This window comes from Blautia sp. DFI.3.45 (genome assembly GCF_020593505.1).
Lineage (GTDB): Bacteria > Bacillota > Clostridia > Lachnospirales > Lachnospiraceae > Blautia_A > Blautia_A wexlerae.
In genome coordinates, this window is sequence record NZ_JAJDMI010000005.1 from 1 (window position 1) to 57,671 (window position 57,671).

Below are 57,671 nucleotides of genomic sequence, written 5' to 3' on the forward strand. Positions count from 1 at the left end.
ATAAATTTTTCAATATTCTTTCAATTTAGCCTTGACTTTTTATTTGCAGGCTGTTCTTTCAATTTTGGGAAACTCTGATCGCTAATTACGTGTTCCATTTTACAGGCATCTGTTTCTGCCTGTCGTGGATCCACGCCAGCTTCTATTAGTTCTTCCGTAAAAAAGCGGTGTCGCTCATAAATTTTTTCAGCTACCACTTTCCCTTGACTCGTCAAGTACAAAAAGTGATTCTCATCTATAGTTAAAAACCCTTCTTTTAAAATATTAACCGCATGACATACGCTGGGCTTTGATACTTCCATATGTCGAGCGATGTCTACCGAGCGGACGCTTCCAAATTTTTTATAGAGAACCAAAATTGCTTCTAAATAATCTTCTCCAGATGCATAAAGGTTCATAAGTCCTCTTTTACTGAGCCAGCTTCCAGCCGATGGCCTCCTGTCTGGCCGATACAAAATCGGCATACAGGCCCTTCTGCCGGATCAGCTCTGCATGAGTGCCGCGCTGGACGATATGAGCGTTGTCCAGTACAAGGATCTGATCGGCGTTGCGGACGGTTTTCAGACGGTGGGCAATCATGATGATGGTCTTGTCATGGGTCAATGCCTCGATAGCCCGCTGCAATTCATCCTCATTCTCCGGGTCAACGCTGCTTGTTGCCTCGTCCAAAATGATGATAGGTGCGTCCTTCAGCATGGCGCGGGCGATGGCAATCCGCTGTTTCTCGCCGCCGGACAAAGTACCGCCTCCCTCGCCAATCACGGTGTCATAGCCATCCGGCAGGGCAGAAATAAAGTTATGGCAGCAAGCCTTTTTCGCCGCTTCAACCACTTGTTCATGGGTAGCATCCGGGCAGCCAAACTTGATATTGTTCTCAATCGTATCTGCAAATAGGTACACGCTCTGGAACACCATCGAGATATTCTTCATCAGGCTGTCCAGCTTGAAATCTCGTACATCCGTACCGCCTATGGTAATCTTCCCGGCATTCACATCCCAAAAACGGGCAATCAGGTTGCACATCGTTGTCTTTCCTGCCCCGGAAGGGCCGACAATGGCCGTAGTCGTTTTTTCGGGAATGGTAAAGCTGACCTGATCTAATATCTTACGGTCTGCGTAGGAAAAATCCACCTTGTTAAACACGATCTCGCTGGACTTCGGCGTAATATCAGCGCCTTTCTCGTCCATTACCGGCGTGTCATCAATGGAGTTTGCCGTATCCATCGAGGCCGCCAGCATTTGCAGCAAAGAGGCCATATTCCCGGCGTTCTCCAAATCGTTGAACACCATGAAAGAAGCAATCACCAAAATCAGACCGTAGGCCAGCGGCAGGGAGCCGTCCAGCCAGAACCAGACCGAGGCCAAAAGCAACAGGACGCTGAACACTCGGACAACAGCCTGTTTGATAGCGTCATAGGGAACGCTGGCCTTTGTCAATTTCAGGTTATCCCGGCAGCTCGCCTTAATTGCACTGCCGATAGACTGCGTGCTGTCCCGTTCCAGTCCAAATGCTTTGACAATCCCCATCCCCTGAATGTACTCCAACACAGACTCCACAAGGGACTCCTGTGTGTGCTGGCGTACCCCGCTGAGCGCGGCAGATTTGCGAAGCGCCAGTTCCGCCGCCGCAAGGTAAATCAGGACACCGGCAGCGGCCACAAGACCGATCCGCCAGTCAAATGCCAACAGGACGATGACGAGGGCAACCGAGTTGAAAAAACCGCCCAGCACTGACACCAGGACACGGGCTGCTGAGTTCTCTACATCACCCAAAGTTGTTGTGACAATGGCGGTAATATTCCCGATACTATTCTTGTTGAAGTAGCCCATCGGGATGTAGCGCAGCCGATCTCCGATGTGGATACGCTTTTCCGCCACCATGCAATAGCCGGTTTCCGTCTGCTCCATCGTGGAAAAATAGGTCGTGATGATACGCCCAATGAGGGAAACGGCCATAATTCCCAGCGAAATGCAGATAAACTTTCCGTCCCGGTTGTCAGATACCAGCGCGCCGATCACTACAAAGAGGGCGGCAAACTGCATGGCTGAAAACAGCCCGGACAGGAATGAGAATAACAGGGATTTTTTTAGAAGCCCCTTTTTGCTGCCTGCAAAAGCAAAGATTTTTTTCAATGTTCCATACATCTGACAACACCCCCTTACATCTGGTCTTTCGCGCCGATGTGCGCCTGCCACATATCCCGGTAGAGGGGGCAGGTTTCCAGCAGCTTCTCATGCGTACCCTGTGCGTGGATGGTTCCATCCTTCACCACAACGATGTTATCTGCGCCAACAATGGTAGACAGCCGGTGTGCGATCACAATCAGGGTCTTGCCGACAGTTAAAGTGGAAATGGCTTTCTGCACCAGCGCCTCATTCTCTGGGTCGATATAGGCAGTTGCCTCGTCCAAAATGACAACCGGCGCATTTTTCAGCATGGCGCGGGCGATGGCAATCCGCTGGCGTTCACCGCCGGAAAGATGGGAACCGGCGCTGCCGACAACCGTATCATAGCCATTATCCAGCTTGCGGATAATGGCGTCGCAGCCGCTTTGTTTGGCTGCCTGCTCCACCTCTGCGTCCGTGGCACTGGGTCTTCCCATGCGGATATTCTCCCGGATACTGCGGTTAAACAGGTAGTTGTCCTGAGATACATAGGAAATCTGGTCTGCAATTTCAGACAGCGGCATATCCTTCAGCTCATGGCCGCCGAGGGTAATGCTGCCGGATGTAACATCCCAATACCCGGCAATCAGCTTCGCCACCGTAGACTTGCCGGAGCCGGACGGCCCTACAAGGGCGGTCATGGTTCCGGGGTGGATGGCGAGATTCACATCATGCAAAACCTCTGTTGTCCCGTCATAGGAAAACGACACAGACCTAAGAGAAATGCCGGTATCTTCCAGCTTGACCGGCGTGTCCTTATGGTTCAGTTCTTCGGCGTTCAGAAGCTGGCTGATTTCTTCCACATTTGTCCCCAGTACGGCCAAATCGTCCGTAAAGGTAAAGGCCGCAATAATCGGCCCGATCAGCCCCAGCGAGAAAATCACAATGGACAGGAAGGTGGAAAGCTCCAGACTGCCGGAGAGCCAGAATGCAAAACCGCAGGGCAGCACGCAGATCAGCACTGAGGGCAGGATGGCGTTGTAGGCGCTCATGGTTTTCTGGTTTTCATGCATCCAGTCCACATAATAGTTGGCGTTATAATTCACCGCGTCAGAATATTTTTTGTAGGAACCGGCGGACTGGCTGAACGCCTTTACCACCTCAATCCCGCCGATGTACTCTACAATGGCATTTGCCATCTGCTTGCCTGCCTTGACAGCACCCTCCCATTTGACGGGATAATTCTTCATACCGGCAGACATGACAGCAAGGCCCACCACCAGCGTAACAAGGGACAGGAGCGCCATGCGCCAGTCCAAAAGGAACAGGTACACGGCGATTACAAGCGGCACCAGCACATTTGCGGTCATTTCCGGGATCAGGTGTGCGAAGGTCGATTCCATGCCTTCAACCCGGTCAACAATCGTCGTTTTATACTGGCCGGACGGAGTATCTAAAATCGTCCCCATCGGGACGCGAGCCAGCTTTGCGGTGATATTCTCCCGCAGATCACGCAGCGTGTAATAGGTCGCTGTGTGGGAAATCGTTGTAGAAAGACAGGAAAACAGCACCTTCCCAAAGTAGCCGCACAATGCAATAATACCAGCGGTCACATAGCGGGAAAAATTCTGTTCCCCAGACAACATCATTGTGACAATATGCGCCACGCAGAAATAGGGCACCATCTGGCAGGCCACGCCTAATACCGCAAGGATAACACTGCCGATGAATTTTCCATGATAAGGTTTGCCCCATCCCCATAAGACACCTATGGGTGCCTCCTTCTTTTCCTCCTTCATTCTGTGGACACCTCCTTCTTCATATCACTCAGGAAAAACTTTAGCAGGCGTTTTTGGCCATTGCTGTCCTCTATGGAATAACTTTCCTGAATTTGCCCATTTTCTAAGTGAAGGACATAATTGCAGCAGCGTAGAATAAATTCCGGGTCATGTGTTACCACAAGTGCGGTTCTTCCGGCATTTGCCACTTGATTAACAACATTGGCAACCTGCCTCATGTGAAACAGGTCAAGACCGCTGGTCGGTTCATCGAATAAAATCAAAGGGCGCTCCGAAGCAATCGCAGAGGCAACCGCCACGCGCTGCTTTTGGCCGCCGGACAGTCCCATCGGGTGGCAGTCCTCATAAGGCAGCAGGTCCATCTCCTGCAAGATTTTTCTTGCCCTCTGCTTGTTCTCAGTTCTCATACTGAGCAGAATTTCATCCAGAACACTTTCAGTAAAGAGCTGGTGGTTTACATCCTGCATGACCATATAGCAGAGTTTCAATCGTTCTTTTCTGGAATAGTTCTTGCTCTGATCCTGCACCGTTCCTTTGAAGTGCTTTTCCAACCCGCAGAGGCACCGGGCAAAGGTGGATTTTCCCGCACCATTATGTCCGATGATGGCCGTGGCGCTGCCGGATGGGAAAGAGGTTTCCGTTATATGCAAGGTTTCCGGCTCATGCTTATAGGCGAAGGACACATTCTTTATCGTCCAAACCGCCCCGTTCATTCTCTGCGGCGAGCCTTCAACTTCTGAAAGCCCCGCAAGGTCAAGGGGCCGCAATCCCATATCATCGCGCTGTTTTGCCGACAGGCCACAAAATTCCTCTGCTGTATAATCACCTTCGATTTCTCCATCTTTCAGGTACAGGACACGGTCAAAGAGGTCGGACAGATAATACAGCCGATGTTCAGAGATGATGATGGTCTTTCCCTGCGATTTCAAAGTAAAGAGTAGCTGTCGGAAATCAGCGATAGCGTATGCGTCAAGGTTGGATGATGGCTCATCAAGCACATAAATATCCGGGTCAATCGCCGCTGCCGATCCGCAGGCGATTTTTTGCTTTTCACCGCCGGACAAAGAAAAAATACTTCTATCAAGCAGCGGCTCCAACTTTAGCTGTGCAGCTACACGCTTTACACGGTCACGCACAAGATCTTCCGCTATGCCGTGATTCTCTGGGCCGAAAGCCAGTTCGCTGGTCGTGTCCACATTGAAAAACTGAGAACGCGGATTTTGAAATACAGAACCGACTTTCAGAGAAATATCAAACAGTGACAGGTCACGGGTATCCTTTCCATCCAGATAGACGGAGCCGGTATAAGTCCCCTCATGATAATGGGGGATCAAGCCGTTAAACAACCGGGTCATGGTTGTTTTCCCACAGCCGGAAGTCCCGCAGAGCAGGACAAAAGAACCGTCCTCAATAGTGCAGGAAATATGTTTCAAAGCGCCACCGGCCTGCCTCTCACTGTCGGGAAGGGTACTGGCAGGATAAGAAAAGGACACATCTTGACATTCAATCATTTCCTTCACCCCCTTGCGGCAAGCACATAGATTTGCGCTGCAAATGCTCCCAGACAGATCAGCAGGAAAATAACATCCTGCACATGAAAACCCAGCTTACAGATATTCGTCCGTTTTACCGGGCCTCCCAATCCCCGCGTAAGGGCTGCCTGGGACAGTTCCTCTCCGATTTTGACGGAGCAGATCATCATGGGGACAATCCGATACTCTAAAATCGCACCGACTTTTCCACCACCAAAGCGGACGCCACGCATCCGCATGGCGTCCCCAATAGCGCTCCATTCTTCCGCAACCGTGGGAAAGAAGCGAAACATCACAGACATAGGAATGGTGATCTGCTGCGGCAGGTGGAGCCGTTCCATCGCCGCAACAAATTCGCTGACCGTGGTTGTCGTTACCACGAAATATCCCATGACCACGCTGGGGGTGAACCTCAGCAGAATGCCAACAATGGCTACTGCAATGTAGTTTGCTACGCCAGACAGTCGTGACAGACCGAACATTTCCAGGCACAGACTGCCTCCAAAAATCAGGATATAGAGAACAGCGCCTTTCCATTTTCTGACCGCTGACAAAAGTAACAGCGGGATTGCCGCCAACACGATGATGTAATACTGCATGATACCTTCATACGAACCGCCTAAAATAAAGACAGCTATGGTAATCAGTACCGCCAGTTTTGTCCGGGGGTCTAATAAAATTCCACTATTGTTTTTTTGACTTGAAAGAAGTTCGCGGCTCATTACACAATTCCCGCCCGCTCAAAGTGCTTTTTGAAAATCTTCCGTCCGATCAGGCCGCCGACAAGACCACTGACAAAAGCAGCAATAAGCAGTACCGGCAAAATCCAGTCGGGCATATAAGCCATGAGCGTGTCGGCATATTCCTGACCGTAGCCGGGGAGCAGGTTCTGGTAGTAAGCGTCACGCGTCACAACGATGGGAATAAAGGCGCCGATTACCCACATGGAAAAAACGCCGTGAATCAACACTTCGCGCTTGGCATTTTTGTAGTCACAGGCTTTCATCATAAAATCGGAAATCAGCCCGAAGATCAGCCCGGTAGGGATGCACCACCAGCCCATGCCGGTCAGCAGCATAATGATACCCAGCAGCACTCCGCAGATGGTAAGCATACCGAATTTCTTAATTTTGGAGAAGAACAACATCATCGGAATACCGCCGACAAGCGGCACGATCACGCTGATAAGCGGAATAAAGATCGGGATAAAACCGATAGACGCCGCTGCGAAAATGACGATAAAGTAAATCGCCGTAAAAATACCGATGTTGATTAAGTCCTTTCCTTGCAATTTGTTGTTCATTGCGAAACCTCCTAACATGATTACTTTCATCTTTGTTAGTTCTTGCTAACTAACCCTAATGATAGCATAAATTCAGCTGTGCTTCTATGCACATATCGGTATTTTAAGCCCGTATAGCAAGGAGTTTTTTCGCTCTGCCAGAATATCTATTGACCGGGAGTTTTCTCGCAGGTATAATAATATCAGCGATTTTGCGTGATGAAAGGGGCGAAGCAGTTGCGTAACATGATATACAACATTTTAGAAAACAGCGATACTGTTTCTGGTGTGACCTTGAAAAACAGTCCAAATAGCAGCACATTGCTTTTGGATCGGACAGATGGCAAGGGACGCATGACATTCCATACGCTCTTTCCGGGGCTGACTTTGGCTTTTATTTTTGTAAACGCTCCCGTATGGCCGGAGTCGGATGAAAATTCAAATCTAAAGCCTTTGCTGATTAACTATTGCGTTTCGGGCAGAAGTGAATTGCTTCTGGATGACGGCTCCTACATTTACCTGAAGGAAAATGATTTTTGTGTCAGTGAACAGACCGCACAGAAAGAATATATCTTTCCCACACGGCAATATCAGGGCATAAAAATATACTTTGACCTGCCACTTCTTTTACAGTCCTGCGGTGAACTTTTGAAATCTTTTTCACTTGACCTCCCTACGCTGGAAAAAAGTTATTGTGGCAACCATAAGACATATATCAACGGAGCGGACAGTGAGCTGGAAAATATATTTCAAAAACTCTGGCGGCTATCTGAAAAGCCCTCTGCCTTCCATTTGCAAATCTATATGCTTGAACTTCTCCACCGGCTTTTTAACATGGAAATCCGGCCTCCGAAAACCTGCGGCTTCTACACGGAAACGCAGGTTGAAATTGCAAAAAGGGCAGCGCAAATTCTCTCTGATGATCTTCGCCAGCACATTCCTGTACGGCAGATTGCAGAACGCTTTTCGGTCAGTGAAACCAGTCTGAAAAACTATTTTAGAGGCGTATATGGACAAAATATATCCACCTGGCTACGGGAAATCCGTATGAACGAAGCCGCAAGACTTCTTTCGGACACAAAGCGTCCGATTGCCGAAATATCCGAACAGGTCGGCTATTCTAATCAAGGGAAATTTGCAGCTGTGTTCAAAAAGCAGTTTGGACTATCGCCGCTGGAATACCGGCGGTCAAAGAATTTGGAAAACCGATAAGAGCAAAGCCGGGATTTGCCGCTTGATAGCAAAATCCCGGCCTTTCTTGTGCCTAAAAACTATTTGTAAATCAGTTCATCTTGAATAATTTCCTCTGCCTGCGCTTTCAGCGTGTTCATCAGCCCCACCCAGCGCATAGAGTCACAGGCTTTCAGTTCCTCCGTGACACCCGCAACTTCCATCATGTGAGGCAACATGGTTTTCACACGCCCCTGTGCTGTCCGCTCAATCTCTAACAGGTGTGGATACAGCTTCTCGCTCATCAGCAGATGGTTGTAGAGAATGGGGCGATGTTCCTTTAGGTAGGATTTTCGCATTCTTCCGTACTTGCCGATAGAAGTTTCCGGCTGTTCAGAAAGTTTTAGGTTGGGTATATCATAATCTCCACAACGAATGTAAGTCAACTTACTCATTTTCATATCCTCAGCCCGGATCAGGGCTTTCTTAGCGTCCATTTCCGCTTTTTTCTTCGCCTTGATTTTGTCCTCATACTGTTTCTGTGCGCCGCTGGCTTTCCGCTTCAAATAATTCTGATGAAGCCTGTCCTTGCGTTCTTCTTTTTTCTGCAGTTCTTCCTGTTCCTCCGGGGTTAAAGGAACCGGCTGTAAGGATGGTGGGATATAGCGCCCTAAAAAATTGAAGTAGATTTCAATTTCCTGCGTGGTGTTCTGGCTGCCTTTTCGGGCGCGTTCGTGGACAAGGATTTTCTCTACAAACTCGTTGAGCATGGTGTTTGTCAGAGTGTCAAAATTCTCATACTTATCAATTAGGGCTATAAATTTCTCTGCGGATTTCTGGCTCTGCTCATAGCCGGTAACAGCCTTTTCCAGCTCTGCAATTTCAATCTCAAGTGCATCCTGCTCTTTGGCATACTGTGCATCAAGCGCCTTATATCGTGCATCCGGCAGCTTGCCGAGGGCGTTGTCCTCATAGATTTTGCAAATCAGTTTTTCCAGTTCTCCGGCTCTCTTTTGGGCAGCAGCCAGACGCCTGCGCTTTTTCGATATATCGGCACTCTGTTGAGCAACCTGCGTCTCCTGAACAGTGTGAATAAATTCCGTCCGGTCATTTCTCGAATATTCAGCGATAGCCCGGAGCGTGTCGGAAACCAATGTCAGGACAGCACTCTCATTGATACGGTGTTGTGTAGAGCATAGTGTCCCACACGGAACTTTGGTATAATTGGAACAGGTATATTGAGAAACCCGCTTTCCATTGTTGGTGCGGTGGACATACATCTTGCCGCCGCAATCGGCACAATAGAGCAAGCCTGTGAGGGGAGCCGCTTCGCCCCAGCCGTTTGGATAACGCCGTACATTGCTGCGGATTTTCTGCGCCAAATCAAAGGTCTGCTGGTCGATAATGGCTTCATGGGTATTCTCAAAGATCGTCCATTCGTCCTCAGAAACATAGTGCTTTTCTTGTCCTTAAAGTGCTTGCGGGTCTTGAAATTGATGGTATGCCCTAAATACTCTCGTTTTTTCAAAATGTTCACGATGGTAGATGATCCCCATCCATATGGGTCTTTGACCGGCTTTGAACGGTTCACACCCTCGTTGAAGCGGGCAAGGTGTACGACAGGAATTTCAATCCGGTCTGTGGATAATTTGCAGGCGATCTGGTAAGGCCCATATCTCTCCAGCGTGAGGGAGAATATACGGCGTACCACTTCGGCAGCTTCCTCATCTACCAGCCAATGCTCCCGTTTTTCGTCTCATAAGTAGCCGTAAATCACAGTGCCGGTCAGGTGCTTGCAACTCATGCCTTTTGACTTAAACTCAGATCGGATTTTCCGGCTGGTATCACGGGCGTAAAATTCATTCATAATGTTGCGGAACGGGGTAAACTCGTCATCGCCTTTCAGACTGTCCACACCGTCGTTGATGGCAATCAGACGAACGCCTCGCTGCCGCAAAACCTCCATAACTTGACCGACCTTCAGATAGTCGCGTCCTAACCGGTTCATGTCCTTGATGACGATTGCCTCTACACGCCCTGCCTCCACTTCCTCCATCATCGCCAAAAATCCGGGGCGGTCAAAACGGGTGCCTGAGATACCATCATCGGTAAAGTGCGTAGGGTTGGGCAACCCATTCCGGCGGGCAAAATCCTCTAACATCTGCTTTTGAGACGAGATTTGTCAAGGTATGTTTTTGTAAAGGAGTGTGCAATTCGCATTGACAAGCAGCCTTCATTGACTGGATGCGGGGTAGCCTCTTCGGGCAGGTAGCCGGAATGGTGATATTCCCCTCAACACTTCTCGGCATTTTGCCGGTGGGCTGCCTTCTTTATTGATCCTTGATCCGCAGTCCGTTCTTCCTGATTTCCTCTGCCCAATTTCCCCGGGCAAGCAGGGTCACATCCTTTCCGGCGTGAAACAGATTCCTTTCCAGATTACACCCTAAAACACCTGCACCATATACCAGAATTTTCATTGCTTGCCACCAAATCTGATCTTTACAATCTGCATCTTCATCATTCTGTCACCGACTTTGGCAAGAAAACGGAAAAATCTGCTGACGGAGGGGTCTTTCAAATCATTGTAGCCCAACATATAGCCCCGGCTGGAGACCTGCAAACGGCTGTCCCACGCGCCGATCTCTTTGGGAGCGTCGGAAACCGCGAAATAAGCGCCCACATCCTTGATTTTCGCACTCTTGAGCCATGTCTTGGCGATCATCTTTACCGCCGTCCGATTTGCAGCGTCAAACACCAGCACACCGCCGGGGAAGGCGTCTGCCATACCCTGCACAAGAGCTTTGACCTGCTCGGTCAGAAAATAATAGAACACGCCGGAGGCAAAGAAAACCGAGCCGCCCGATGCATCGATTTTTGCAAACCACTCAGTATTATTCAAATCGCAGGGGATATTTTTCTCACGCTCCCCGGCGGGCAAAAGCTCGTTGCGCACGGCTATGACATCGGGAAAGTCCAGATTGTAGATTTTGCAGCTGCCGTTATCACAGCTTTTTCCGGTACTGTCCAGCCCGCAGCCCAGATTGACCACCGCCGCATTGGGGTGAGATTTCAGATAATCCCGCACCTCAAAAGCAAGGTCATTCTGCCGCATGGCCACCTCCAGTGAACCGAAACGCTGCATCAGGCTGCGGGATTTTTTCTCCGACTCAGAAAAATCGTAGTCAATCTCGTCAATCAGGCGAACCGCTGTTTCATCCCGGTAAAGATTCGGGTATAGTCCTGAGCAGACCTTCCGCGCAAACAGCGGGATGATCAGCGTTTCCTGTACCGTGTTTTTCTCGATTTTGTATTTCATGGGTATCTCCTTTCAGCGAACAAATATCATCATAATTGTGCCAGCACTGCCGAAATGACCGCCATGCCCACCGCGCCCTTGCGGGTACCGATGGCGCAAACCAAAATGAGCAGAACGCCAAGTCCTATGCCTTCCAAAATCACCTGTAAAATCATCATTTACTTCCTTATCCCAGCGCCACATCCAGCACCATCATCACGCTGAAGCCTACCGCAAAGAACACCGTTCCAAGATTCGAGTGCCGCCCCTGCGACATTTCCGGAATACCGGACATTGCCTCTTCCAGATAGGCGTCGTTTTCCGCCTTGTTCATTGCCCACACCAAGCGGCACACCGCTTTCCCGCTCAGAGTAGAGCAGGTGATCATGCCGTCATAAAGGCTGTTTCCACCTGTCATTCGGTACGCACCGCGAATGGCTTCTTTTCGTTCCATGGTTCTTCCTCCGTGTTTCAATCATCACACGACCGTTTCCAATCCCATTTTTTCAAAATGTCCACGATTTTCGCAAAGTCCTCCTTTGCCTCCTTGAAGATCGGCAGCATACAGTAGCAATGCACCATCTTCGGGCGGGCGGACACCGTATAGGGGACATTTGCCCGTTTGCAAGCTTCCTCAAAGTCCGGCAAAGCACCGTAGAGCACCTCGTCGGCAGAATAGAAGAAGTGAATATCGCCTACGCCGGTAAAATCTCCCCGGGAGCCGGAGAGCATATAGGCCGGCACATTCTCACAGCCATGCCGCATGAACTTCTCCACCGTCACCATAAAGGCATAGTCGATGGAAACGTCCCTTTCATCGAGTGCCTGCATCCGCGCTCTTTCCGCATCGTTCCACGGTACTTCACCGGGGGATACAACGACGATGTGTCTCGGCTGCGGCAGCGGCTCGGGCTGCGCGTTGTTGTGCGCCGCGATCCCCAAAGCCAGCGCACCGCCGGAGGAAAAGCCGCAGGTACTGACATTTCCGCCGCCATACAGCCCAATCATTTTCCGGTAACATTCGTAAACCATCGCATAGGTTTCGGTGATACAATACTCCATGCAGAGGGGATAAAACGGGAACCACACATCACAGCCGGGGATAAGTGTTATTTTCTTTTTATGTATAACGATGAGGGGATAAAACGGGAACCACACATCACAGCCGGTCTCGCGGCAGAGCTTGCGCATCACAGGCAGGTCGCCCTTATCGGGGCCGATCACCATGCCGCCGCCAAAGAAATAGAGAATCGCGCGCTCGGACGGCTTCGGATGTTCTCGCACAATCAGGCAGAGAAAGCCGTTTACCGCGATCGTTTCATAATATGCCTTGCGGTCGGTGGGCGTAAAAACGCCACGATGCCGGTTCTGCTTTTCAATTTCCTTTCTCAGTGCATCCTCCGGCAAGGCGAACGCCTTTTTCGCGCCGGAGAGCTTGTATACGCTGCGTAAGATAGATGCAAAGATACTCATGATTTAGCCCCCTCATTTCCACGCCGTAATGCAGAGCCAGCTTTTCTTTTTGTGTATCTGCACATCGTGAAAGCCCGCCTGCTCCAGATACATCTTCAGCTCGGCGTCCTTGTAGATGGTCATGCCGCCGATGATCTCCGTCCACTTCTTGTCCTTGTCCGTATCGCCGTTGCTTTCGTTGCAGATGAGTAATGTCCCGCCGGGCTTCAGCACCCGGTAAACCTCCCGGAAGCACTGCGGCAGATCGGGCCAGAAATAGACGGTTTCAAAGGCCGTTACCGCATCGAACCAGTCGCCTGCAAAAATCATATCCGCCACGCTGCCTTGCAGAACGGTGCAGCGGCCCTCCGCTATGGCGGCCTCGTTGACCTTTTTGGATTTTTCCACACTGACGGGGGAATAGTCAATACCCTTCACAATACCCTCCGGGCATTTTTTCAGAAGTCTCTTGATGTTCGCCCCTCCGCCGCAGCCGCAGTCCAACACCTTGGCGTCCGGCGCAGCATTCAGAAATTGAAGCCCCCACCGGGCCACGGCGCTGTGCCCGACATTCATCATGGCGACCATAATTTTCCCGCCAAAGCCCACGGGCTTGCGGGTGTTTTCAAAGAATGACATATCACACCTCCATTTTTACACACTCGGCATAGGTCAGCGGGAACGAGGCTTTCAGCACAGCGCTTTTCCGCACCGTCCAGCTGTTCTGCCTTAGGAAGCGCAGGTATTCCGCGCTCGTCCACTTGCTGTGGAGAGGGAAGCCTGCCAGCTTCATGAAAAATGCCCTGACCTTGCCGGTAAACGAGTTCCCTGCGTGGGTAAAGGTCGGCGCAATCAACACGCCATCGTCTTTCAGCACCCGGCGAATCTCGGCAAGGGCTTTCTCCGGCTGCGGCACGATATGCAGTGCGTTGGACACGATCACCACATCAAAGGACTTATCTGCATAGGGCAGGCGGAACATATCCTGCACGGAAAAGTGCAGCTTTGCAGATTGATTATCCCGCTTTGCTTCAAGAATCATCTCCGCAGAGGCGTCCGTCGCCTCGATGTGCGCCGCCGCGTTTACGATGTGTTTTGCGATCAATCCCGTGCCGGTCGCCAGCTCCAACACCGTCTTGGCTTTTACAACCGGCCGGATCAGCACATACATCTCGTCATACGCCACCCGATCCTTTCGCATAAAGCGGTCATAACGTCCGGCATTTTTGTCCCAGAAATTCTTGTGTTCTCGCATCTCTTTCATTCCTTTCGGCGTTAGATTCATCTAACCGATACGCACAGTTGTGCGGTTAGGGGAGGCTAACTGGCATGTCTTGAAAAAGCTGCATTTCTGCGGCCTTTCGGCTTATTCAAATAGCTCCCTGCAAGCACCGTACACCAGCGTTTCCAGCACCTGCGGGTATAGCTCCCCGATCTGCTCCTTATGGGAAACTGTGAGAATCAGTCCCTGCACCGTGGCGGCAGCCAAAGAGATGCCGCCACTCGGCACAAGGTCATATTTTTCCAGAAGCTGACGGATGTGCGTCTCGTCATCGTGGTAATGGATGTTTTTGACATCCTCCGGCAGTCTCTGCAAAAGCAGCTTCGCATCGTTTTCAATGAAAACCATGTCGCCGGTATCGGACAGCCTCCGGCAGACGGCCAGAACCGCCTCTGCCGCGCGCTCCGACGATGGCAAGCCGTTTGCTTCGCTCAGTGCATGGTCAGCCACTCCGTAAAGCTCGGAGTGGATACTTTCCAGAACTGCGAAGAAGGCCATCTCCTTGGATTCGTAGAATTTATAAAACGAGCCTTTTGCGATACCGACAGCCTTTGTCAGTTGATCCACGGAGGTTTTCTTCATCCCCAGTGTGACGGCGCAGCGTCTTGTTTCCTTCAGCAGCGCCTTGTGAAGTTGTTCTGTTTCATAGTCGGTAAAAGCCAAGCCCACGCCTCCTTAAATATGACCAATTCGGTTCTTTTGGTCATATTATACCGCGTTTCTTTCTGTTTTGCAAGAGGTGCGGAGAAAAAATCACTAATCAAAAGGGGTTCAGCGTTGCAGAAAGAGACGCTGGAATTCCGATAATCGTTGTCGCCGCGGTAAAAGAAACTATATCGTAAAAGGGCATCAGAGCGAAGCATCCAAACGCTGCGTTCTGATACCCTTTTTGTTTCATATTGCACAGATGGGGTGATTGCAAGGAGAAGAACAGAAATTCACACAACATGAATGACGTATTCACATAATACTACTGCTTTTGCGCTATCATTAACGTTCGATCTTGCATCGATCCGTTTTAAGGTGAGACCTTTTAAGTTGCTCCGTACTCCTTCGCCGCATGATCATCTGCCGCGCCTGCCGATTCTCCGCATCCTCTCCGGCAGTACGAAGTTTCATAGGCAGCTCCTTTCGCCATTAAGCAAGACTCCATCCAGCCGCACTCTTTCGGATATTGACAAAATCCTGATAGATACCGGGCTGTTTCAAAAGTTCCTCATGGTTTCCTTGCTGTGCAATCTGGCCGTTGTCTATAACTAAAATCTGATCAGCAGTTTGGATCGTATTCAGACGATGAGCAATTACAAGCAGGGTCTTTCCCTTCACCAATTCGGAAATAGCTTCCTGAATATAGCTTTCATTGTCTGTATCCACACTTGCGGTAGCTTCGTCCAAAATGACGATAGGCGCGTCTTTCAGGATACAGCGTGCAATCGAAATACGCTGCTTTTCGCCCCCAGAGAGTGTCGCACCGCCTTCGCCAACCACCGTTTTGAACCCCTCAGGCAGAGCCATAATGAAATCATAGCAGCGGGCTTTTCTGGCAGCCTCATAAACTTCTTCTTCCGTAGCATCCGGTTTTCCCATACTGATATTGTTGTAAATGGTGTCCTGAAACAGATACACACGCTGGAATACCATGCTGATCTGATCCATCAATTCCGACAGAGGTACATTGCGAATATCCACGCCCCTTATCGTCACATTGCCAGATTTTACATCCCAAAGTCGCGCCAGCAAGTTTGCAATGGTGGACTTACCACTACCGGATGGCCCAACCAGTGCTGTCATAGAATTTTTCTTCATGGCAAAACTGATATGATGCAGAACCTCTTTGTCCTGATAAGCAAATGTAACATCGTTGAACTGGACTTCTGGCTGTCCTGGCTGTGCCTGAGCTGGAATATGCTGCTTGCCATTGTCGGAAAGTTCTGGTTCGTCCAGTACCGCTTCAATGCGATCAAGAGCAGCGTTCATAACGGTCAGTCTGGATGCTTCTCCATAGAGAGCCTTCAACGGGCCAAAAAGATCAAATACAAACAGCAGAACACCCAACACATAAGCCAAAGAAAGCACACCGCTCTGTTCCAACACAATAGACAGGCCGAAAATTGCCGCAATACCAATACCATAAAGGATATTCAGCCCCATTGTCCACGGGGTCATTTTCTGTTCAAAGTCAAGCGATGTATTTCTGGAACGCTTGAAATTGCCGGACAATTCTTCGGATTTTTCTCCAAGCAGGTTATAGCTCTTAATAACACCAATGCCCTCCACAAAAGACAGCACCGCATCGGTCAGCCGTTCGCTCTGCTCCTGACGGCCTGCTGCTTCTCGCAGGGAAACTTTGTTCATCCCCTTAGATACCAGCCATGCCAAAATAGTAACTATCGAGGCGATCAAGCCAAGCTGCCAATTCAGATAAAACATGAACGCCAGCAAAAGCAACGAGGATAGCAGATAGCTCATCATGTTTCCCAGCGTACTCATAGAAACTTCTTCAATGAACACCATGTCGGTACTGAGGACTGAACTAATCTTGCCAATATTGCCGGAAGTGAAATATCCCATGGGAAGTTTCCGCAGATGACCACCCAATTCGATACGCTTGTCAGCAAACATCAAATATCCTGCTGCACTTTGCAGGCTGTCACTAAGATAGTGGACGAACATCTGAACCAGCACAACAGCAGCAAGGCCAAGTCCCACATAAAGGCAAGTCTGCCCGGTAATTGTCTTGCTTGCAAATCCGCTCAAAACCACAAAGGCCAGAAAAATCGGCATTTTGGACAGAATGGATTCCAGAAACGCACAAACAAATGCGCCCTGAATACGGCTCTTATAACGGCCAGAAAGTTTCAATATTCTTGAAAACAAAGCAAACATTTATTTCCCCTCCTTTGCAGTATGTACTTTCCACTCGGCGCTGTCCTGTGCCGCTTTCCACAACTTTTGATATTCTGGGCAGGACTGGATCAGCTCCTGATGTTTACCCGTTGCAACCAGCTTTCCGTGATCCATAACACAAATCTGATCTGCGTTTATAATGGCTGGTAATTTGTGCGCGATAACCACAAGGGTTTTACCTTTTACAAGTTCTGCAATGGCAGCCTCCATCTTTTCCTCGTTTTCAGGATCGGCATAGGCAGTTGCCTCGTCAAGCACCACAATAGGATCATCCTTTAAGATTGCCCTTGCCAGAGAAATACGCTGGCGCTGACCGCCGGAGAGCATTTTTCCTGCATCACCAGCCATCGAATGAATACCCTGCGGAAGTTTCTCAAGGAACTCCATACACTGAGCTTTCTTTGCGGCCTCCACCACTTCTTCATCCGTTGCGTTTAACCGACCAAGCCGAATGTTTTCGAGCAGAGAGGTGTTGAACAGGTATTGATCCTGTGCCACATAGGAGATACGGCTGTTCAGTGCTTCAAGACTCATATCGCAAAGTTTCTGTCTTCCGATAGAAATGCTGCCTTTCTGCGGGTCATAATAGTGAATCAGCAGTTTTGCCAATGTACTCTTGCCGGAGCCAGATTCACCAACAAGAGCTGTTTTCTGTCCAGCCTTTGCCGTAAAGGAAATATCATGGAGAACTTCATCCATGGTCACCACAGGCTTTCCATCTGGTCCGGGTTGTGTGTTCTGATAGCCAAAAGAAACATGATCATAAGTAATTGTGTCATCTTTCCCGTGGAACGCATCCTCTGTCTGCTGAAGCTCCGGTGCATCCAGCACTTGCTCCAATGCAGAAATTTTATAGTTGAGCTGGGGCATGGTAGGCAGGAAACCAAGGGATTTCAGCAGCGGCATACCGATACTCAAAGAAAGACACAGTACCAAAATCAAATTAGGAAGAGTTGACCAACCGGAAAGAACGAACCATGCGCCCACAGGCAAAGTCAGAATAATGGTGCATGGAAGCAGACTACTGTAAATTGCCATCCACGGCCACGCCGCCTTATACCACGCCAACGTATAGTCCCGGTAATCTGATACATCTTTGCGGAACCGCTCATAGGAATCTGCGTCCTTATTGAATACCTTGACAACTTCCATACCGTTAATGTACTCAATAATGGTATTGTTCATCTTTTGTCCGGCCATATAGTAAGGCCCCATTTTCTTCATGCCGACGGAATACATCGTCATCATGGCAATCAGACTAATCGGAATAGATGCCAGCGACAGAAGCGCCAGTTTCCAATCCACAAAGAACATTGCCACATAAACCGCAATAGGGATCATCAGGTTTGCAATTCCCTCCGGCATGGAGTGAGCCAGTAAAACTTCCAGACTGTCTACATCATCCACGAACAGCTTTTTGACTGTGCCGGTGCCTTTATCCTGAATGACACCGAGGGGCAGCTTTTCAAACCGTTTTTGAAGTGCCGTTCGCAGACGGAGCAGCGTGTCATAAGCGGCTTTGTGAGAAAGATTCAGTCCCCAGCCATAGAAAAGGGCTTGCAGCACCAGACACGCCAAGACAAGAGCCACGCGCGAAATGATAAAGGATGCTCCAATAGATTCACCCATGACCAGCGGCGCTATCACCTGATAAGCCAACACAAAGGGCAGGACACCCATCAGGACGCTGACCAGCACGATGGCCGTTGCTGCATAAAGCCCCTTCTTATGAGGCCCTGCATACTCAAATACTTTTTGAAACATAATTCCAACCTCCTTATCAGTTAAAATATTTTTCGGATAGCGTTTTCAAAATTTCTGGTGAAAGCCTTTGATTTTGAATAGCCCCGTCATCATCCAACTGAACCACCTCCGTACAGGTACGAACAATAAATTCAAAATCGTGTGACACCACAAACACGATCACACCAGAGCTTGAAAGTTGTTCGATCAGTTTGCTGACACGCACCATAGAATCGTAGTCCAAACCACTGGTAGGCTCGTCAAAGTAGATCACTGGGCTGCCCTTTACGATTGCCGCACCGATAGTAACCCTCTGCTTTTGACCACCTGAAAGGGATGCCGGATGCCATTCACGGTAATCTGATAGTTCCAGTGCTTTCAGCGTTTCATCCACTTTTTCTTTGCAATCATCCTTCATACCAAGGGATAGTTCTTCCTCCACACTGCTGGCAAAAAGCTGATAATCCGTATCTTGCATGACAAGATAGGAAAGTGCCCGCCGCTGGCGTGGTGTAAGTTTTTTACCGTCAAAGCAGACCTCGCCACGCTGCTGCTTTAGCAGACCCGTTAGAATAGATAAGAGGGTCGTTTTTCCGGCTCCGTTATGACCCAGAATACCAATCACATCTCCTGCATGAGCTTCAAAGCTGACATTGTGGAAAATATCCGGCCCTTTCTTGTAGGCAAAACTTAAATTGTGAACTTCCAGCCGATGTGTCTCGTCCTTTGTATGTGGCTTTTCCTGATAATGTTCTGCATCGCGTTCCGGGTATGCTGTCCGCAGACCATAAGAAATTCGTGTTTCTTCAGGCAGAGAGCAAAACTGTTCCCTTGTGAACTCATGCTCAATTTTTCCATTCTGAATGAGAAAGGCTCGGTCAATCAGATCGCGCAAATAATAAAAACGATGCTCTACCACAAAAATGGTGTATCCAGCGTGTTTCAGTTTTCCCATAATTTCTGCCAGCCGTTTGGTAGCGGCATAGTCCAGATTGGCCGATGGTTCATCAAAAATATATACTTTTGGCACCAGCGCATAAACAGAACCGATTGCGATCTGTTGTTTTTCCCCGCTGGATAAAGCAAAGATACTTCTGTTCAAGTAGTCTACCAATTCCAACTCTTTCGCCGCTTTTGCAATGCGGTCAATCGTTTCCTTGCGGGGCAGTCCGAGATTTTCGCAGCCGAAAGCCAATTCCCGCGTGGTATCCGTCATAAAGAACTGAGAACGTGGGTCTTGGAATACCGTTCCAAGCTGTCCGGCCAATTCAGACGGCTTCATTTCCAGCAGCGAATGACCGTCCATGAGCAGATCCCCTTGGATTTCTCCGGGATAAAAGTGCGGAATCAGACCATTGAGCGAGCGGATCAGGGTTGTTTTGCCGCAGCCGCTTCGCCCAGTCAAAAGAATAAATTCTCCTGTCTGTACGGTCATATCAATGCCACGGAGGGTAAAGTCTTTGCTTTCTTCATAACGAAAGCTGAAATTCTGAAATGAGATCATCGTCACACCCTCCATAAAATGATTTCCCCGATTTTAGTCTGGTCGATAAACAATAACCCGACCAAAAAGAGGATACCCAACAGCGATACCACAATTTCCCGCCACGAAAAACGGATTGGCCGCAGCGCATATCGTTTGCACTCCAACTCCAGACCGCGTGTTGTGCCGGATGCTGCCAGTTCATCGGTAACTTTCAAGCACCGCATCAGCAGAGGTATCAAAATATATTCTATGGTTGCTAACGGATGGGATACCCGTTTCCACACAGTATCGCTGATACCTCGAATATCCATCGTGCTTCGGATTTGTCGGTATTCAATCCGTAAAGTAGGGATATATCGGAACATAACAACAAGGGGAATTGTGACCGCCTGGGGCAACCGCATCCGTTGAAGTGCCACCATTAAGTCATCCATGTATGTAGTTCGCAATATCCAAAGTCCCATCATCATGATAGGGATCAATTTTAAGACCGTCACGCCGAACACGCTCATAATCACACTTAAAACCGGAACTTGGACATAACGGAGCAGGGCATTGAGATAAGCAACAATAATATAGGTCACTATCATTTTGACAGCCCATTTTCCACCGTTACCCAAGGCAATAAACAGCCCATAAACCAGCATGAGCGCGAGACTGACAACTTCTCCGGCCAGAAAATAACTGACAAAACCAATGCAGACCAAAAGAAGTATCTTGCAACGTGGGTCGAGGAGCGCAGAGCCATGTAAGGGCTGGCGCTCGATTATTTGTTTAATTTGTGCTTCTTCCATTCAAATGTCTCCCTATAAAAAATCAAAGCGCGGGACTGTTCTCAGCCCCACGCTCTGAAGTCAGGCAGCCCGCTTGCCTGTATTGCCTGATAAAGTTTCAGGGGGCTGATCCTGTTATTTTACTGAAACAAGTCCAGCTTTGATAAAGTGTTTTTTCAATGCTTTCTGACCGATAAAGCCACCAATCAGACCGCCCACCAATCCGGCAGCAACAATGACTACCAGCATGGGAACGGAAGTAATGTTCAACATTCCCTGAATGTACTCCGGGGCAATATTGTTTTTCTCCATTGCTCCGACAAACGCGCTTTGAAGAAATTTGATAGGGCAGATAGCACTAAAAGCAAAAATAGCACTGAACAGCGCATAGGCTGCCATCATGGACTTCATTGTAATTTCATTCCGGCTCATAACCAGGAAATCGCAGATGACACCGCCAATTATCAAACCGATAGGAATGAACCAGAAAGCACCCACCAGCAGAAACAGGATAGCCTGAATTGCGGCGCAAATGGTAAACACGCCTTTCTTCGGTACCTTAGCCAGTAGAAGCATCATAACGATACCATTCGGGATTGCAACAACGGATGGGTAAAATACATTTGTCACCGGACCTGCCACGCTCATAATAGTGCTGATAATCATGCAGATGATCCACATGAGGGCCGTTAAAACACCGATGAGAATAAAATCTTTCGCATTTAGCTTTTGTTTCATACTCTTACCTCCTCATAATAAAATGTAACGCGGTTAGTTTTTTCTAACCACGCTACATAGAATATCAGTTATATTAGACTAAACCAACCCAAAACCAACCCGATTTAACCCAAAAACCGTCAATCTTAACTTTTTATCTAAACAAATCTACTTTCCGGATAATTTTTGGGAGATACACCATATTTTTTTTTAAATGCGGCAGCAAAATTGCTAGGTTTTCCATATCCAACAATTGCAGCGACTTCACTTACGTTCCAATCTCCTTCTAAAAGAAGTTGTGCCGCCTGAGTTAATCGTTGTTCGATGACATATTGGTGGATTGGCATACCGTAAAATAGTGAAAATCCACGAGTCAGTTTCGTCATACTTAAGTGTACTAGACGGGATAGTTCTTCACATGAAGGTGCAAAGGCAAGTTGACAATCTATAATACGCTTAGCCTCCATAATAGCGGTTCTTTCGGTACGGGATATGGAAATATTTTTCCCCATAAGAATATCCTGCTCAAACACTTCACCTAAATAAATAGACAGTAATTCCAGCAATTTGCCGTCAAGATATAGATAGCCTAAGCTACCTCGGTATTGGGTAAAACAACTTAGATCTGTTAAAATCTGTTTCATATTAGGTGTTACTGGAACTTTCGAAATTTCATTCAACAGTTTCTCCTCATAAACTGTAGCTTCACATTTTTCAAAATATTCCTCAAGAATATGCCTAAAATATGTAAGAGGAATTTTAATACTCTTAAATGAATATTCGCTATCCTTTTTATAGCAAATGTATTCTGTTCCTCCATGGCCAGTATAAATACAAGATTCATTTTTTTGTATACTCACAGACCTATAATTACCTGTCATTCCCCATGAAATTCCATCATTTAAGCAAAAAATTATTTGAATATATTCATTACTAACAGGACCTTGAACATTCATATCGCTTTCATAACACATTTTCCAATCAGCTAAAATTACACCATGCTTTATTTTTGTCTGAGAAATATTTCCTTTTCCTATTTTTAAAGGAATATCCATAGTAATCATTTGAGGAGAATTCAAAAGTAATTTGTAATAAATTTCATTTAAAGACCTATTTTTTGCCAACATACCATTTCCTCTCACAAAAGTTAGTTGTTTCTAATTGGATTATATGACTTAATTTTTTTTTAGGCAAGTCCCAAATTTCTTGTACTCTTTTTGCTTTTTTATTTTTTTCTGGCAAATAATAATGTATCTGATACTTTTACACATCTAAAATTTGCATATGATAACTCTTTTAATACTGCTTCCTCACTCTCATAATTCCAGTTCATTGGACAAGTTATTTCTCTAATCACCTTATTTTTATAAGAAATTCTATATGAAATCACCCATTCACATTTCTCCTTATTATTACAATTTATCTCTTTTATAAATGTTTCATATCGATTTTTACCTTGTTGTGCAATGGATATTGGTGTTCCAATAGGTACTGAAAGAAATTTTTTATTCAAAACTCCAATCAAAACAGGTGTACCCGTTTTTAATTTTTTCTCAAAAGTTTCCCACAAAGATTCTCTTTCTTCTTTTGTTAAATGTCCTAAGACACCCATACATAGTACTCCGCTTATATCGTCCTCAAAACTTGTCAAAATAAAAGAGACACCGACAAATATCAATGTCTCAAGATATTTTCTATTATTCTATTATGCTACTTTCCCCTCCCCTCTGCTGTCAAATTCTATATGTATCTGCCCTGTGGACTCCCATGTTTCACATGGAATTTCCATATATTTTAAAAATATGTTTCATTTCTAAACCTACATCTTATACTGACCATATACATAAATCATAATGTCTCGGATATCTCAAACAGCCTGCTTTATAGCCGCATACGAATTTTGTATTTCTCACCTATATATTGCAAAGAAATTCAAGATATTCCAGAACTTTCTTATAATCTGTTTATGTACATTGACTTTGCTGATTTGTACTTGTTGTCTGTCATATTTTTTCAACACAAAAAGGCCATTTAGAAATTTTCATTCTAAATGACCTTATTTATTACAAAGGCAGGAGGCCTTTGGCTTCTTAATGTTTTACTCCCGGTCAGATCCGGAACCAGCGTTTCTTATCTGTATCTACAGATACAAATACAAATTTCACAAGCCTATTAACACAAGATATTGTTGTAGTCAATTATGTATTTCCATATATGGCATCTCATACCATTTTCAATGAAATATCCTGTATTTCATTCTCCATTTCCTGCAAATTAGATGTCCATACGCCTTCTGATACCAGAATCTGCTTGATACTTTTATATATATCATCATTCAACATATTCGTTGCCTTCACTGCTGCATAATCATTTCCAGCAGTACATTTTCCCATCAGCCTTTCAAATCTTGTTTTATACTTTTTCTGATAACCAACCTCTTGCAGATCTTCATAAATTTCTTCCATATGCTGATAGATATTTTCCCACTGTTCCATACGAATTCCCATTACCCGTACAATATCATTTAATCCAATTGCTGTTATCGTATTTTTTCCGATTTTTTCATCATCTATACCTACTAGTCGAAATGGATTTTTCTTTGCCAGACCTATATAATCTGCTGGTTTATCCATACAGGGGTTTACGAGCCGATCTTCATTATCATTTTTCTTTCTGTTACATCGCAAACAAGCTGGAAATAAATTTTCCCACTCTACCACTAACCCTTCATGCGACTTTTTAGGTAAGAAATGGTCAATCGTTACATCTTTCGATTCAATTCCCAAAGCACATTCACAATACGAACATTTTCCATGGCTCATTTCCAGCAGTGCTTCTTTTAATGTTTTTTTTATTTTAGGTGAATTCCAGACATCTTTTTCTTTATCCTTTTTATATAGTTCTGTGAGCTCTTCTTTTACTTCATCAGTAAGCTCTTTCGGGCATTCTCCTCTATTGAGTTTTATCATCTGGTTCAATCATCTCCATGTCTAACTTCATAATCTTTCTTTCCTGACTCTCCGGATGTGTCATTTCCAGCAGCTTTTTATATAGATTTTTTGCCAGTTCATAATCTTCCGCATCTACCGCATCTGAGAATTGTTTGATCAGCATATTATACAATGGAGTTTTTCGCTCAACCCCCATCATCTGTTCCTGTATATTTTCAATACTCCAGCCATTATAATTTCCCTGTTCGCCCGCATATTGCATTTTACTGATGTCATAGATTTCACTTGCTGCTAATGCCTGAATGATAAACGGGGAATGCGTTGAAATGATAAACTGACATTTAGGAAAAGTCCTTCTCAGATCTTCAACGATTGTTTTTTGCCACTTTGGATGAAGATGCAGATCCAATTCATCAATCAATATAACCGCTTCCTCTTCCAAAGGATTTACAGACTGCGGATTTGCAATCGCAAGTCGTTTTGCAATATCTGCCACTACTGAAAGAACTGCTTTATAGCCACCACTTAACTGGTCAATCTGCAGATCAATTCCTTCACTATTTGTCAGAAGCATTCTTGACGGATTTAACTCTATTCGTAAATTACTATAACCTGGGATCATCCTCTCCAATGCTGTCCTGACACAATCAAGTCGTGGATTTTTATAATCGGGGTTTTCCCTCAGTCCTCGTAATTCAATGTCTTCCTCTGTCTTAAACCAATCATAGAAATCCCTGAAATAATTAACATTGTCAAAGCAGTTCCGTAAAGAATCCATCACTTCAAAATTCTTGATATGTCCACGTCTTGGAACCTCTCTTATAATCCTGTCTGTTCCATAATAAAGAACTAATGGCAGATATCCGGCTGTAACACATTCTATATATTTTTGTTTTAATTTTTTCAAATCATTCCCATTTTGTCCTCTTATCTCAATTGCTTCATCATAAGGAAAAATGGAAGCTTTTCTCCTTTTATTGGTCCATGTGTATTTTGCACCTTCAAGATCAATACCAAGCGTTACCGCTACACTTGAAGTTCCTTCTTTAATATCCGTGTTACTTAAATCACATTGTTTCACAGCCTCCCCGTTTACTGCACGCAGTACGGGAACAAACGCTTTGGTGATGGACTCCAGAATCGTTGTTTTACCGCTTCCATTGTCTCCAATTAAAGCCACAAAATTTCTATTTGCGAAATCTAATGCTGCAGAACGCATATTTCTAAAATTTATTATCTCTAAAAAATCTATTTTCACTGTATCACCTTCTACATTCTATTGTAATATCTGCATTATACCGCATACGCCAGTTTACCCGCAACCGTTTTAATTATTATATCCTACATTTTTATAATCACAGCACAAAGCTCTGCCATTCCATGCATTCATGAAAGGCAGCTCCTGTTTCTCTATTTCTTGTTCATTATCCTCTTCAACTTTCTGACACTGATCTCGATTACATCATAAAATAGAGATTCTACCGTCTCCCTGTCACATGTAAATCTTCTCTTTATCTCAGGTCATAATTTTTCGATTTCAATATCTAATGTTTTAGAAATTACATAATCTGCGACAGAAAATGTTCTTGCCAAAGCTATTGACTCCATATTACTTGCCCTTTCTTATCTTTTCCCTTTAATGCACATCATCTTTGCTGCAAAGTGTACGATATGCTTCTGCATCCTCCGGCATATCGTTCCTTTCATATATCTCAGCAATATATTCGGCTGTCAGCAGAACATCTTCATATGCTTCCAGTTCATTGTCTATTTCCATAGAAGCCCGGTAATTTTCCAGTGCTTCATTATCCCTATGGAGCTTATCATACACAAGACCTAAATTAAAATAACCGATACTGATTTGCCCGTGTATTTCAGGAAGGGTCTCTTTTTTAATCGCCAATGCCTCACTAAATATATCTGCCGCATCATTAAGTATTCCCATTTCATAATAAATCAGGGCAAGATTATTTAAACTGATTGCATAGTCCAAACTCCTCTTCCCATAAATATCTTTGCGTATATTCAACCCTTCTGTGCATATATCAATAGCATCTTCGTATCTTTCCATCTCCCGATATGCAGTTGACAGGTTATCATATACTGTTGCCAGAAATGCTGAATCCTCTGTAGAATTTTCACGGTACTCCCGTATAACTGTTTCAAATAGTGAAATAGCTTCGCCATACCTTTCTTCACTGGCATAGACCTGAGCAATATTATTTTTTGTTGCCAAAACCATCGGATGATCTGATGCATAAATCTCTTCTCTTATACACAGCGCACATCCATACAAATCTTCTGCTTTCGGATAGTCTCCTTTACTCCGGTATACAAGCCCCAGATTATTATAAATATCTGCTTTAAATGAAGACGGACCTGGCCAGATTTTATCCGCAATTTCTAAAGCCTCATTTAAACAATCCAGTGCTTTATCATATTCTGTAAGTTCATAATAGATCAATCCAATACTTCCATAGGATTGAATAATGTCTGGATGCTCTCTCTTTAATGTTTTTTGTTTTATTTCTAAAGCTTTTTGAAATAGGGAAAGTGCTTCTGAATATTTTCCCATATTATCATAAAGCAACGCATACCCATCATAAAAGGCAGCCATTTCCGGATGAGGCTTGTCCCCATAAATCTGCTTCATCCCCCGTTCCGCCTTCTGATAATAGGATCTTGCCTTGTCGTAATCTCCCGGATATCCACGCTCCCTAAAAAAAGAAGCCATATCGGAGTAATGTGTACTCAACTGTAGAATATCGGTTTCCGGATTCCGTTCAAATTTGTCTGCCGCCCAGAAATATAGTGCTTCAGCGCGATCCGATCGGTTCAGTTTTACATATATTCCTGCCAATAACTTTATAAGCACAACAACTTCAATATCGTCGGACGAATAATATTTTTTACGGATTGCCAGAGCTTTCCTCAAATACGAAAGAGATTTTGAAAATTGATACATATTATAGCTTACGTCTGCAAGATTGTAGTAATCTGAAGAAACGGTAATGGAATTCGGCCCGGACACTCGTTCATCTATTTCTAATGCCCTTTGAAAAAACTGATACGCATTATCATAGTTTCCTATATCATAATAAATATATGCAAGATTTGTCAGGAACTCTGCATCCTGTTCATTGCACAAATGGTTCCATAGCACATCCGAAATGGACCATGAAAACGGAATCAAATAAGACTTTTCTGCACCATGTTCCTGCTCTCCACAATCCATTTCTTTTGTAATGGAATGGATCACATATCTGCATTTTTCATATAAATGCTCCTCATTCTGAAACCGTATAGCAGAAGCGATAACAGAATGCATGATATATGTTGAAACAAGCTTTCCGTCGCTTTTAAGCCAACCAGTCTTTACCAGATATTCCAACTGTGACTTATGTTGAATCTCAATCCAATTTCTCACAGCTTTATATTGGAATGGGATTGCCGGTATCACGGAAAGCTGGCACAGCAAATCCTTATCTTGGATACGACACTTTGAAATCGTAAATAAGATTTTTAATTGTTCTGTTATCCTCTTTTCCGATTTCAATGATGGATGATGCGAATCAACATTTTCATTACTTATTCGAAATCCTTTTTGAACAAGCAACGCATAAAACTCCTGCAAAGTTTTTTCTTCCATATTAGCTGTCTTTGCCAAAAGCTCCAGCATTACCGTATGATATTCTATTAATCCCAGAATCTTATCCAAGTAATGATTATCGTGATCTCCCACATAATAATGATAAAAGATATCCCGGCAGTCTTCCTCTGGCAAATGGTCTACGGAATATCTATAAAGCCCGCCAATCTTTTCAGTTCTACTCGTTACCAGTATCCTGCAAGGCAGGTCTCCCAATCTTTCAATATCCGAATCCTGTTCTATCGTTTCCACATTATCAATTACAATCAGCAGCTTCTCGCGCTGGGTTTGTATCACATTGTATATATGTTCCCATGCCTCCTCCCTGTCTGTATACCCTTTTGTATCATGAAACGCCTCAATCAGAGAATCTTTCAACTTTCCATTTATATATGTAACCCAAGCAATCTGATAAACGCCTGTAACATCACAGGACATGGAATAGATTTTTTTCAAAAAAGATTTTGCCGTTTCCGTTTTGCCTATCCCGCCTATCCCATATAGAAGTACCGATTTCCCGGATAAAACAATGGTAGTCCATAATTCATTTTCAAGTATCGTTCTGTCCACATAGAACGAATCAATATCTGTAGGCGGATCAGATATATATTCCGGTTTTTCCTGCTGGGCTTCTTTATTCTCTTTCATAACAGTCTGCAACAATGCCAATACCTGGTCTATTTTTTTATCCTGTTCCCTTTGCAGTTCGCCACTTAACTGTATGTTATTCATCATAAACATAGGATACAAGATGTCATCTTTTATGATTTGATCCTGAAAAGTGCGATACCACGCTAGGATATCATTCTGCTTTGCATATGAAGAATAGCCGTGCAATATGTTTGAAATCCGCTTAGGTGTTAAATACCCTTCCCGGCACCACGCATCAAAAATATATTCGCAAATTGCAGCGGATACATCTTCAGTAGTCCCTTTGCAAAGATACTCTCCAACACTTTTCTCGATTGCTCCATATAACCTGCATTCAAACGAATCAGGTCTATCACCTATTTTCTTTTTCAATTCTGTCCAGATTTTTCCGGTACCGATATCCGCGGCTTTCTCCGTCAGATAACCGATTACCGTAAATCCGGCAATCTCTTTTGTTGCTGCTGATATAATGATTGATGCCAGGCCCATATGTACCCCTCCACATTCTCAACTTATGACAGGTTCATCATCAAGTAATTACTTCCGAAGTTGCTCCTTTACCAAATTCCCTTTTCATAAATTATCATACAAACAAATCCGTCTTGTCAATAAAGTATGGAAAATATCCCTGATTCTCCTTTACAATTTATAACATTTCTATTTCTCTGGCACACATTATTTGAACATACCAAAACTCTTCTCACTCTTTCCGGCCGCTTGCATTCTTAATAATAGCAATGATCGCCAGAACTATTTTCTGGTCGCACTGTTTCAAGCCTCTATATAATTCAACCAGATCGTAATATTCCTCCAACGTTTTACCCATTTCTACTGCACCTACTACATCTCTTTTGACATCTGATGTTCCAAGCAGGTAATCCGTTGTCACATTAAAATAAGCTGCCACCTTTTTAAGAGATTCCACTTTGATAGATGCAATGTTCCTTTCATATTTACTAAGCTGCTGCTGTGTTATTTCTAATTCTATCGCCAAAGTTTCCTGTGTTAAGCCCCCTTTTTCACGGAGCTGTCTGATACGATTTTCCATAATCAATCTCTCCTCTGCTTATTCATAATATCATGCTAACTCAAACAGCATATTTTGATACAAATAATAGGAGTAACCAGATACTCAATTATCATTTTCTCTTGCATTACCATAACTCCAAAACAGAGGTATTTCTTCGTCGATGGTCTCACATCTATGAAACAGTACTTCTGCCGGACTGCAACTCCATTATCCTGATCAATAACGGATAATTCCTAATTATCTATCATTGTAATTTGTCCATACAAGCAATGAATTATATAACTATCTATATTTGGCAGGAGATAATGTAAATGAATGATTATTCAGATATTAAAATCGGAAAAATGATCCATCAAATGAAAATACATCAATCTGATGAAAATGATGGAATAACTTTATTCTTAGGGGCAGGATGCTCTTTAGCAAGTTCACCTCATGACATTTCTACATATGGTATTGTAAAAAACATTGTGGAAACTCAGCTTGAAGATATTTCTGGAATGCCTGATACCTGGAATGAATTATATAAAACATTCATAAATATCGCGTGGAATGGATTGGGTAAAAAAGATAAGATAAATTTATTGAAGCCGTATTTCAATGATTTAAAGCCTTCAGAGGGATATCTTGCAATAAAATATTTGATTGAACATGGTTATGTTCAAAATATAATTACAACAAATTTTGATCCATTAATTGATAAGATATTAGAAAATATTCCACATCGAAAAATCGTAGGAGAACTAACTAGTGAACTGGGTGATAATCCCAAAATCACGTTTATCAAAGCTCATGGAGATTTAAAATATGGCAATCTTCGTTTTTCACCATTTGAACTGCAAAAATTACCTGCTGAATTAGAAAATAAAATTCGTCAGTTAACAAAAGGGATTGTAATTGTTGTTGGATACCGTGGGCAAGATATTGGCATCATGAATTCATTAAACACATCTGATGATCATTGTGCCTTTTGGGTGAGTCCTACAAAGCCAGAAATATATGATGGATATACAAATGACCCTATTTATGACTGGATGAAAAAACGCAATTCAGAAGGAAACTTTATTTATGGAGAATACGGTGATTTTAATATCCTATTTCCCACATTAGTAAGAAAATTGTCTGCATTACCGAATGAAACTTTTAAAACGGTTGAAATTTGGAAGAACAGTTTTTTGTTTGATACAATATCATTAAGTAAACGAATTTCATTAGTATTCTCAATTTTACTAAAAATCGAACATGAATTACTAGATATATATGAATGGAAAATACAGGCCCCCTATTTTTCAGAAGCTTCTTCTTCACTGTTGTCTATATTAATTAATATTTGTCAGGATAAAATTCTTCCTCAAAATAGTATATCTAAAATAGCCAATGGTGTTGAAGCCTTAATATTAGCCTTTGCATTAGACATTTATGCTCAAACACAAGGTTATCCTATAGTTCCGATAAAGTTTATTGATAATATCAAAGCAAGATATGAAATATATCCCGATGCCCCAAGACTTAATGATGATTTTTGGGATTTGTTAAAAAGATTATTTCTTATAGAGAAAAATGCTCAAAATTACTATGAGATTATTGTAACTTTTGACATAAATAAAGATTTTTCATATGTTTTGAAAAAGGGTGAGTTCTCTGAAATACAATCATTATTTTCTATGATTAAAATCATAGCATTGTTTGAAAAAACTGCTTTTTCTCACAATAAACTTCCATCCTATGAATATCGTGCCAAAATATTATTAGAAAATAATTGTAAGAAAATAGAGCCTTCTGCTCGAGCTACAACTATAACGTTGGAGGATTTAACTCAGGAAGATGATCGAATACTTCGTAAATATCTTTTAGATATGTATGCTCCTTTTCATAGTACACTTGGAACACGTCAAACATATTTTATAGAAAGTATTTACATAGTTTATGATGTTGACAATAAATCTGGTCAAGAATTAGGCTTATATGATGAACTTTTACAGAAAAGCAAGGAATTTTGCTGCAATTTTTTCGAAAAAATTAATTTAGAAAATTTTATCATCACTGATGTAGTTAATGTTCTGCATGATTTTCTCGATTCTATAAATTCTGGATTTATGCTCTTAGGTGCTAGTGGCAGTGGAAAAACCACTTTGTTGGGATATTTAATAAAAAACCTCCAGAATACAAGTAACTTCGTTATACTTCCATTTAGCGGAAGGGAACAACGTTTATTACAAAGAGGGATCAACGTATTTTCTAATTGGTTTTCCGATTTTGAAAAACTTGAAGTAATTAATAAGTTATTTCTATGCAGGGAGCAAACACTGGTATTAGTTTATGATGCGTTAAATGAAATGCCTGGGAATTTTAATTTTTTACAGGACAATTATAATGGATTAATAAAATTTACAGAAATGTTATCACAAAAGGAATATCGCAATATCAAAATTATTCTTTCTTTAAGAACGGACTCATATCTTCAATTGCGTCAAAATGAAGCACTCGAGCCTAGACCAGGTGTATTTTATACGCCTTTGGCAGAAAATAGAACTATTTTTCCACTATATCAACTTCCAGTTTTTTCAGAATCTCAGACTTTGGAATTACTTCAAAAGGAAACATCCTTAAATCGACAAATTTTGAAAAAATTATACCATGAGTTTTCTAGTATATTACAAACACCTTTTTATATTCAATTATTTGGACAAATTTTATGTTCTTTCTCTGATTTGGGTGAAAAAGAATTTGCCATTTTTTCATTGAAATGGTATGATACAATTTTTAATAATATTGCCAAAGATGAAGTGATACAAAACGAGCTATCGAATGTTACAGAAGCAATTATTTTAGTAAAATATCAATATGAAGGAAGAAAAGTGTTCATAAACGATATTGTTAGAAAAATGCATATTGCAAAAGAAAAATTAGAAAAAGACATATTAAAACTGCAATCTTCTGGTATTTTAGCATACGAAAAAACAACGGGACAGATAAATTTTTCACATGAAAGTTATGAACAAATCTTTTTGACAAAATATTTAACACAGATAGATAATCCGGAAAATTTTTGTGCATCAATTTATGAAAAACAAAAAAGTCCTACAATTTTAACATTATCCTTATTAGACTATTTAAGGATTCAAAAATATTTTAATTCAGAGAATTATTTAAATATTTTATTACGCTTTCTTACAAGGGATAATTATTCATTAACAAAAGTACTTATAGAATCAATCTTAAAAATGCAGGAAGAACAACCTGTAGAAGATTTCTGGATTGCATTGTTTAACAAAATTGATTATAGAATCGGTTTAGATTATCATTCAAAATTTTTAATAGCAATCTTACAGGAAATAAATAATCTTTTGGATGAGAAGCAACAATTTTCAATTAAAATATTGGATTCATTAAATCCTATTATTTATACAACATATAATATAAATCCTATTATTGATTCTGATGACCAGGCCTATTATGAATTTATCTATGCAAAATATTTATATGTTTTTGCTTATAAATTTGAAAATGACGTGTTTTATCAAGCCAAAGTTCACTGTGCTAAAGCAAGTAATTTGTTGATTGCTTCAAAAAATAGCTTGCATGATGATATTGACATTTTATATGCTATTCTTCTCAGATATGAAGGTAAACTTAATGATTCTGTAGAACTTTTAAAAAAAGTGCTTGATAACCAATTAAAACATTTAGTCCCGGATAAAACATGTCAAACAGCATTAGAATTAGGTGCAATTTACAGAGAATTAACACGATTTGATGATGCTATGACAGTTTATGAAAAAATAGAAAATACATGTAGTTTATCTGCGTATTGGAATGCTCGGTTAAAGTTAAACACAGGAATCATTCTAAAAAATAGACTGCAATTAAGAATTTCTGAAGGAAATGTAAGTTTTTCCGATTATGAAAATTACAAAAAAACTGAAGAATTTTTTAAATTTGTTTACCATTATGCCAAAACATGTGACGATGTTCTGCTGCAGTTAGAAATTCAAGCTGAATTAATTGAACTATGTGCCATAGCCCAATATTTTCAAATTAATAGTGTATCATCGGCGAGAAACTATATAACTGAAATGGAGAAAACACTAAAAAAATATCCTGTCCCATTAAGGAGAATACAATATTATAGGATGCTGGCACGTGTTCAGATATTAGAAAAAAATTATGAGAAAGCTCTTAATTCTTTACGAGAGGGGTATCAGTTATCTATTAAATACAATATTCCATATAGGGCTTGTGACTGCTGCAGAAAATTTGCACAAATTATTCTTGAGCATAACAGATCAGATATTTCATTATTACGAGAGGCCCAAAGGTATATCGCTTATGCTATAAGTTATTACGAAAGCCTCAATGCAACTGATCATTTATATTTTCTTGAAGCGCAAAAACTTCAAAAAAACATTGATGAATTATTGAATTGTCAGGGTCCTGTTTAAAACAGAACCCTGACAATTTCAACAGGATATTCCTCTAATAATTTAGTGTTTATTTTTAATCCAATTCTTTTTTGTGCTACTAAACAAATTAGCAATAACAATTGTTCTAAACGCAACCGTCCGGTAGAAATATATTCATATAGATAATTATTAGACAAAGCAGGAAGCGAATTCGCATCTATCAAATATAATTTTCCATTTTTATCTTGCAAATAATCAAATCTGGCCATATCGCGAAGATGCATTTGCTCAAAAAGTTGTTCTGTATGCTTTTGAAGTTCATATAATACTCCACGGTTATCTTCAATAACATATGTAAAATCTCTTTTTTCTGAAATGGTAAGCTTACTATTATATGAATGCAATGCATGATGCTGGGTTTTAGATTTCAATTTAGATACATTAAATAAATACCTTCCCGTATTTCCTGTTATGGAAACCGTATATTCTGTAGCATCGTTCAGATACGATTCTATTAGTATTTCGGTAAGATGTGGGAAGCTTTGAAAACGTTGATCAATAATTTTTCCAAAATCATCAGTATTCCATATTATAGAAGATTCATCAATGCCTAATGATGCAGCTAATGTATTTGGTTTTACAATTGCCGGTAGTTTAAAGGTTAATAATTTTTTTTCGACAGATTTTCTATTAGCAATCCATGCTTGTCTTGTAACAATTTGATTTGGAAGTCCCATTCCTGACTCTAAATTTGTAAGTGCTTTATCATTTAACAACAAATGAGAAAAAAGTGGGCTTCCAATATAATTTATATTATAATACTCTAATAATTTGTATAAATATGAATTAAATGAAATAATACTTGATCCGTCATTACTATAATCAAAAACAGTTGTTGGATAAATAAGATCATACTGTGATGTACTTAACATTTTTTCAATTTCTACTAAAGAAGCATCAATAAAAATATCTGCCTTCATATTGTCAAAGCTATTAAAATAATTAATCTGTGATATAAGTTTTTCATTATATGTAGGTGCAAATTTCGTTGTAGCCAAAATAAGCAATCTCATAATATGCTTCCCCCTTTTATTTCATAATTAATATAATGGTTTAAGACTACTGGGAACATGGATAATTAGGAATTATTTATATAATTATAACAACTTCATCTGTCTTTTTCCATAAAATTCATCTCAAAATCCAGATATTTTCGTCTTCTAACATTTGTTCACCAATTACCCTATAATATTTATACGCCAAAAAGACCGCCCTTTTCCGCCGATCTCTTCTCCTGCATTTTATATATGTATCTTTATGCGTTCCTTTACGCTGCTCCTATGATCTTCATATTATTCCGTGGGTGCATATCCCGTAAGATTTCTGCCTGTTTTCTGGCTGCCACATGAATATAGATCTGTGTTGTCTTTATGGAAGAATGCCCCAGTATCCGCTGTACACAGCTTATGTCCACTCCTTCCTCAATCAGATATGTTGCAAATGAATGTCTGAACATATGCGGTGTGATATTTCTTTCTATTCCAGCCTGAGCTGTATATTTTTTTAGCATCAGTCGAATGGACTGTTCCGTATACCGGTTGCCCCTGCCATTTACAAAAAAATATCCACTTTTTTTAATCGCCGCTCTGTTTTCAGCATAATATTTCCGCAAAATATTCAACACTGAGGTACTGCCAATCTGAACATATCTTTCTTTCGCTCCTTTTCCCATGAGTTGAATCAGCCCAGTATTCAGATTCACATTTTCTGCCCGTATATTTGATATTTCATAAACTCTGGCCCCGGTTGCAAAGAAAAGCTCGATTACTGCCACATCTCTCAGGCAATATTTATAAACCGTCTCCGATGCCTGCTGCAGACAGCCATACATATGGTTTAATAAATGTTCAATCTCTTCACGCGGTATAATTCTCGGAAGAATCAAATTTTCCTTAAATTTGACTTTTATTTTTCGAAATGGACTTTCTTTAATCAATTCATTCTCTTCCAAATAACTATAATATGCTTTGACAGAGGCTATTTTGCGTTTCACTGTTTTTTGCTTATATTTTTTATGTAATTCTGTAATATATTCCTCAATCTTCTCTTTGTCTGGCTCTTCGCAAGCAACAAAAGTAAAATACTGATTGAGATCGATTCGATATGCTTTTACTGTTTTCTGATCCAGTTCCTTTCTATATGTGCAATATTCCAGATACGGTACTAATTTATCCTGCAATCTCATTTTTCGTTCTCCCCTACGTTTTTTAACATTCTCCATATCATACTACCATTTCACCAGAATATTTTCAGAAATTTTACAAACAAAAAGACAGACATATTCCATATCATATTTTCTTAAAAATAAAAAGTACAGCCTTTCGGTTCATCCAATTAGCTGTACTCGCATTTCTTATCTAGTTTTATGGTAGTATTCTTCAGAATATTGCTCAGAAAAATCTTCAACATTCAGATGATGTAACGTTAAAAATTCATGTAAAGTATCATCAGATATCTCATCCAGGGAAAACGGTTTTAATTCTTTAATAAACCCTTTTATCTGATCCTTCAGGATCTTAAGTTTATTTGGACGAATTATCTTAACTTTATGTGTAAAATCTCCCTCATAAGAAAGTGTCTTTGTCGAAATAATCATAAATCTGTCTACATTTGCATTTGGGCCATATTGATCTTCAAACCATGCACAATGGTTATTCATTTGTCCCGCCTCATGTTTCGTGATTTCCTGACGGGTTCCGGACACCTCACTTTTGCATTCAAATAATAAATAATGATCATTCGAACCACACCAAAGATTATCAGGTCCCTTCCGAATTTCTTTATCTGGACGCTGGCTGACATAGCCAAGTAAAGCACCAACATCTTTTAATGCAGCTTCAAATTTAGTAGCTTCAATACCAAAAGACAAATTATCTAATGTCGCATTAACTGACAAAAACAATTCACTATAATCTGAAAATTTCCGCATATATGTTCTGATATTATTTAGGCGGTCTTGGTGTATATAAGAAATTTTTGTATAATCAATTCCTGTACTCGGTTTTAAAAGCTGTGTATTTTTCTTAAATGAACTTTTTTGAATTTTAATCGATTCTGCAATACTTGTCGGATATGTATATCTTGCTAATTGCTGTAAATACCAACCCTTTTCTGTGTCATCAACATTAAGCCCATCAATCAATCGCTGCATGGAAGAAATAGCTTTCTCATACTCACCTTCACAAAAAAATTGTTCTGTCTGCCGTTCTTTTAAAAGCCTGTCATATACCTGTGATTCTGCATTATCTTCTACAATCGTATCCATTTCAGAAGCATAATATTCTTTCCAGCCTTCATCACGCACTAACATCTGCTTTATCAAAGAAAGCACAACTTTTATAGGGCTTTCAGTTTTATCTTCTTTCGCCATGTCAGCAATTTCGATGCCAATGTCAATTTGTTTTCTCGTTTGTGGTGAAAAGAATTTATTAGTTGCAATACTCCGCATAAACCGAACCAATTCTGAGCCAATTATTAAAATGGCGCAATAATCTTTTTCACCACGGACACCTCTGCCAATACCCTGTTCAATTTTTTGAGCTATCCGTTTATTGATCAGTTCACTATTTGGACACGCCTGTTCTTCATAGCGATCTGCCAAGCTATCAAAATACGGAAGGCTATCCATAATCAGTATTCGACAACTTTCATCAGGCAAGTCAATGCTATCGATAGGGCAATCATAACAAAAGAATTATCGGACACATGGCTGTCTTATCATGCAGATGAAGCAAAATCGCGCCGTGCAATGCGGCAGCTGGCCCAGTACATGAATTCACAGGGCAGTGAATAAAGGATGTTCCGCTGGCACCTGTAATAACAGGTTGGCTGCGATTAGATCTTATTTATGGTACGTAGCTGATGGCGAAATATCGATGCAGTCAATCGCTCTTGGGGCTTCAAAGGTCCCATTTATTAAGGGAACACAAAAGGTGAAGGAAACAATAAAGCCAGATGATCTTGCAGCCTTGCTGGCTGCCCCTTCCGACAGATCAAAAATAGGAATACGGGACAAGACTATACTGATTCTTCTGTACGATTCGGCCATAAGAGTATCTGAACTGCGAGAGTTAACTCTTGAATCTTTGAAGCTAAATGAAACGATACCTTATATCCGAGTTCATGGAAAAGGTGATAAGGAAAGAATTGTATCAATAACAGACAAAACTGTCGAGCACTTAAAAAGATACATAAAGATCTATCATTCGGAAACAAACGGTGATTATCCCCTGTTTTATACAGTGATCAAAGGAAATCTGTCTGCTATGTCAACCGGAAATGTAGAAAGAATACTGAACAAGTATGCAGAAAAAATAAGACCTGATCATCCTGGACTTCCGCAAAAGCTGTATCCACATATGCTCCGAAGAACCAGGGCTTGTGGACTGTATCAAAATGGAGTTGAACTTGAACTTGTATCCCGAATACTGGGACATACTTCCACTCAAACGACCCGTATATACGCATCTCCATCAATTGAAATGCTGAAAAAGGCCATGGAAAACAATAGTGTTGATGTATCTGAAACAGCTGAATGGCTAGATGATGAGGAAGAATTAGCTAGGATCTGTGGAATAAGATAATAATTATCCTCAGCTTTGAGAGTATTTTCACAATAATTATAGGGAATAAATGAAAAGCTGAGGATAAAAATATGCTGAGGATAATCCCATCGCCAGATACACCTTTTTAAATCCGGAAGCATCTGCATCATTCAGCATGGGTAAAAGCCTTTATGAGATGGCAGAGCATTTCCGGTGAAGTACCGGAAAATATCTCAGCTGACAGTCCCCTGGTATTTTTAATACGGATCATTGGCAGAGTTCCTGCCGAAATGCATGTACCGGATTCTTTTGGAGTATCTGTTTTCTTTGGATCTGGTGCAGGTGCGGGCAGTTCCACAAAAGCAGTGGTTTCTGTGTCCTGCATCTGATCCAGGCATATCTGCCTGACACGCCGGAGACGGTAATAATAGTTGGCTTTTGTAAGATTATTTTGGGTACACCAGGTTTCAACATCCATCCCTTTGGGACGGTTCTGACAATTCCGGATCTGTTCTGCCCATTGTCTGATCCTGACCTGCTGAGCTACAAGGCTGGTTTGCGTAGCCATAATATTCCGCCTCTGAATCATAGTCAGTTAAAAAAATTAAGTACTAAACTTTTTTGACTATGTTATTTTGTTGAGTATGATTATGGCATAACTTGAAGTGAATAAAAAGGTACTCAGGTTCTACCGTTTACCTAATATCCAGTAACATAGATGTATATGAATGAGTTAAAGTATTAATCTCGTCTTCCGTTTGGCAGCTTTCTAGCGTTTCCTCTACAATTTCCATTAATTGTTCTGCAAATGACTTATTCTTTTCTATTGCAAACCTCCAACACACTATGTGATACAATCTCAGAGGGAACATAAGCCCCTGTTCATATGGTATTACACGATATGTATTTTCTTCATCACAATTAATCACAGGATTAAATCAGGAAAAATCAACATGATTATATTATATCCTCAGAATCTGCTTTTTTCCAGCAAAATAACGCCCCAGCCATAAAGCCAGAGCGTTACATACTTTCCATGTCAAATTACCTTAAACTTTTTCTGTGCCATCGACTTTTCCTTTATAATTTATCAGTCTCCAAAATTTCTTTTTTCGAATCTTAATTTTCTGCTCTTCAGCACTATATTCAGCTTGATAAAAAGTAAAATCTGATAATTCGTCCTTATGCTTTATCAGCTTATCCAGAATCTGTTTTTTATCATATTCACTGGTTCTGATTCCAAAGATAACACCTTTCAAAAGGTTCCAATCAAATGACATATTCTGCTTTTGAGGAACATCAAATTCACCAAATGTATTTGACACAGCTACCCTAAATTCCTTTTCATGTTCCCAGTTTTTTGTCTTGCGATAGGTTTTCGCATCATAGATCTTCCAGTAACGTTTTCTCCATTCCTCTACATCAGAAAATGCTTCATAACAGGAACTGACGCCGTCTACTCCAAGTAACCATTCTCTTATTTGAACCATAGTCAATCGTCCTAATGTCTGGAAAAAATTACATTCAATGGACTCTCCACCATAAGAAATTGCTCTTACATCAAGAGGAATATGTCGCCCTCCTACCTTAAGTTTTGCCTCGTCACCTGTATCATAAATCAGACATACACCCTTATGACAATCTGCATAGTTTCCCCACATAGCAGAATTATCATTTTTTTTAGAAAAACAAACAACATAGCTTTTGGGGTATATCATATCCCTCAACTGAGCCACAAACACTTTTGGAAAATCAGCCATAACAATTAACCACTTTCTATGCTGTTGAACTACTGAATTGCCATCATTATTATATATTTGTTCTTCAGAGCCTTTACCATGAAGAAATATGTCGTTTTCTGCACCTTTCATTATATAGGAGAATTCCTTCATTTCCTCGAATATTTCTTCCATAGATTCAATTGTCTGGACACGCATTTTTTCATTAGAAAAGACTTTCTTTATTGCATCTACTAATTTTTCCACAGAAAGTGAAAAATTAAGAAGTTTAATCTGTTTCTCAGCTTCCTCTGCAGGTACAAATTTATTTTTCTTAAATTCTTCCAGACACTTAATTAGTGCATTATTATGAATATAAAAAAGAATATATTGAAGTTCCTTTTCTGATACTTTCAAACAATTGTCACCATAAACTCCTGCCAGATTTTGTACATCTGTATCCGTTATGAACTCTTCTCCTAATTTCAATAAAATTTTCTCAAAAAAGTTATTTTTATAGCAATGAACATCTGCAACCAAAGTACCATGATATAACGTTTCATCATCGGCTTTCAGAATATAGAGTTCCAGTGCACGCGCTACGCTATATATATAATGTCTGAACAATCCCTCCCAGGCCATCTTATCTCCCTGCCAGAAAACACGTACAAACCCTTCCAACGGATCATTTAACTCTTCTTTCGATGCAAAATGAAAAGTGCCATTTTCAATTTCTAATAATGCACTGTTTATTGAACGGTAGTGGTATAATTTCATTTTTTCCTTCTTTCGATAAATTATTCAAATAGTTATGATGAAGTCTGCTCTTCATAAACCATGGATTGACATGCAGCTTCCTATACGAAAGCTTAATACCTATCTTCTATTTTTTCTTTGTGAATATCCATTTAGGTATTATTACCGTCTCATAACCAACTCTCTCACTTCGAACATGTAGTAAAAAATCTATCGTACCAGATAAGGAATGTTAAAACTGTCCAGATTTTACGGCTGTTATCTGCTTTTTTATCTTTATGGTCGTTCAGAAGCTGGAGCAGTTTCTCTGTATGGAAAAATTCTTCTGCTTCTTTCGAGGTAAATAAATCTGTTACCATCTGATACCAGTCATTCTGCCGCAGCCACACACGGATTGGAATGGGAAAACCAAGTTTCTTCCGTTCATTGGTTTCCTGTGGAAGAAATTCTGAAACAGCTTTACGGAAAATATATTTGGTTGTACCTGCTGCAATCTTGGCTTCTTTCGGAAGCTTTGCTGCAAAGTTAAAAACTTCTTTATCCAGAAATGGTACCCTGACTTCCAGGGAATGTGCCATGCTCATTTTATCTGCTTTCTGCAAAATATCGCCAGGAAGCCAGTAGTTCAGATCTACAGACTGCATTTTTTCCATGTCTTGAAGTGAGCCTCTGTTTTCTGACTCAAGCTCTTCATAAAATTGACTTAAATATTCCTGCGTGGAAGGTCCTGTTACTTTATTTTTTAAAATCTGTGCTTTCTCTTTTTCACAGTAAATATATGCATTTCCGATGAAGCGTTCTTCTACTTTCATTCCTGCGCGGATAAGGAAATCCCGTCCTTTAACGTCTGGCAGCTTTGCAGCCAGTTTTCTGACAGCGCGTCTGAGCACGAACGGAATCCAGGCAACTTTCTTTAATGCTTCAGGCTCTCTGTAAATATTGTATCCACCGAAAAGTTCATCTGCGCCTTCCCCGGAAAGGACTACCTTAACATGTCCGGCAGCCTCTTTGGAAAGAAAATAAAGTGCAACTGCAGAGGCATCCCCAAGTGGTTCATCCATATGATACATCACATCTGGAAGAGCATCCCAGAATTCCTGCTTGGATATGATTTTCACATGGTGTTTCAAGCTTGCTTTTTCTGCCACTTTGGCAGCTTTGTTTACTTCACTATATCGGTCCCCCTCATCAAATCCCACTGTGAATGCCTGATCTGCACCGGAGGCAGAAGCCAGATACCCGGAGTCCACTCCCCCGGATAAAAACGCGCCGACTTCCACATCGCTTAACATGTGGTGCTTCACCGAATCCTTTAAAATCTCTGCAAGCTGGCTCCGTAGCTGATCCATATTCGTCTTACGGTTCCACTTGTCAGGTGTAAGCTTTGTTTTGAAATAAGTCTTTATTTCATAGTTTCCGTTTTTATATAAAAGCATATGTCCGGGCATAAGTTTATAGATTCCCTTAAAAAAGGTCTCTTCCAGAGGGGCATATTGAAATGACAAATACTGCTCCAGGGCCTTCTGATTTACTTTTCTTTCATAGCCTGGAAATGCAAGAATACTCTTAATTTCAGAAGCAAATACAAAGTGTCCATCTATTTCGGCATAGTACACAGGCTTAATTCCAAAGAAATCCCTTGCAAGCATCAAAGTCTGCTCTTTTTCATTCCATACTGCAAACCCAAACATTCCCCTGAGCTTATCCAGTGCCTTCTCCCCATACTGTTGAATGGTATTTACCAGAACTTCCGTGTCAGAATGGGTACAGAAAGAAATGCCGGAAGCCTCAAGTTCTGCCCGCAGTTCCTTATAATCATAGATTTCCCCATTAAAAACAATATGCAGGTTTCCGTCCGCACTTTCCATAGGCTGCTGCCCATCTTCTAAATCAATAATACTAAGTCTTCGAAAGCCCAGCGTAATCTTCTCCCTGCAAAAAGAGCCTTCACTATCCGGGCCTCTATGTTCAATGGCCTTCATCATCCTTTCAATTACTGTCTTCTGATCCTGTCTGTAACCTGTAAATCCACAAATCCCGCACATTTTTTCCTCCGTATCCATTTGATGTAGTTTAGACACTGCAACGACTTTTGTTACAGTCCAAAATTATTTTTACCGATATTTTATCATAAAAATGTCTGTTTGTTGTAAAATAAAAATGTCTTTCTTATCAAATACTTATATTTCAAAATAGCTTTTATATCTCATATAACATTTTATAAAAAAAGAAATGTTTTCCATTCCCTTATTTGCTTACGGAAAACGTTTCTTTTCATTTACTCTTCATAAAGATTTCCGTTCTCATCGATCCAGGTTCCGTCTCTGTTATTGTAAAGGACTCTGGATTCTTCATCGCCTTCACCTGCTGCTACAATTTCCATTCTGTTCATCGGAGATGTATTATTCCAAAGAACAAGCATAATTTGTAAGTCGTTTTGAAGATGTATTATTTTTAAAGAACAGAATAAAAAATAAAACTCAACGTTGTTTGATCGTAGCCTTTTTTGCATTAGCATTATCAACTATATTCTCTTTAGTTGGTCTTGATAACGTTATAAATTATGGCTATCGATATATGGGATACTTTGCCACTGTTACATTTATTATTCCATTGTTGACAATCGGGAGATATAAAAATAAAAAATCTGAAAAATTAACCAAAAATGGAGAGCATCAGCTATGACCTCTGTGCTTCTGTAATCTTACAGATACCGGGGTGCTGTCAGCGGGTAATCTCTTCCATCAGTTCAATCCAGCCCTGAAAATGTTGCTTTCGTTTTATCGACCGCTATTTTACAACTTTTTCATAAAATAATATCGTACAGGACTTTCCGATGTATAATGAGTTTTAGAAAAAATTACAAAGGAAAGTGACTCTGTACGACAAAGGCATTATACAACGAAAAAGCACTGATTGACAGACTTCATCAATATTATTTTGACAGATTTTCTGTGACTGGCAGAAAAAAGTTCCGCCAATGATTGATTATTGAAAAAAATCTCAAATAAGTGATTTTTTTCTTGTATAATGTATATCTATTTTTGATGTAACTATCAACTGTTCAATATTCCTGTTATAAACTTAACAGCTACGGTTTTAGCATGAATAAAAAAGTTGCAATACAGCAGGCCGTTTATAAAAGATTTTTTATTCAGCCTTTATAGCCCAGCGCATCTTTGTGGAACGGGCTCTTGGGTTCTGTGTGCACTCTTTGGCTGAGGGGCGGATCACATCTTTTGCATAGTCTGAGTAGATTCCCTCCTTGTATCCTGCTTTAAGCGCTTTCTTTACCAGCTTGTCTTCACCGGAATGAAAGGTAAGGATTGCCACACGTCCGCCCGGACGCAAAGCATCCGGAAGCTTCTCCATAAATTCATACAGTACTTCGAACTCATGGTTGACATCAATACGCAATGCCTGGAAGGTTCGCTGGCAGGTTTTCTTAATTGTCTCTTTCTTTTCCTTTTCAGGAAGGAAATCAAGAGTTTTTTCGATTACCTGACGCAGTTTTGTGGTAGTATCAATATGATTGTCTCTGCGGATCTCATCGGTAATGGCTTTGGCGAGTTCCTCACAGTATGGTTCATCAGAATTTTCACAGAGCATTCCCGCAAGCTCCTCTCTGGAAATGGTATCCAGACGCTGGGCTGCACTGATGCCGGTTTCCTGATTCAGGCGCAGATCCAGAGGTCCGTCTGTTTTAAAAGAGAAACCTCTTTTGGGGTTATCAATCTGCATGGAGGAAACACCGAGATCTGCCAGAATAAAGTCAAATCCTCCAACCTCTTTGGCAATCTCATCAATGGTGCAGAAGTTCTGAAGCTTTACTGTCAGCAGTTCTTCCCCGAATCCCTGCTCTGCCAGACGTTTCTTTGTTTTGGCGGATTCCTCAGGGTCTACATCTGTTGCATAAATATGGCCCTTGCCATTCAGACACTGAAGCATTGCTTTCGTATGGCCGCCATAGCCCAATGTGGCATCAAATCCGGTTTCGCCCGGCTGGATATTAAGAAAATCAAGGATTTCCTTAACCATAATGGAGATATGCATTCCCGCCGGGGTATTTCCTTTCTGAATCACGTGTTCAATGGTATCTTTATATTTCTCAGGCTGTAATTCCTTGTATTTCTCTTCGAATTTCTTCGGATATTTTCCTTTATAACGGACACGTCTTTTATGTGGTGTCTGGTTCTGGTTTTCCATAAAATCCCCTTTTTGTTTTTTATTCCTGTGTGATACCAGTTACTTCATAGCCGGCTTCTTTGATCACTTCGCGGATCTTATCCTCGTCCAGTTTCTCCGGAGCATGGATCACTGTGGTTCCTTTTTCATGGGAGGAAACTACATCTTCCACTCCAAATGCCTCTTTTACTGCCTTTGTCACATGTGCTTCACAATGTCCACACATCATTCCTGTTACGTTTACTGTGATTGTTGTCATTTCTTTGTTCTCCTTGTTTTCTTTTATATTTTCCTGATCTTTTGGATCATGAATTTCACTGTTGCAAAAGTCTGGATTCTCTGCCTTTAGACTTTTGTTTTCTGTTACGTTTTTCATTTCTGCATTAGCTGAAATATAATGGATTTCTTCCACATTCTGTTTTATTTTTTTGTCTCTGGAAGCATCATGTACCTTAAAGAGATTCAGTCTCAGTGCATTGGTTACCACACAGAAACTGGAAAGGCTCATGGCAGCTGCACCAAACATGGGGTTCAGTGTCCATCCGAAAATCGGAATCCATACACCGGCTGCCAGTGGAATACCGATCACATTGTAGAAGAATGCCCAGAAAAGATTCTCATGGATATTTCTCAATGTTGCCCGGCTTAAACGTATGGCAGCAGGTACATCACTGAGCCGGCTCTTCATTAATACCACATCTGCGGCATCAATGGCAACATCTGTTCCTGCACCGATTGCAATACCGATGTCTGCCCTGGTAAGTGCAGGGGCATCATTGATTCCGTCTCCTACCATGGCAACCTTTCCCTGTTCCTTCAGAGAACGGATCACACTTTCCTTGCCATCCGGAAGAACACCTGCAATTACATCGTCCACTCCTGCCTGTGCTCCGATCGCTTTTGCTGTGCGTTCATTATCACCGGTAAGCATTACTACCCGGATTCCCATGTTCTGCAGTTCTTTTATTGCCTGAGGACTGTCCTCTTTTATAACATCTGCCACTGCGATCATGCCGAGAAGCTTCCCGCCTTTTGCAAAAAGAAGTGGTGTTTTTCCTTCTCCTGCAAGTTTTTCTGCCTGCTTCATCAGTTCTGGTGATACAGAGGTTTCATTGCTGATAAATTTCATATTTCCGCCTGTAAGCACTTCACTGTTTAATGCTGCACGAAGACCGTTTCCAGGAAGAGCCTGAAAATCAGAAACCTTCTGCAAAACAATCTTTTTCTCTTCTGCTCTGGCAATAATGGCTTTTGCAAGAGGATGTTCACTCTTCTTCTCAAGTGCATAGGCATAGCCTAAAAGCTCTTCCTCTGAGATTCCCTTTGCAGGAACCATATCTGTCACCTGCGGTTCACCCTTGGTGATAGTTCCTGTCTTATCTAATGCAACGATCTGGATCTTACCTGCTTCCTCCAGGGATACTGCTGTTTTAAACAGGATTCCGTTTTTGGCCCCCATTCCGTTTCCTACCATAATGGCAACCGGTGTGGCAAGTCCAAGGGCACAGGGACAGCTGATGACCAGAACAGAAATACCTCTGGCAAGTGCATATCCGAACTCTTTTCCTGCCAGCAGCCAGACAATGGTGGTGACAACCGCAATACTGATGACTGTCGGAACAAAAACTCCGGAAACCCTGTCTGCGATTTTGGCAATAGGTGCTTTTGTTGCAGCCGCATCACTGACCATCTTAATAATCTGGGAAAGAGTAGTGTCCTCGCCTACCCGGGTAGCTTCGCATCTGATAAATCCGGACTGGTTTACGGTTGCAGCAGAGACTGCATCTCCCGGATTCTTGTCAACAGGAATACTCTCCCCTGTAAGTGCTGCCTCATTAACAGCACTGTTTCCCTCAAGGATCACTCCGTCCACCGGAATGTTCTCACCGGGACGTACCACAAAAACATCACCTTTTCGGACCTGTTCGATGGGCACCGTAGCCTCCTGTCCGTTCCGGACAACAACTGCTGTCTTAGGTGCCAGCTTCATCAGACCTTTCAGCGCATCCGTTGTCTTTCCCTTAGATCGGGCTTCCAGCATTTTTCCAACTGTGATCAGGGTAAGGATCATGGCGGCAGATTCAAAATAGAACTCCATCATGTAATTCATAACTGCTGCAGAATCTCCGTCCACCTGTGCCCTTGTCATTGCAAAAAGTACATAAACACTCCACAAAAAGGATGCCATGGAACCAAGTGCCACAAGGGTATCCATATTTGGTGCACGATGCCACAGACTCTTAAATCCGCTGACAAAAAATTTCTGGTTAATGACCATTATGATTCCGGCGAGAAGAAGCTGCACCAGTCCCATGGCAATATGATTATCATTAAACCATGCCGGAAGAGGCCAGCCCCACATCATATGTCCCATGGAAAAATACATCAGCACAAGCAGAAAGCCTACAGATGCGATCAGCCTTCGTTTCAGTGCCGGTGTTTCATGGTCTTCCAGTGCCTCCTCTGCCGCAGAAGCAGATATCTGTTCTCCGGATGCCCCCTTTAAGGATGCTCCATAACCTGCATCCTGTACTGCCTTGATGATCGCACCTGCACCGGCAGTTCCCTCTACTCCCATGGAGTTGGTCAGCAGACTGACCGAACAGGATGTCACCCCCGGAACCCTGGATACGGCCTTCTCCACTCTGCTGCTGCAGGCTGCACAGCTCATTCCGGTTACATTGTATTGTTCCATTTCTATCCCTCCCTACGACTTGTTGTTCCTTACCTGATATCTACTGCTCTGTTGCTTTGCAGTTCCCAGATCTTTGTTCTGCTGTACTCTGATGCTATAACAGTCTGAACACAGCTTTCACTTCATCAGTTTCTGCAAAGTAGCCACCAGTTCATCAATCGTCTCATCCTTGCCCCTGCGGATATCTCTTGCCACACAGTTGCGGATATGGCTGGCAAGCAGTTCTTTGTTAAATGCGTTCACTGCTGCGTTGACTGCTGCGGACTGGATCAGGATATCGTTACAGTACGCATCATTCTCCAGCATACCAATAATCCCTCGGATTTGTCCTTCCACACGTTTAAGACGATTGATCAGCTTCTTTCTCTCCTCCTCAGAACGCATTGTGTGTTTTGGGCAACAGGGACAGACTTTTTTCTCCTGTGTATCTGCCATATGGGAAATCCTCCTTCTGATTTTTATGTACTCTCGGAATCTTTTTGTACTTGATTTTATGAGAAGATTTTTTGTCAGATGTGCCCGAATTTTTGAGGCGTACGTTGATAAAATTCGGGTGCATCTGGCGAAAAATCAGCCATAAAAGCAAGTGCAATAAAGACTCCGAGAGTACATTTTTATAAATAAGCTCTGTTTTATATAAATTTCTGAAACATATAACGATTTCAAAATACCCTTACGGGGTATCTTTATAGTAGTCACTATATACCCTTATGGGGTATTTGTCAATACTGTTTTTTCATATCGGAAACAAGTGGTGTGTGAACAGTAACAAAGATTACTGCGGACAGAGTAAGCAGCAGTAACACAAAAAAGAGCTCTCACAGAAAATAACCGCCGGTAATATTCTGCCGGCAATTATTTTTCGCGAAAGCTCAAAGACCTATACTCTATGCACTTTTCTTCTGACAAAATAAAAACAGGTGACCTGCATAATGATCGTCAGCATCCAGGATGCAGGATAGGAAATAAACAGAACAGCCAGTGATCTGTGATGCGGGAATATTCCAAATATCCATACGATCCTGGTTCCTACTGTTCCGATCACTGACAGGATCATTGGAACGCCGGAATGTCCCATTCCACGCAGGGCACCCGGAAACAGATCCATAATCCCGCAGAGAAAATAAGGTACGGTAGTGTAAGACAGGATTTCCAGTCCGCAGCGGATCACTTCCGGATCGGCAGTATAAATCTTAAGAATCTCAGAACCGAAGAAATATGCACCGCATCCAAGGGAAAAGGAGGTAACTACGGAAATAATAAGACAGTCGACCAGAACCTTATCCATACGTTTAAATTTATGCACACCATAGTTCTGACTGGTAAAGCTCATACATGCCTGTGTGACAGAGTTCACCGCCACATACAGAAAACCGAAAATATTATTGGCCGCCGTATACCCTGCCATGGCGGTCGATCCAAAGGAATTAACCGAGGACTGAAGCAGAGCATTTGACAGATTAATGACTGTGCTCTGGATCCCGGCCGGAATCCCAACCTGGAAAATCTGTTTTAAATAAACAGTATTGATCCTTAATTTTCCAAAATGAAGCTGGTAGCTGGTTTTCGATGTACGCAGACATCTGAGTACCAGAATGCAGGAAATTAACTGGGAAATCACAGTAGCAATGGCTACGCCCGCCACATCCATATGAAACATGATCACGAGGATCAGATTCAGTACTGCATTTACAATACCGGAAATAACCAGAAAGATCAGTGGACGTTTCGTATCTCCTACAGCCCGCAGAATCGCAGCTCCATAATTATAAAGCATAAAAAACGGCATACCCAGAAAATAGATTTTCATATACAGTGCAGACTGTCCGATCACATCATCCGGGGTACCCATCAGTTCCAGAGCCCATCTGGAAAAAATCAGTCCCACAAATGCCATGACGATACCGCTTACCAGTGCAAGAGTTACAGCCGTATGAACGGTATCTGACATTTCACGGTCTTTTCCTGCCGCATAGAACCGGGCAGCAAGTACATTCGCACCAAGTGAGATACCAATAAACAGATTGGTAAACACATTGATCAGTGCTGTGGTTGAGCCTACGGCTGCAAGTGCCTGACTTCCGCTAAATCTTCCCACCACTATGATATCCACAGCATTAAACATCAGCTGCAGGATTCCGGACAGCATCAACGGCAGTGAAAAGGAAATCAGCTTGTCCATGATGGTTCCGTTACACATATCTATTTCGTATTTATTTTGTTTCACTTTTATCTTCCACCCTTTATATCCAAATTGATATGGGCTTCTGTAGAAGTCCTTTATATTACTGTTCGTAAACAGTTAGTATTTTTCAATGTTTTTATTCTGCAAGGCTTCCGAAATAATAGAATCCCTTGCAGGTATCCAGTTTTACTTTTACATATTTACCGATCAGATCCTGACATCCCGGGAAATGGACCAGAAGGTTATATTCTGTTCTTCCTGTAAAGATACCTTTTTCTCTGCTTTCCTCCTCTACGAGGATCTCCTGAACAGTTCCCTCGAAACGGGAAGAAGCCTTTCGGCCTTTTTCCTGAACCAGAGCCAGAAGACGGTCAAAACGGTCTTTTACTACATCCTCAGGTACCTGATTCTCCATTTTGGCAGCAGGTGTGCCGCTTCTTTTGGAATAAATAAAGGTAAACGCAGAATCAAAATCGCATTTTTCCACAACGTCCAGAGTATCCTGGAAATCCTCTTCCGTTTCTCCCGGAAAACCTACAATGATATCTGTAGTAAGGGAAATATCCGGTACGGCATTACGGATCTTGTCTACAAGTTCCAGATACTTTTCTTTGTCATAACGGCGGTTCATGATCTTTAAGATTCGGCTGCTTCCGGACTGCATGGGAAGGTGAAGGTGATGGCACACTTTTTTGCTCTCTGCCATTGTCCGGATCAGTTCATCAGACAGATCCTTCGGATGGGAAGTCATGAAACGGATTCTCTTTAATCCTTCAATTGCTTCCACCTGTTTCAGAAGCTGTGCAAAAGTAACCGGATGTTCCAGTGTCTTTCCATAGGAATTAACGTTCTGTCCCAGAAGCATAACTTCCGTTACACCATCAGCCACCAGACCCTTGATCTCTTCTATGATCGCCTCCGGTTCGCGACTCTTCTCTCTTCCTCTTACATATGGTACAATACAGTAACTGCAGAAATTATTGCAGCCAAACATAATATTGACACCCGTTTTAAAGGAATATTTACGGTCAGAAGGCATACCCTCCACGATTTCATCAGATTCCTTCCAGACATCAATGATCTGTCCCTCCGTATTTAAGCTTCTGTAGAAAAGCTCCGGAAACTTATGGAAGTTATGGGTACCGAAAACCAGATCAACAAAAGAATATTCTTTGTGGATCTTCTCAATTACTTCCGGCTCCTGCATCATGCAGCCAAACAATATAATCTTCAGTTCAGGATTCTTTTTCTTAATACTTTTCAGATGGCCAAGATGACCGTAAATCTTCAGGTTTGCATTCTCCCGGACTGTGCAGGTGTTATAGATGACAACATCTGCATCTTCTTCTCTGGATACTTCTGTATAGCCCATACGTTTCACGATACCGGCCACTGTATCCGTCTGCAGGGAATTCATCTGGCAGCCTGCATTCTGGATAAAGAAAGCTGGCGCATTTTCATATTTTTCCTTCACAAGCTCTGTACATTTATTGATATATTCTAACTGTATTTTACTTTCCTGTGTATTATTATTCACTATTGATTCCTCATCTTTCTGTTTACAACATTTCGGGGCACTCTTTTTATCATACAGAATCTATGGCTTTATGTCAAACGCTAATCTCTGTTTTTATTACTTTTTATTTTCGGATACAGTTTTTCTTTGACTATGTGACGGATTTATGCGTTTGCCAATATGCCGCTGTTTAGAGAATAAAGATATTCAAGTGGAATCAGACGCAGTTCTTCCATATCGTCCTTGCGGTATTCCGGAATCTCAATTGCCAGAGAGGGCTGACGGATCACTTCCGCATAAAACTGTTCCGGAGATCCCATCTCAGGTTTTGCTCCGGCTTTTTTGACTCTCGCACCACCTGCAATCCCTTTTTCCAGACGATAGCCGGAACATTTCTGTAAATGCCTTGCCAGTCTGTAATTTTTCTGATTGTAGGCAAAGCCTTTCTCCTGTCTGCAGTAAACGATCTTCCCTCTGGAATAACTGAATGTAAGCAGGCCAAGGCTTGAATATTCCTGAAAAATGCTGATCAGGGCACGAGTCTCATTCTCACTGGCAGGCTCCTGATTCACTCTTTTCCGCTGATAATAATTAGTCGGAAAATTTCTGCGCAGATCAATTCCCCTGGCATTACATTCATACTCTTCCACAGGCCTGTCCTGCATTTTCAGCATCTGTCTGTGGATGGGATTATGTATGGCACCATATCCGTATTCACATATCTCATAGCTGTCAGGATTCAGCATGGGGATCATACAGATACGAACCTTATCCAGAAGTTTACGAACTTCATAACTTTCTCCGATAGTCCAGTTGCTTTCATAGGATCTGCAGTAATCTTTTGCAATGGACAAAAGATATTCCGGGAGATTTCTGTCTCCGCTTTCCACTCCGCTCAGACAGATAATGCAGGTATCACCCTTTCCAATCTCAAGCATGGGGATCATTCTGTCATCATGACTTCTTCCGATCACTCTGAACTGGACAAAATTTCCATATCTCTGTCCGAGTTCCCACAATGCGAAGTATATTTTTTCATAAGTTCCCATCTGTTCTGTTGACATACATTCTCTCCTCCTTTTTGGCAAATGTTCAGCAGCCTGGATCAGATTCCGGATTCTGACCTGTATGGACGGCTGAATGGCTGCCTTATTATTATATATATGAAAAGAGACAGGCCATAAGACCTGTCTCTTAAAAATAATTGGATTATATTTACATTTCTTTTTTACGTCTTCTTATCAGTACGTAACCACCTGCAAGAACAGAAGCTGCAGCAAGAGCCAGCATAGTTCCGACCGGTGATTCATCACCTGTGGATACTGCTGATTTCGCTGTTCCGTTTGTTCCGTCTGCATAGGTTGTCGGAGTTACATCTGTAGTTCCTCCATCTGTAGTTCCGTCGCCGGATCCGGTTCCGTCTCCGTTTGTTCCGTTTGCACCTGGTGTGGTAGTGGCCTGTGTCAGAGGAGCTGCCTTGAACTGATAGGGCAGAACTTCGGAAGCATCTGTTTCCTGCCAGTCATTTCCACTGTATACCTGTTTTGCATATTTAATGTAAATAGTATATGCTTTTTCGGCATCTGTATAAATACCGCTCTTGGCACCAATTTTCCAGGATGTGTTCCAGGTTGACGGGTTAGAAGACATACTCCATCCTACAGGTACCCATCTGACATCACCTTCTCCCGGATTATTGTTCTGTGTACCTGCACCGATTACCTTGAAGTCATAGAAAGTATTCGGATAGAACACAAGTGCTTTCTCAAATCCCTGTACAACACTCTCTTTTACATCGGGTACTACCGGAGTATGAGATGGTGTAGGTGTAACAGGACGTTCTTTTGAATCAGGCTGGAACATTACAGAGCCATAATTACTCTTATCCTTATCACTGATCACACATACATAAATATCAACATCATAGTCAGGAAGATCAGTAACTTTTGCTGTTACATTTGTATCAGCCTCAATAGGAGCACCTACTCTGGAAGTATCGATTGTCGGTGCTTTCTCACCACGTTTTACCCAGTCAATATAATAGGTACCTTTTACATTTGACTGGAACTTAATTTTAACAGTACCACTTCCGGACCATTTGCATTCTTTTCCTGTTACTTTCAGTTTTTCTTCTGCAGGAGTTGGGGTAGGGGACGGTTCTGTTGTACTGACTAAAGTTCCGTCTTCTCCGATTTTAAGGCTAGAATCTCCCTCATATGTAATCTGAGAAAGAACATCCGCCAGTTTCACATCAGTAACAGCGTCACCCAGCTTTACGACTGTTCTTCCGGCGTTAGCCTCCTGAACAGCAACACCAATGGCAGAACCTGTAACAGCACCGCTTACATTGATTACACCGTCTTTGGCAAGCACAAGGTTACTTGCAGCTTCAAAAGAATTTGTAACGGTATTTCCTGTAACACTTAAGGTTCCCTGAATATTTACAGTTCCTTCACTGTAAATTGCACCACCTGCTGCAGCGGAGTTGGCTGTAATCGTGCCATTCTGAAGATATACGTTTGCACCGGCAGCATTATTAATCGCACCACCATTTCCTGTCGTGCTGTTTGCTGTGATTGTACCTCCTAAAAGATATGCATTCGCACTGTTGTTGATTGCACTGCCATCTCCTGTTGTAGTATTACCTGTCAGAGTTGCTCCATCAGATAAAGCATAGTTACCACTTATCACTTCAACAATAGAACCAGTAACCCCTTCACCAGTTCCATCAACAATTAAAGTACTGTCAACAGCGCCTGTTGCCGCATCTTCTGCCGAACCTGCCATCTGAAGATTACCACCATTTACAGTAAACATGCTTCCGATAAATCCTGCCGCACGTTTAATAGTCGCATCTTCTGCTGCAACCAGCATAATATTTTTATTAGAAGGAACATCAACCGTAGCACTGATTTCAATATCACCTTTTACTTTGACGTACTTTGTCTCATCGGTCATATCTGCACTTTCAGGTACTGCCTCAAATGCTTCAGCAAGTGTTGAATAAGAATGTCCATTAACTATAATAGCAGATCCTGCCTCAGCAGCCTGCTCATCAGTTTCTTCAGCAGCCGGTGCCTCTGTAGGATCAGCTGTTGTTTCGGCAGGAGTTTCAGCCGGATCTTCCGGTGTCTCGGCTGGATCTTCGGCTGGTTCCTCAGGAGTTTCAGCCGGATCTTCAGAAGGTTCTTCTGTATCTGCAGAGTCAAGTTCACCTTCCAGTTCGCCTTCGGCTGATGTCTCAGCAGCAGTATCTGCTGCAAATGTGGCTGTCGGTGCCATTCCTACAGACAGGGCACCTGCCATTAATAATGCAAAAAGTTGTTTTTTTCTCATTGTATGTCCTCCCATAGATGAGTTTTAGTTAAAATCACTACTGACACCATCCGATTTCTTATTCCCCACGAAGCAGTCAGTAATCCCAAATCTGAATTGAAGTATAGCACATCCCTCAGAAAAAATCAATGTGCTGTCTATGGGCGTACCTGTCCGTTTCCATAGATGATATATTTCGTTGTGGTCAGAGCCAGAAGTCCCATAGGTCCCCTCGCATGAAGCTTCTGTGTGCTGATACCGATCTCTGCCCCGAAACCGAATTCAAATCCATCTGTAAAACGTGTGGAGGCATTGACATAAACTGCCGCAGCATCCACTTCATCCAGAAACTTCTGTGCATGTTCATAATTATTGGTAATAATTGCCTCTGAATGTTTTGTATTATATTTATTGATGTGAGCAATCGCCTCTTCCACAGAAGAAACCACTTTAATAGAAAGAATATAATCCAGATATTCTTTGCCCCAGTCTTCTTCTGTTGCGTGTACAGCTCCCGGGATCAACGCATAAGCCGCTTCATCTGCGCGGATCTCCACATGTTTCTCCTGCAGACGCTTTGCAAGGACTGGAAGCAGGGCATCCTTTACATCTTTATGTACAAGAACAGATTCGCAGGCATTGCAGACGCCTACTCTCTGAGTCTTGGCATTCATGATAATGTCTGCTGCCATCTCAAGGTCTGCGGTTTCATCCACATAAATATGGCAGTTTCCAGTACCGGTCTCAATCACAGGGATGGTGCTCTGCTCCACTACGGCTTTGATCAGGCCTCTGCCGCCTCGCGGGATGAGTACATCCACATACTGGTTCATCTTCATGAATTCTGCTGCTGTCTCTCTGGATGTATCAGAAATCAGCTGGATCGCATCCTCTGTCACGCCCTGTTCATTCAGAGTTTCCCTGATACAGTTTACAATGGCCTCGTTGGAATGGATCGCATCACTTCCACCCTTTAGGATTACTACATTACCGGTCTTAAAGCAGAGTGCAAATGCATCCGCAGTTACATTCGGTCTTGCTTCATAGATAATTCCGATCACGCCAAGAGGTACTCTCTTCTGCCCGATCAGCAGTCCGTTTGGGCGTTTTTTCATCCCGGTTACTTCCCCGACAGGATCATCCAGGGCTGATACCTGGCGCAGGCCCTCTGCCATTCCTTCAATCCTGCTCTCTGTAAGAAGAAGCCTGTCGATCAGCCCCTCAGGCATATGATTCCTTTTTCCGGTTTCCACATCCAGCCTGTTGGCATTGATCAGAGTCTGTGCATCCTTTACCAGTTTGTCTGCTACTGCAAGAAGTACTTCATTCTTTTTGTTTGTAGAAAGATTTCTCATTTCTGTTTCAGCTGCCTTCGCATTCATGCCAAGGCGGTTCAGCATTTCATTCATGTTCAGGTCCCCTTTCAGTCAGTAAGATAGCATATCTCCTCTTCTGTTACTATGATCTGCGGACAGATATCAGTAGGTTCTGTGGGAACCTCCGGCAACATCTGAAAAGAAAATGCAATGGCAACTCTTTCAAGCTGCGGATGTTTCTCAAGATAACGGTCATAGAAGCCACCGCCGTATCCGACTCTGTGGTTTGCTCTGTCAAAAGCCACTCCCGGCATGATCATAAGAGCCTTTGACCAGTTGACGATCTCCCCCGATACAGGCTCAGGAATCCCAAAATATCCGGGTTCCAGCCGGGCAAAGTCTGTCAGCTTATAAAATACCATATCCTTTCCCACAACCTTGGGAACTGCAACCTCCTTGCCGGCCTTCCATGCTTCTTTTATAAGATACTCTGTGACAACTTCATGGTTGTAATCTGCATATACCAGAATGCGGTCCGCATTCTTAAATGCAGGAAGTGCGGTCACTTTGTCAGTGATCGTGCGGCTCATTGCCTCTATCTGTTCATCTGTGTGCAGCTTTCTTTCTGCGAAAATCTTCTTTCTAATGTCTTTTTTTGATTCCATATTTTTCACCCAGATTAATGATTGTTCCGTCTTCCTGCTGAACATCCACATTGTCCAGCTGAGCGCGAAGGTTCATGCGGACAGATGCAATATATTCCTTGCGCAGCAGTTCTCTTTCTTTTTTCTCTTCTTCAGTAAGCCCCACACTTTTGGCTTTATGTGCAAGTGCATTAATGCGGTCGATTTTCTCAACTTCCATAGTTCTTCCTCCTGTTTTTTGTCTGCGGCAGTCTGTCTGTAAACACTGCCATTTACTCTGTGAATGTCATTTGGCACCGGTAAATTTCCGGTATTATAACAGTCTGTCAATAATATCGATCAGATAAACTTCTTCTTTGGACTGGCTTACAAACAGCGTACCGTACCTGCGTCCCTCTGTGATCTTATGGATAATATGGAAATCGGCTCCGTTTGCGATCACCATATCTACGCCTGCTGCAGAAGCAATCTGTGCTGCTGTCAGCTTAGTAGCCATTCCGCCGGTTCCT

At 42.3% G+C, this 57,671-nt stretch carries 45 protein-coding genes and 2 pseudogenes (1 of these 47 running past the window's edge); 3 read left to right on the forward strand and 44 right to left on the reverse strand.

Going from position 1 to position 57,671, the window contains the following annotated elements; all coding sequences use genetic code 11:
* Positions 1-20: 20 nt before the first annotated feature.
* Genes LJE09_RS02855 through LJE09_RS02880 form a run of 6 tightly spaced genes read right to left on the reverse strand, consistent with a single transcriptional unit; the run spans position 21 to position 6,740 of the window.
* Positions 21-398: a metal-dependent transcriptional regulator gene (locus LJE09_RS02855; protein ID WP_227310951.1), complete on the reverse strand. Its 378-nt coding sequence runs from the start codon at positions 396-398 to the stop codon at positions 21-23.
* Positions 399-408: 10 nt separating this feature from the next.
* Complete coding sequence (locus LJE09_RS02860) at positions 409-2,145, reverse strand: ABC transporter ATP-binding protein (protein ID WP_195277698.1); 1,737 nt, start codon at positions 2,143-2,145, stop codon at positions 409-411.
* A gap of 14 nt (positions 2,146-2,159) precedes the next feature.
* A complete protein-coding gene (locus tag LJE09_RS02865) occupies positions 2,160-3,905 on the reverse strand; it encodes an ABC transporter ATP-binding protein (protein ID WP_055151144.1) in 1,746 nt (581 codons plus the stop codon).
* Positions 3,902-5,416, reverse strand: a complete 1,515-nt coding sequence (locus tag LJE09_RS02870; RefSeq protein ID WP_055151141.1) for an ABC transporter ATP-binding protein — start codon at positions 5,414-5,416, stop codon at positions 3,902-3,904. The genes LJE09_RS02865 and LJE09_RS02870 overlap by 4 nt, the downstream gene beginning before the upstream one ends.
* A gap of 5 nt (positions 5,417-5,421) precedes the next feature.
* Positions 5,422-6,159, reverse strand: a complete 738-nt coding sequence (locus LJE09_RS02875; RefSeq protein WP_055151139.1) for an energy-coupling factor transporter transmembrane component T — start codon at positions 6,157-6,159, stop codon at positions 5,422-5,424.
* The gene (locus tag LJE09_RS02880; protein WP_044930260.1) at positions 6,159-6,740 is read right to left on the reverse strand and encodes an MptD family putative ECF transporter S component; all 582 of its coding nucleotides are present in this window, start codon (positions 6,738-6,740) and stop codon (positions 6,159-6,161) included. Before LJE09_RS02880 ends, LJE09_RS02875 begins: the two co-directional genes overlap by 1 nt.
* A 198-nt stretch (positions 6,741-6,938) precedes the next feature.
* On the opposite strand from LJE09_RS02880, the gene LJE09_RS02885 reads away from it, so the two are divergent.
* A complete protein-coding gene (locus tag LJE09_RS02885; RefSeq protein WP_331466559.1) occupies positions 6,939-7,931 on the forward strand; it encodes an AraC family transcriptional regulator in 993 nt (330 codons plus the stop codon).
* A gap of 59 nt (positions 7,932-7,990) precedes the next feature.
* On the opposite strand, the gene LJE09_RS02890 is transcribed toward LJE09_RS02885, so the two are convergent.
* From LJE09_RS02890 to LJE09_RS02985, 21 genes and pseudogenes are all read right to left on the reverse strand, one after another.
* Positions 7,991-8,344, reverse strand: a complete 354-nt coding sequence (locus tag LJE09_RS02890; RefSeq protein WP_118633944.1) for a TnpV protein — start codon at positions 8,342-8,344, stop codon at positions 7,991-7,993.
* Positions 8,345-10,068: pseudogene (locus tag LJE09_RS02895) on the reverse strand (DUF4368 domain-containing protein); the annotation flags it as partial.
* Between the two features lie 151 nt (positions 10,069-10,219).
* Positions 10,220-10,366 (reverse strand): ketopantoate reductase family protein, encoded by a 147-nt coding sequence (locus LJE09_RS02900; RefSeq protein WP_227226476.1) that lies wholly within the window; start codon positions 10,364-10,366, stop codon positions 10,220-10,222.
* Positions 10,363-11,205: a class I SAM-dependent methyltransferase gene (locus LJE09_RS02905; RefSeq protein ID WP_055153108.1), complete on the reverse strand. Its 843-nt coding sequence runs from the start codon at positions 11,203-11,205 to the stop codon at positions 10,363-10,365. Before LJE09_RS02905 ends, LJE09_RS02900 begins: the two co-directional genes overlap by 4 nt.
* A 29-nt stretch (positions 11,206-11,234) precedes the next feature.
* On the reverse strand, positions 11,235-11,363 hold the full coding sequence (locus LJE09_RS17890) for a hypothetical protein (protein WP_255601776.1): 129 nt from the start codon (positions 11,361-11,363) through the stop codon (positions 11,235-11,237).
* A gap of 8 nt (positions 11,364-11,371) precedes the next feature.
* Positions 11,372-11,470, reverse strand: a pseudogene (locus LJE09_RS18660) (ZIP family metal transporter); the annotation flags it as partial.
* A 185-nt stretch (positions 11,471-11,655) separates the two neighbouring features.
* Positions 11,656-12,657: an alpha/beta hydrolase gene (locus LJE09_RS02915; RefSeq protein ID WP_227310952.1), complete on the reverse strand. Its 1,002-nt coding sequence runs from the start codon at positions 12,655-12,657 to the stop codon at positions 11,656-11,658.
* Between the two features lie 12 nt (positions 12,658-12,669).
* Positions 12,670-13,275 carry a class I SAM-dependent methyltransferase gene (locus LJE09_RS02920; protein ID WP_055153112.1) on the reverse strand — a complete coding sequence of 202 codons (606 nt, stop codon included), beginning with the start codon at positions 13,273-13,275 and terminating at the stop codon, positions 12,670-12,672.
* A 1-nt stretch (position 13,276) separates the two neighbouring features.
* Positions 13,277-13,891 carry a class I SAM-dependent methyltransferase gene (locus tag LJE09_RS02925; RefSeq protein ID WP_055153114.1) on the reverse strand — a complete coding sequence of 205 codons (615 nt, stop codon included), beginning with the start codon at positions 13,889-13,891 and terminating at the stop codon, positions 13,277-13,279.
* A 111-nt stretch (positions 13,892-14,002) separates the two neighbouring features.
* Positions 14,003-14,581 (reverse strand): TetR/AcrR family transcriptional regulator, encoded by a 579-nt coding sequence (locus LJE09_RS02930; RefSeq protein WP_055153116.1) that lies wholly within the window; start codon positions 14,579-14,581, stop codon positions 14,003-14,005.
* 474 nt (positions 14,582-15,055) lie between these two features.
* Positions 15,056-16,804 (reverse strand): ABC transporter ATP-binding protein, encoded by a 1,749-nt coding sequence (locus LJE09_RS02935; protein WP_055153118.1) that lies wholly within the window; start codon positions 16,802-16,804, stop codon positions 15,056-15,058.
* Positions 16,805-18,589, reverse strand: a complete 1,785-nt coding sequence (locus LJE09_RS02940) for an ABC transporter ATP-binding protein (RefSeq protein WP_055153120.1) — start codon at positions 18,587-18,589, stop codon at positions 16,805-16,807. It lies immediately after the preceding gene.
* A gap of 16 nt (positions 18,590-18,605) precedes the next feature.
* Positions 18,606-20,087 carry an ABC transporter ATP-binding protein gene (locus LJE09_RS02945; RefSeq protein ID WP_173681632.1) on the reverse strand — a complete coding sequence of 494 codons (1,482 nt, stop codon included), beginning with the start codon at positions 20,085-20,087 and terminating at the stop codon, positions 18,606-18,608.
* Positions 20,075-20,848, reverse strand: coding sequence for an energy-coupling factor transporter transmembrane component T family protein (locus LJE09_RS02950; RefSeq protein ID WP_118613642.1), 774 nt, complete (start codon positions 20,846-20,848; stop codon positions 20,075-20,077). The genes LJE09_RS02945 and LJE09_RS02950 overlap by 13 nt, the downstream gene beginning before the upstream one ends.
* Positions 20,849-20,962: 114 nt before the next feature.
* Entirely contained in the window at positions 20,963-21,565 is a 603-nt protein-coding gene (locus tag LJE09_RS02955; RefSeq protein WP_055153122.1) for an MptD family putative ECF transporter S component, read from the reverse strand.
* Positions 21,566-21,702: 137 nt separating this feature from the next.
* On the reverse strand, positions 21,703-22,671 hold the full coding sequence (locus LJE09_RS02960) for a helix-turn-helix domain-containing protein (RefSeq protein ID WP_055153123.1): 969 nt from the start codon (positions 22,669-22,671) through the stop codon (positions 21,703-21,705).
* Between the two features lie 98 nt (positions 22,672-22,769).
* The gene (locus tag LJE09_RS02965; protein WP_055153125.1) at positions 22,770-23,156 is read right to left on the reverse strand and encodes a hypothetical protein; all 387 of its coding nucleotides are present in this window, start codon (positions 23,154-23,156) and stop codon (positions 22,770-22,772) included.
* Between the two features lie 610 nt (positions 23,157-23,766).
* A complete protein-coding gene (locus LJE09_RS02970) occupies positions 23,767-24,513 on the reverse strand; it encodes an HNH endonuclease (RefSeq protein ID WP_055153127.1) in 747 nt (248 codons plus the stop codon).
* Positions 24,497-25,753 (reverse strand): AAA family ATPase, encoded by a 1,257-nt coding sequence (locus LJE09_RS02975; RefSeq protein WP_118613640.1) that lies wholly within the window; start codon positions 25,751-25,753, stop codon positions 24,497-24,499. The genes LJE09_RS02970 and LJE09_RS02975 overlap by 17 nt, the downstream gene beginning before the upstream one ends.
* A 378-nt stretch (positions 25,754-26,131) precedes the next feature.
* Positions 26,132-29,284, reverse strand: coding sequence for a tetratricopeptide repeat protein (locus LJE09_RS02980; RefSeq protein ID WP_118613638.1), 3,153 nt, complete (start codon positions 29,282-29,284; stop codon positions 26,132-26,134).
* A gap of 211 nt (positions 29,285-29,495) precedes the next feature.
* Entirely contained in the window at positions 29,496-29,843 is a 348-nt protein-coding gene (locus tag LJE09_RS02985) for a helix-turn-helix domain-containing protein (protein ID WP_118613636.1), read from the reverse strand.
* 293 nt (positions 29,844-30,136) lie between these two features.
* Between LJE09_RS02985 and LJE09_RS02990 the strand changes: the two genes are divergently transcribed.
* Positions 30,137-34,267: a hypothetical protein gene (locus LJE09_RS02990; RefSeq protein ID WP_055153135.1), complete on the forward strand. Its 4,131-nt coding sequence runs from the start codon at positions 30,137-30,139 to the stop codon at positions 34,265-34,267.
* On the opposite strand, the gene LJE09_RS02995 is transcribed toward LJE09_RS02990, so the two are convergent.
* The 3 genes from LJE09_RS02995 to LJE09_RS03005 form a co-directional block, all read right to left on the reverse strand.
* Positions 34,264-35,301 (reverse strand): hypothetical protein, encoded by a 1,038-nt coding sequence (locus LJE09_RS02995; protein ID WP_055153137.1) that lies wholly within the window; start codon positions 35,299-35,301, stop codon positions 34,264-34,266. The genes LJE09_RS02990 and LJE09_RS02995 overlap by 4 nt on opposite strands.
* Before the next feature lie 254 nt (positions 35,302-35,555).
* Positions 35,556-36,473 carry a tyrosine-type recombinase/integrase gene (locus tag LJE09_RS03000; RefSeq protein WP_055153139.1) on the reverse strand — a complete coding sequence of 306 codons (918 nt, stop codon included), beginning with the start codon at positions 36,471-36,473 and terminating at the stop codon, positions 35,556-35,558.
* A 168-nt stretch (positions 36,474-36,641) separates the two neighbouring features.
* Positions 36,642-37,946: a hypothetical protein gene (locus LJE09_RS03005; RefSeq protein WP_227310953.1), complete on the reverse strand. Its 1,305-nt coding sequence runs from the start codon at positions 37,944-37,946 to the stop codon at positions 36,642-36,644.
* Between the two features lie 217 nt (positions 37,947-38,163).
* On the opposite strand from LJE09_RS03005, the gene LJE09_RS03010 reads away from it, so the two are divergent.
* Positions 38,164-38,871 (forward strand): tyrosine-type recombinase/integrase, encoded by a 708-nt coding sequence (locus LJE09_RS03010; protein ID WP_055153141.1) that lies wholly within the window; start codon positions 38,164-38,166, stop codon positions 38,869-38,871.
* Positions 38,872-38,998: 127 nt separating this feature from the next.
* Here LJE09_RS03010 and LJE09_RS03015 read toward each other — a convergent pair whose 3' ends face one another.
* The 14 genes from LJE09_RS03015 to proB all read right to left on the reverse strand — a co-directional run.
* A complete protein-coding gene (locus LJE09_RS03015; protein ID WP_009243735.1) occupies positions 38,999-39,400 on the reverse strand; it encodes a hypothetical protein in 402 nt (133 codons plus the stop codon).
* Between the two features lie 481 nt (positions 39,401-39,881).
* Positions 39,882-41,327 carry a DUF2971 domain-containing protein gene (locus LJE09_RS03020; protein ID WP_118409246.1) on the reverse strand — a complete coding sequence of 482 codons (1,446 nt, stop codon included), beginning with the start codon at positions 41,325-41,327 and terminating at the stop codon, positions 39,882-39,884.
* 164 nt (positions 41,328-41,491) lie between these two features.
* Positions 41,492-43,351, reverse strand: coding sequence for an asparagine synthase (glutamine-hydrolyzing) (asnB, locus tag LJE09_RS03025; protein ID WP_008703623.1), 1,860 nt, complete (start codon positions 43,349-43,351; stop codon positions 41,492-41,494).
* A gap of 1,105 nt (positions 43,352-44,456) precedes the next feature.
* Positions 44,457-45,512: a 16S rRNA (cytosine(1402)-N(4))-methyltransferase RsmH gene (gene rsmH / locus LJE09_RS03030; RefSeq protein ID WP_227310954.1), complete on the reverse strand. Its 1,056-nt coding sequence runs from the start codon at positions 45,510-45,512 to the stop codon at positions 44,457-44,459.
* A gap of 19 nt (positions 45,513-45,531) precedes the next feature.
* Positions 45,532-48,186, reverse strand: a complete 2,655-nt coding sequence (locus LJE09_RS03035; protein WP_195303296.1) for a heavy metal translocating P-type ATPase — start codon at positions 48,184-48,186, stop codon at positions 45,532-45,534.
* 117 nt (positions 48,187-48,303) lie between these two features.
* Complete coding sequence (locus LJE09_RS03040) at positions 48,304-48,621, reverse strand: metal-sensing transcriptional repressor (protein ID WP_173705340.1); 318 nt, start codon at positions 48,619-48,621, stop codon at positions 48,304-48,306.
* A 445-nt stretch (positions 48,622-49,066) separates the two neighbouring features.
* The gene (locus LJE09_RS03045; RefSeq protein WP_118341926.1) at positions 49,067-50,386 is read right to left on the reverse strand and encodes an MATE family efflux transporter; all 1,320 of its coding nucleotides are present in this window, start codon (positions 50,384-50,386) and stop codon (positions 49,067-49,069) included.
* 121 nt (positions 50,387-50,507) lie between these two features.
* Positions 50,508-51,908 (reverse strand): tRNA (N6-isopentenyl adenosine(37)-C2)-methylthiotransferase MiaB, encoded by a 1,401-nt coding sequence (miaB, locus tag LJE09_RS03050; RefSeq protein ID WP_227310955.1) that lies wholly within the window; start codon positions 51,906-51,908, stop codon positions 50,508-50,510.
* A gap of 143 nt (positions 51,909-52,051) precedes the next feature.
* Positions 52,052-52,951: a M14 family zinc carboxypeptidase gene (locus LJE09_RS03055; protein WP_008703215.1), complete on the reverse strand. Its 900-nt coding sequence runs from the start codon at positions 52,949-52,951 to the stop codon at positions 52,052-52,054.
* 151 nt (positions 52,952-53,102) lie between these two features.
* The gene (locus LJE09_RS03060) at positions 53,103-55,223 is read right to left on the reverse strand and encodes an LPXTG cell wall anchor domain-containing protein (protein ID WP_025579038.1); all 2,121 of its coding nucleotides are present in this window, start codon (positions 55,221-55,223) and stop codon (positions 53,103-53,105) included.
* Positions 55,224-55,360: 137 nt separating this feature from the next.
* Positions 55,361-56,611, reverse strand: coding sequence for a glutamate-5-semialdehyde dehydrogenase (locus tag LJE09_RS03065; RefSeq protein ID WP_062807705.1), 1,251 nt, complete (start codon positions 56,609-56,611; stop codon positions 55,361-55,363).
* Positions 56,612-56,625: 14 nt separating this feature from the next.
* Entirely contained in the window at positions 56,626-57,183 is a 558-nt protein-coding gene (locus tag LJE09_RS03070; RefSeq protein ID WP_008703219.1) for a 5-formyltetrahydrofolate cyclo-ligase, read from the reverse strand.
* A complete protein-coding gene (locus LJE09_RS03075) occupies positions 57,161-57,382 on the reverse strand; it encodes a DUF896 domain-containing protein (protein WP_008703220.1) in 222 nt (73 codons plus the stop codon). The genes LJE09_RS03070 and LJE09_RS03075 overlap by 23 nt, the downstream gene beginning before the upstream one ends.
* Before the next feature lie 93 nt (positions 57,383-57,475).
* A protein-coding gene (gene proB / locus LJE09_RS03080; RefSeq protein WP_227310956.1) for a glutamate 5-kinase crosses the window boundary here: on the reverse strand, positions 57,476-57,671 show its 3' end. Its footprint extends 662 nt past the window's final position; 196 of the gene's 858 nt are visible here — the last part of the coding sequence; its start codon lies beyond the right edge, outside the window — the gene reads right to left on this strand; its stop codon occupies positions 57,476-57,478.

Bases quoted from the DNA above. Each gene is read 5' to 3' on its own strand.
- LJE09_RS02990 (WP_055153135.1), top strand. From the start codon at position 30,137: ATGAATGATTATTCAGATATTAAAATCGGAAAAATGATCCATCAAATG.
- LJE09_RS02860 (WP_195277698.1), bottom strand. From the start codon at position 2,145: ATGTATGGAACATTGAAAAAAATCTTTGCTTTTGCAGGCAGCAAAAAG.
- LJE09_RS02955 (WP_055153122.1), bottom strand. From the start codon at position 21,565: ATGAAACAAAAGCTAAATGCGAAAGATTTTATTCTCATCGGTGTTTTA.
- LJE09_RS02865 (WP_055151144.1), bottom strand. From the start codon at position 3,905: ATGAAGGAGGAAAAGAAGGAGGCACCCATAGGTGTCTTATGGGGATGG.
- LJE09_RS02915 (WP_227310952.1), bottom strand. From the start codon at position 12,657: ATGAGTATCTTTGCATCTATCTTACGCAGCGTATACAAGCTCTCCGGC.
- LJE09_RS17890 (WP_255601776.1), bottom strand. From the start codon at position 11,363: ATGATGATTTTACAGGTGATTTTGGAAGGCATAGGACTTGGCGTTCTG.
- LJE09_RS02880 (WP_044930260.1), bottom strand. From the start codon at position 6,740: ATGAACAACAAATTGCAAGGAAAGGACTTAATCAACATCGGTATTTTT.
- LJE09_RS02940 (WP_055153120.1), bottom strand. From the start codon at position 18,589: ATGTTTCAAAAAGTATTTGAGTATGCAGGGCCTCATAAGAAGGGGCTT.
- LJE09_RS02965 (WP_055153125.1), bottom strand. From the start codon at position 23,156: ATGGGTGTCTTAGGACATTTAACAAAAGAAGAAAGAGAATCTTTGTGG.
- LJE09_RS03060 (WP_025579038.1), bottom strand. From the start codon at position 55,223: ATGAGAAAAAAACAACTTTTTGCATTATTAATGGCAGGTGCCCTGTCT.
- LJE09_RS02885 (WP_331466559.1), top strand. From the start codon at position 6,939: ATGAAAGGGGCGAAGCAGTTGCGTAACATGATATACAACATTTTAGAA.
- LJE09_RS03070 (WP_008703219.1), bottom strand. From the start codon at position 57,183: ATGGAATCAAAAAAAGACATTAGAAAGAAGATTTTCGCAGAAAGAAAG.
- LJE09_RS02935 (WP_055153118.1), bottom strand. From the start codon at position 16,804: ATGTTTGCTTTGTTTTCAAGAATATTGAAACTTTCTGGCCGTTATAAG.
- LJE09_RS02980 (WP_118613638.1), bottom strand. From the start codon at position 29,284: ATGGGCCTGGCATCAATCATTATATCAGCAGCAACAAAAGAGATTGCC.
- rsmH (WP_227310954.1), bottom strand. From the start codon at position 45,512: ATGGAAAACCAGAACCAGACACCACATAAAAGACGTGTCCGTTATAAA.
- LJE09_RS03020 (WP_118409246.1), bottom strand. From the start codon at position 41,327: ATGAAATTATACCACTACCGTTCAATAAACAGTGCATTATTAGAAATT.
- LJE09_RS03010 (WP_055153141.1), top strand. From the start codon at position 38,164: ATGCAGTCAATCGCTCTTGGGGCTTCAAAGGTCCCATTTATTAAGGGA.
- LJE09_RS02925 (WP_055153114.1), bottom strand. From the start codon at position 13,891: ATGCGAGAACACAAGAATTTCTGGGACAAAAATGCCGGACGTTATGAC.
- LJE09_RS02900 (WP_227226476.1), bottom strand. From the start codon at position 10,366: ATGAAAATTCTGGTATATGGTGCAGGTGTTTTAGGGTGTAATCTGGAA.
- LJE09_RS02995 (WP_055153137.1), bottom strand. From the start codon at position 35,301: ATGAGATTGCTTATTTTGGCTACAACGAAATTTGCACCTACATATAAT.
- LJE09_RS02890 (WP_118633944.1), bottom strand. From the start codon at position 8,344: ATGAGTAAGTTGACTTACATTCGTTGTGGAGATTATGATATACCCAAC.
- LJE09_RS03065 (WP_062807705.1), bottom strand. From the start codon at position 56,611: ATGAATGAAATGCTGAACCGCCTTGGCATGAATGCGAAGGCAGCTGAA.
- LJE09_RS02970 (WP_055153127.1), bottom strand. From the start codon at position 24,513: ATGATAAAACTCAATAGAGGAGAATGCCCGAAAGAGCTTACTGATGAA.
- LJE09_RS02985 (WP_118613636.1), bottom strand. From the start codon at position 29,843: ATGGAAAATCGTATCAGACAGCTCCGTGAAAAAGGGGGCTTAACACAG.
- LJE09_RS03075 (WP_008703220.1), bottom strand. From the start codon at position 57,382: ATGGAAGTTGAGAAAATCGACCGCATTAATGCACTTGCACATAAAGCC.
- LJE09_RS03015 (WP_009243735.1), bottom strand. From the start codon at position 39,400: ATGGCTACGCAAACCAGCCTTGTAGCTCAGCAGGTCAGGATCAGACAA.
- LJE09_RS02920 (WP_055153112.1), bottom strand. From the start codon at position 13,275: ATGTCATTCTTTGAAAACACCCGCAAGCCCGTGGGCTTTGGCGGGAAA.
- LJE09_RS03040 (WP_173705340.1), bottom strand. From the start codon at position 48,621: ATGGCAGATACACAGGAGAAAAAAGTCTGTCCCTGTTGCCCAAAACAC.
- asnB (WP_008703623.1), bottom strand. From the start codon at position 43,351: ATGTGCGGGATTTGTGGATTTACAGGTTACAGACAGGATCAGAAGACA.
- LJE09_RS03035 (WP_195303296.1), bottom strand. From the start codon at position 48,186: ATGGAACAATACAATGTAACCGGAATGAGCTGTGCAGCCTGCAGCAGC.
- LJE09_RS02945 (WP_173681632.1), bottom strand. From the start codon at position 20,087: ATGGAGGGTGTGACGATGATCTCATTTCAGAATTTCAGCTTTCGTTAT.
- LJE09_RS02870 (WP_055151141.1), bottom strand. From the start codon at position 5,416: ATGATTGAATGTCAAGATGTGTCCTTTTCTTATCCTGCCAGTACCCTT.
- LJE09_RS02875 (WP_055151139.1), bottom strand. From the start codon at position 6,159: ATGAGCCGCGAACTTCTTTCAAGTCAAAAAAACAATAGTGGAATTTTA.
- LJE09_RS02950 (WP_118613642.1), bottom strand. From the start codon at position 20,848: ATGGAAGAAGCACAAATTAAACAAATAATCGAGCGCCAGCCCTTACAT.
- LJE09_RS03045 (WP_118341926.1), bottom strand. From the start codon at position 50,386: ATGTGTAACGGAACCATCATGGACAAGCTGATTTCCTTTTCACTGCCG.
- LJE09_RS02855 (WP_227310951.1), bottom strand. From the start codon at position 398: ATGAACCTTTATGCATCTGGAGAAGATTATTTAGAAGCAATTTTGGTT.
- LJE09_RS03055 (WP_008703215.1), bottom strand. From the start codon at position 52,951: ATGTCAACAGAACAGATGGGAACTTATGAAAAAATATACTTCGCATTG.
- LJE09_RS02905 (WP_055153108.1), bottom strand. From the start codon at position 11,205: ATGAAATACAAAATCGAGAAAAACACGGTACAGGAAACGCTGATCATC.
- LJE09_RS02960 (WP_055153123.1), bottom strand. From the start codon at position 22,671: ATGTTGGCAAAAAATAGGTCTTTAAATGAAATTTATTACAAATTACTT.
- LJE09_RS03000 (WP_055153139.1), bottom strand. From the start codon at position 36,473: ATGAGATTGCAGGATAAATTAGTACCGTATCTGGAATATTGCACATAT.